General features: G+C 71.2%; 45 protein-coding genes and 2 pseudogenes (1 of these 47 cut by a window edge). 17 read left to right on the top strand and 30 right to left on the bottom strand.

The genetic code is table 11. The features are described 5' to 3' along the window. A protein-coding gene (locus ABZ924_RS12985; RefSeq protein WP_361907587.1) for a gamma-glutamyl-gamma-aminobutyrate hydrolase family protein crosses the window boundary here: on the top strand, positions 1–454 show its 3' portion. The gene continues 266 nt to the left of window position 1, outside the view; 454 of the gene's 720 nt are visible here — the last part of the coding sequence; its start codon lies beyond the left edge, outside the window; it ends in the stop codon at positions 452–454. A 48-nt stretch (positions 455–502) separates the two neighbouring features. Here ABZ924_RS12985 and ABZ924_RS12990 read toward each other — a convergent pair whose 3' ends face one another. Then, positions 503–973, bottom strand: coding sequence for a hypothetical protein (locus ABZ924_RS12990; RefSeq protein WP_361907589.1), 471 nt, complete (start codon positions 971–973; stop codon positions 503–505). Positions 974–1,330: 357 nt separating this feature from the next. On the opposite strand from ABZ924_RS12990, the gene ABZ924_RS12995 reads away from it, so the two are divergent. Both ABZ924_RS12995 and ABZ924_RS13000 read left to right on the top strand, forming a co-directional pair. Continuing rightward, positions 1,331–1,531 carry a DUF5988 family protein gene (locus tag ABZ924_RS12995; RefSeq protein WP_361907591.1) on the top strand — a complete coding sequence of 67 codons (201 nt, stop codon included), beginning with the start codon at positions 1,331–1,333 and terminating at the stop codon, positions 1,529–1,531. An 11-nt stretch (positions 1,532–1,542) separates the two neighbouring features. Continuing rightward, positions 1,543–1,860, top strand: a complete 318-nt coding sequence (locus ABZ924_RS13000) for a DUF1876 domain-containing protein (RefSeq protein WP_361907593.1) — start codon at positions 1,543–1,545, stop codon at positions 1,858–1,860. Positions 1,861–1,887: 27 nt separating this feature from the next. Here the strand turns inward: ABZ924_RS13000 and ABZ924_RS13005 are convergent, their stop codons facing one another. Then, positions 1,888–2,811, bottom strand: coding sequence for a LysR family transcriptional regulator (locus tag ABZ924_RS13005; protein ID WP_361907595.1), 924 nt, complete (start codon positions 2,809–2,811; stop codon positions 1,888–1,890). A gap of 214 nt (positions 2,812–3,025) precedes the next feature. Here ABZ924_RS13005 and ABZ924_RS13010 point away from each other — a divergent pair, with 214 nt between their 5' ends. After that, positions 3,026–4,039 carry a TDT family transporter gene (locus ABZ924_RS13010; protein ID WP_361907669.1) on the top strand — a complete coding sequence of 338 codons (1,014 nt, stop codon included), beginning with the start codon at positions 3,026–3,028 and terminating at the stop codon, positions 4,037–4,039. Here ABZ924_RS13010 and ABZ924_RS13015 read toward each other — a convergent pair. Then, the gene (locus ABZ924_RS13015) at positions 4,036–4,758 is read right to left on the bottom strand and encodes a helical backbone metal receptor (protein WP_361907597.1); all 723 of its coding nucleotides are present in this window, start codon (positions 4,756–4,758) and stop codon (positions 4,036–4,038) included. The genes ABZ924_RS13010 and ABZ924_RS13015 overlap by 4 nt on opposite strands. Before the next feature lie 9 nt (positions 4,759–4,767). Next, positions 4,768–5,379, bottom strand: coding sequence for an XRE family transcriptional regulator (locus ABZ924_RS13020; RefSeq protein ID WP_361907599.1), 612 nt, complete (start codon positions 5,377–5,379; stop codon positions 4,768–4,770). A 267-nt stretch (positions 5,380–5,646) separates the two neighbouring features. Between ABZ924_RS13020 and ABZ924_RS13025 the strand changes: the two genes are divergently transcribed. The 4 genes from ABZ924_RS13025 to ABZ924_RS13040 all read left to right on the top strand — a co-directional run bounded on the left by ABZ924_RS13025 (position 5,647) and on the right by ABZ924_RS13040 (position 10,219). Then, positions 5,647–6,552, top strand: a complete 906-nt coding sequence (locus tag ABZ924_RS13025; protein ID WP_361907671.1) for a 5'-3' exonuclease — start codon at positions 5,647–5,649, stop codon at positions 6,550–6,552. A 49-nt stretch (positions 6,553–6,601) separates the two neighbouring features. Beyond that, positions 6,602–7,447 carry a siderophore-interacting protein gene (locus ABZ924_RS13030; RefSeq protein ID WP_361907601.1) on the top strand — a complete coding sequence of 282 codons (846 nt, stop codon included), beginning with the start codon at positions 6,602–6,604 and terminating at the stop codon, positions 7,445–7,447. Positions 7,448–7,648: 201 nt separating this feature from the next. Further along, positions 7,649–9,190, top strand: coding sequence for a serine hydrolase (locus ABZ924_RS13035; RefSeq protein ID WP_361907603.1), 1,542 nt, complete (start codon positions 7,649–7,651; stop codon positions 9,188–9,190). A gap of 69 nt (positions 9,191–9,259) precedes the next feature. Beyond that, positions 9,260–10,219 carry a pseudouridine synthase gene (locus ABZ924_RS13040; RefSeq protein WP_361907604.1) on the top strand — a complete coding sequence of 320 codons (960 nt, stop codon included), beginning with the start codon at positions 9,260–9,262 and terminating at the stop codon, positions 10,217–10,219. Between the two features lie 18 nt (positions 10,220–10,237). Here ABZ924_RS13040 and ABZ924_RS13045 read toward each other — a convergent pair whose 3' ends face one another. From ABZ924_RS13045 to ABZ924_RS13105, 13 genes and pseudogenes are all read right to left on the bottom strand, one after another. After that, positions 10,238–10,921, bottom strand: a complete 684-nt coding sequence (locus tag ABZ924_RS13045) for a helix-turn-helix domain-containing protein (RefSeq protein ID WP_361907606.1) — start codon at positions 10,919–10,921, stop codon at positions 10,238–10,240. Positions 10,922–11,011: 90 nt separating this feature from the next. Beyond that, complete coding sequence (locus ABZ924_RS13050) at positions 11,012–13,864, bottom strand: DEAD/DEAH box helicase (RefSeq protein ID WP_361907608.1); 2,853 nt, start codon at positions 13,862–13,864, stop codon at positions 11,012–11,014. A 108-nt stretch (positions 13,865–13,972) separates the two neighbouring features. Continuing rightward, entirely contained in the window at positions 13,973–14,863 is an 891-nt protein-coding gene (locus ABZ924_RS13055; RefSeq protein ID WP_361907610.1) for a diacylglycerol kinase, read from the bottom strand. Positions 14,864–14,883: 20 nt separating this feature from the next. Next, positions 14,884–15,849, bottom strand: coding sequence for a twin-arginine translocase subunit TatC (gene tatC / locus ABZ924_RS13060; protein ID WP_361907612.1), 966 nt, complete (start codon positions 15,847–15,849; stop codon positions 14,884–14,886). Positions 15,850–15,955: 106 nt separating this feature from the next. Beyond that, positions 15,956–16,240 (bottom strand): Sec-independent protein translocase subunit TatA, encoded by a 285-nt coding sequence (gene tatA / locus ABZ924_RS13065; RefSeq protein WP_361907614.1) that lies wholly within the window; start codon positions 16,238–16,240, stop codon positions 15,956–15,958. 225 nt (positions 16,241–16,465) lie between these two features. Beyond that, complete coding sequence (locus ABZ924_RS13070) at positions 16,466–16,666, bottom strand: hypothetical protein (protein WP_361907616.1); 201 nt, start codon at positions 16,664–16,666, stop codon at positions 16,466–16,468. A gap of 26 nt (positions 16,667–16,692) precedes the next feature. After that, positions 16,693–16,968, bottom strand: coding sequence for a hypothetical protein (locus ABZ924_RS13075; RefSeq protein WP_361907618.1), 276 nt, complete (start codon positions 16,966–16,968; stop codon positions 16,693–16,695). A gap of 123 nt (positions 16,969–17,091) precedes the next feature. Continuing rightward, positions 17,092–18,060, bottom strand: a complete 969-nt coding sequence (locus ABZ924_RS13080; protein WP_361907620.1) for a WYL domain-containing protein — start codon at positions 18,058–18,060, stop codon at positions 17,092–17,094. Positions 18,061–18,187: 127 nt separating this feature from the next. Next, positions 18,188–19,144, bottom strand: coding sequence for a WYL domain-containing protein (locus ABZ924_RS13085; protein ID WP_361907622.1), 957 nt, complete (start codon positions 19,142–19,144; stop codon positions 18,188–18,190). Positions 19,145–19,307: 163 nt separating this feature from the next. Continuing rightward, a complete protein-coding gene (locus ABZ924_RS13090) occupies positions 19,308–19,703 on the bottom strand; it encodes an FKBP-type peptidyl-prolyl cis-trans isomerase (RefSeq protein ID WP_361907624.1) in 396 nt (131 codons plus the stop codon). 58 nt (positions 19,704–19,761) lie between these two features. Beyond that, positions 19,762–20,700, bottom strand: coding sequence for an FKBP-type peptidyl-prolyl cis-trans isomerase (locus tag ABZ924_RS13095; protein ID WP_361907626.1), 939 nt, complete (start codon positions 20,698–20,700; stop codon positions 19,762–19,764). A gap of 103 nt (positions 20,701–20,803) precedes the next feature. After that, positions 20,804–22,165 carry a Pup--protein ligase gene (gene pafA, locus ABZ924_RS13100; RefSeq protein WP_361907628.1) on the bottom strand — a complete coding sequence of 454 codons (1,362 nt, stop codon included), beginning with the start codon at positions 22,163–22,165 and terminating at the stop codon, positions 20,804–20,806. A gap of 9 nt (positions 22,166–22,174) precedes the next feature. Then, positions 22,175–23,474: pseudogene (locus ABZ924_RS13105) on the bottom strand (MFS transporter). A 137-nt stretch (positions 23,475–23,611) separates the two neighbouring features. On the opposite strand from ABZ924_RS13105, the gene ABZ924_RS13110 reads away from it, so the two are divergent. Continuing rightward, complete coding sequence (locus ABZ924_RS13110) at positions 23,612–24,619, top strand: LacI family DNA-binding transcriptional regulator (RefSeq protein ID WP_361907629.1); 1,008 nt, start codon at positions 23,612–23,614, stop codon at positions 24,617–24,619. A gap of 71 nt (positions 24,620–24,690) precedes the next feature. Here ABZ924_RS13110 and prcA read toward each other — a convergent pair whose 3' ends face one another. The 6 genes from prcA to arc form a co-directional block, all read right to left on the bottom strand. Further along, positions 24,691–25,452, bottom strand: coding sequence for a proteasome subunit alpha (gene prcA / locus ABZ924_RS13115; protein WP_361907631.1), 762 nt, complete (start codon positions 25,450–25,452; stop codon positions 24,691–24,693). Between the two features lie 46 nt (positions 25,453–25,498). Further along, positions 25,499–26,338, bottom strand: coding sequence for a proteasome subunit beta (gene prcB, locus ABZ924_RS13120; protein WP_361907632.1), 840 nt, complete (start codon positions 26,336–26,338; stop codon positions 25,499–25,501). Beyond that, positions 26,319–26,522: an endonuclease VII domain-containing protein gene (locus ABZ924_RS13125; RefSeq protein WP_361907673.1), complete on the bottom strand. Its 204-nt coding sequence runs from the start codon at positions 26,520–26,522 to the stop codon at positions 26,319–26,321. The genes prcB and ABZ924_RS13125 overlap by 20 nt, the downstream gene beginning before the upstream one ends. 395 nt (positions 26,523–26,917) lie before the next feature. After that, complete coding sequence (locus tag ABZ924_RS13130; RefSeq protein ID WP_045947082.1) at positions 26,918–27,130, bottom strand: ubiquitin-like protein Pup; 213 nt, start codon at positions 27,128–27,130, stop codon at positions 26,918–26,920. Between the two features lie 207 nt (positions 27,131–27,337). Then, positions 27,338–28,849, bottom strand: coding sequence for a depupylase/deamidase Dop (gene dop / locus ABZ924_RS13135; RefSeq protein WP_361907634.1), 1,512 nt, complete (start codon positions 28,847–28,849; stop codon positions 27,338–27,340). A gap of 243 nt (positions 28,850–29,092) precedes the next feature. Next, positions 29,093–30,859, bottom strand: a complete 1,767-nt coding sequence (gene arc, locus ABZ924_RS13140; protein WP_361907636.1) for a proteasome ATPase — start codon at positions 30,857–30,859, stop codon at positions 29,093–29,095. A 265-nt stretch (positions 30,860–31,124) separates the two neighbouring features. On the opposite strand from arc, the gene ABZ924_RS13145 reads away from it, so the two are divergent. Next, positions 31,125–31,454, top strand: coding sequence for a ferredoxin (locus tag ABZ924_RS13145; RefSeq protein WP_361907638.1), 330 nt, complete (start codon positions 31,125–31,127; stop codon positions 31,452–31,454). Positions 31,455–31,458: 4 nt separating this feature from the next. On the opposite strand, the gene ABZ924_RS13150 is transcribed toward ABZ924_RS13145, so the two are convergent. The 3 genes and pseudogenes from ABZ924_RS13150 to ABZ924_RS13160 form a co-directional block, all read right to left on the bottom strand. Beyond that, positions 31,459–31,989, bottom strand: coding sequence for a hypothetical protein (locus ABZ924_RS13150; protein ID WP_361907674.1), 531 nt, complete (start codon positions 31,987–31,989; stop codon positions 31,459–31,461). 290 nt (positions 31,990–32,279) lie between these two features. Then, on the bottom strand, positions 32,280–33,191 hold the full coding sequence (locus ABZ924_RS13155; RefSeq protein WP_361907640.1) for a tRNA (adenine-N1)-methyltransferase: 912 nt from the start codon (positions 33,189–33,191) through the stop codon (positions 32,280–32,282). An 18-nt stretch (positions 33,192–33,209) separates the two neighbouring features. Then, positions 33,210–34,355, bottom strand: a pseudogene (locus ABZ924_RS13160) (site-2 protease family protein); the annotation flags it as partial. A gap of 243 nt (positions 34,356–34,598) precedes the next feature. Here ABZ924_RS13160 and ABZ924_RS13165 point away from each other — a divergent pair. Both ABZ924_RS13165 and ABZ924_RS13170 read left to right on the top strand, forming a co-directional pair. Further along, positions 34,599–35,504 (top strand): PD-(D/E)XK nuclease family protein, encoded by a 906-nt coding sequence (locus tag ABZ924_RS13165; RefSeq protein WP_361907642.1) that lies wholly within the window; start codon positions 34,599–34,601, stop codon positions 35,502–35,504. Positions 35,505–35,568: 64 nt separating this feature from the next. Then, on the top strand, positions 35,569–36,243 hold the full coding sequence (locus ABZ924_RS13170; RefSeq protein ID WP_361907644.1) for a response regulator transcription factor: 675 nt from the start codon (positions 35,569–35,571) through the stop codon (positions 36,241–36,243). Between the two features lie 207 nt (positions 36,244–36,450). Here ABZ924_RS13170 and ABZ924_RS13175 read toward each other — a convergent pair whose 3' ends face one another. The 4 genes from ABZ924_RS13175 to metH all read right to left on the bottom strand — a co-directional run bounded on the left by ABZ924_RS13175 (position 36,451) and on the right by metH (position 44,513). Further along, on the bottom strand, positions 36,451–38,031 hold the full coding sequence (locus ABZ924_RS13175) for an ABC transporter substrate-binding protein (RefSeq protein WP_361907646.1): 1,581 nt from the start codon (positions 38,029–38,031) through the stop codon (positions 36,451–36,453). A 73-nt stretch (positions 38,032–38,104) separates the two neighbouring features. Further along, entirely contained in the window at positions 38,105–39,709 is a 1,605-nt protein-coding gene (locus ABZ924_RS13180; RefSeq protein ID WP_361907648.1) for an ABC transporter substrate-binding protein, read from the bottom strand. Positions 39,710–40,186: 477 nt separating this feature from the next. Continuing rightward, positions 40,187–40,888, bottom strand: a complete 702-nt coding sequence (locus ABZ924_RS13185) for an HAD family phosphatase (RefSeq protein WP_361907650.1) — start codon at positions 40,886–40,888, stop codon at positions 40,187–40,189. 112 nt (positions 40,889–41,000) lie between these two features. Continuing rightward, positions 41,001–44,513, bottom strand: coding sequence for a methionine synthase (gene metH / locus ABZ924_RS13190; protein WP_361907652.1), 3,513 nt, complete (start codon positions 44,511–44,513; stop codon positions 41,001–41,003). Positions 44,514–44,766: 253 nt separating this feature from the next. On the opposite strand from metH, the gene ABZ924_RS13195 reads away from it, so the two are divergent. The 5 genes from ABZ924_RS13195 to ABZ924_RS13215 all read left to right on the top strand — a co-directional run bounded on the left by ABZ924_RS13195 (position 44,767) and on the right by ABZ924_RS13215 (position 50,995). After that, positions 44,767–45,534, top strand: a complete 768-nt coding sequence (locus ABZ924_RS13195) for an IclR family transcriptional regulator (protein ID WP_361907654.1) — start codon at positions 44,767–44,769, stop codon at positions 45,532–45,534. Positions 45,535–45,853: 319 nt separating this feature from the next. Further along, complete coding sequence (locus ABZ924_RS13200; protein WP_361907655.1) at positions 45,854–46,636, top strand: MIP/aquaporin family protein; 783 nt, start codon at positions 45,854–45,856, stop codon at positions 46,634–46,636. Between the two features lie 75 nt (positions 46,637–46,711). After that, on the top strand, positions 46,712–48,238 hold the full coding sequence (glpK, locus tag ABZ924_RS13205; RefSeq protein ID WP_361907657.1) for a glycerol kinase GlpK: 1,527 nt from the start codon (positions 46,712–46,714) through the stop codon (positions 48,236–48,238). 38 nt (positions 48,239–48,276) lie between these two features. Beyond that, on the top strand, positions 48,277–49,884 hold the full coding sequence (locus tag ABZ924_RS13210; protein ID WP_361907659.1) for a glycerol-3-phosphate dehydrogenase/oxidase: 1,608 nt from the start codon (positions 48,277–48,279) through the stop codon (positions 49,882–49,884). 127 nt (positions 49,885–50,011) lie between these two features. Beyond that, complete coding sequence (locus tag ABZ924_RS13215) at positions 50,012–50,995, top strand: PAC2 family protein (protein WP_361907661.1); 984 nt, start codon at positions 50,012–50,014, stop codon at positions 50,993–50,995. Positions 50,996–51,135 lie beyond the last annotated feature (140 nt).

A 51,135-nucleotide genomic window follows, 5' to 3' on the forward strand; every position in this document is an offset into this window, starting at 1 on the left:
GACGCAGCGCGACGAGTGGGAGCTCGAGCTGATCGGGGCCGCACTGGCGGCGGAAATGCCGGTGCTCGGGATCTGCCGGGGCATGCAGGCGCTGAACGTGGCCCTCGGCGGCACCCTGGTCCAGCACATCGACGGCCATGTGGAGGCACCGGGGGTGATGTCCTGGCACCCGGTGCGCCCGGTCGCGGGCACCCGGTACGCGGCGCTCGTCCCGGAGGAGGCGGAGGTGCCGACCTACCACCACCAGGCCGTGGACGAGCTCGGCCGGGGGCTGGTGGTCTCGGCGCACGCGGTCGACGGCACGGTGGAGGCGATCGAGCTGCCCGACCCCGACCGCTGGGTGGTGGGCGTCCAGTGGCATCCGGAGCGCGACAAGGACAGCCGGGTGATGGCGGGCCTGGTCGCCGCGGCGGCCGACCGCGCGCGCACCCCGGTCATCTGGACGCGTCATTGAAGGCCGGCCTTGCATCCCTCACGACAGCTGCTGAATCCCGCCCCGGGTTCAACTCAGCTGGTCGCGCACGAGATCAAGGAATGCCTGTCGGCTCGGATGTATGTGCGCCCAGACCTTCTCGTCCTGCGGATCTCCCGGGTCTTCGGGGCCCTTTCTGATCACCTCCTGTACTGCCCAGGCGAGGCTGCGTGCCGCTTCGCTGACCTCGGGCGCGCACAGTACGTGGATCGTCTTCTGCGTCACCCACACCCTGTCAAGGACCTGCCGTGCCCGAACCTGCCACTGCTCGTCAGCCAGGTTGTGGTGATACCGATCCACCGCGACTCGTTCTGCTTCCTGCACCGCAGACAGAAATTCGATGAGGTGAGTGAGACGCTCGTTACGGCGCGCCTCGGCAAGTTCACGAGCACTGCGGCGCGCCTCGCCGCGTTCCAAGGCGTGTCCTGCCGAGCGCTGGGTCAGTATCGACATGAGCCCGCCGAGCAGGACGCCGATGAGCGGCGCAAGCGTTGTCCACACAACGTCAGACTATGACATCGATGGCATGGACACGGGGTTCGGGCGATTCCGGGCCGGACAGGGACACGCGTCGACCTGGAACAACACGGCGACCGGACTTTTGAGGGCGGCGCTGTCCGCGTCGCCCAACGCGTCCTCGCGCCGGCCGCAGCGATCTGGCACAACCACAAGACCGGACAGCCAATAGGCCGCCGCCCAGGGCGGCGGACGCACGGTCCCTGATCGCCTACGACCACTGATCCCTTCGGAATGACTCGTCTGGGGCCTGTCCGGCCCCGGACGCCTCCCCGGACACCTCCCCCGGCCGGCGGCCCGCGCCGACGTGCGGGCCGTCCGGCGGGTCGGTTGACTGGAGACATGACGAACAAGGCAGTCCTGGAGGGCGGACCGGCCGACCTGACCGAGCGGGTCGTCGAGGCTCCCGCCCCCGGGGACGACGTGAAGATCGCACACCGCGGCGGGTACGAGCACTTCCGTGCCACGGCGCGGCAGCAGGACGGCCCGCAGGGGCAGCTGCCCGTGTACGAGTGGTGGGAACGCACCGAGATCGCGGAATGACGGGGCACGCCATGACACACCGCGCGGAATGGAACATCGGTGTCTCGCTGACCGAGGAGGGCGGCACGACGAGGGCACGGGCCGTGCTGGACACGGGGGCCGGGCAGCTCGTCGGCCGCGGCTCGGCGCGCTGCAACCCCGAGGACGTGGAGGTCCCGGCCATCGGCGACGAGCTCGCGGCGAGCCGCGCCATGCGGGACCTGGCCGGCCAGCTGATGCGCGCCGCCGACCGGGACCTGGCCGCCATGGGCGCCGCGGCCCCCGAGCCGCCGCGCACGGGCTACGGCTGGCCGGAGGACTCCGAAAGCCCCCGGGGGCGCTCCCGCTGACGGACTGCGGCCGCCGGGGCGCGCCCGTCAGGGGCGGGCGCGGGTCAGCGACAGCAGGTCGCGGGCGGGTCCGGCCGGGCGGGCGCCCGTGGGCCAGACCGCGCGCAGGGCGCGGCCCAGGGCGGTGCCCGAGACCGGGACCTCGACGAGGCGGCGGGCGGCGAGCTCGTCGCCGAGCGCCAGCTCCGACAGCACGCACGGCCCGGCCCCGCTGACGGCGGCCGCCTTCACGGCGGTGGTGGAGGCCAGCTCCAGCAGCGGTTCCGCGAGGCCCCCGCAGCCCGCCAGCGCACCGTCGAGCACCTGCCGGGTCCCCGAGCCCCACTCCCGCAGGATCAGCGGGGTCGACGCCAGTTCGTCGGCCCCGACCCCGCGGGTGCGGCGGGCCCAGGGGTGGCCGGGGGCGACGGCCACCACGAGCCGGTCCTGTGCGATCACCGCGGAGTCGAGCCCGTCGGGCACGGTCAGGCCCTCCACGAAACCCAGGTCGGCCTCGTGCGCGAGGACCCGCCGGGCGACCACCGCGGAGTTCCCGGCGTGCAGGGACACCGCCGTGCCGGGGCGCTGGCCGCGCAGGGCGATCAGCCAGCCGGGCAGCAGGTACTCGGCGATCGTCATGCTGGCGGCCACCCGCAGCCGCGAGTCCCTGCGGCCCCGCAGCGCCTGCGCGCCCGCGTCGAAGGCCTCGGCCGCCTCGACCACCCGCCGGGCCCAGTCGGTGACGAGCGCCCCTTCCGCGGTCAGCGTCGACCCGCGCGGCGAGCGGTCCACGAGCGCGACGCCGAGCCGCGCCTCCATGGCCCGGATGCGGGCGCTCGCGGCGGGCTGGGTGATCCCCATCCGTTTGGCGGCCCCGCTGAGCGAGCCGACCTGGGCGACCGCGAGCAGCAGCTCCAGCGCCCCCAGGTCCGGCACCCGGTGCACGAGCGGAACCCGCTCCTCATTACCCATAAAGTCAGTTTATGGCCTCATAGGGATGCGGCCCCTGCCGCCCGGCCCGCCCCGGCACGAGGCTGGGGTCATGGCCACCACCCTGGCGCGACCCCGCGCCCACACCCCCGGTACCCCCGGCAATCCGCAGAACCCCGAGGCCACCGCTCCCGCCCCGGCCCACAAGGCCTTCCCGGCGCTGCGCCACCTCGGCCCCAACTGGTACGCGTCCGTCATGGGCACGGCCATCGTCGCCAACGCCGGCGCGACGCTCCCGTACCGGCTGCCGGGCCAGCGCGCGGCCTGCCAGCTCGTCTGGGCCCTGTCCGCCGCGGCCCTCCTGCTGCTCCTCGCGGCCCGCGCGGGCCACTGGCTGCACCACCGCGACCAGGCCCGCGCCCACCTCCTCGACCCGGCCGTCGCGCCGTTCTACGGCTGCCTCGCCATGGCCCTGCTGGCCGTCGGCAGCGGCACTTTGGTCGTGGGCGAGGACCTGATCGGCGAGCCGGCCGCCGTCGCCGCCGACGCCGTGCTCTTCACCGCCGGCACCGTGCTCGGCCTCGTCGCGGCCGTGGCGGTGCCCTACCTGATGGTGGTCCGCCACAGGATCGAGGCCGACCAGGCCACCCCCGTCTGGCTGCTGCCGCTGGTGGCTCCCATGGTCTCCGCCGCGGTCGGCCCTCTCCTGGTCCCCCACCTGCCGGCCGGCCAGGCCCGCGAGGCGCTGCTGCTGGGCTGCTACGCGATGTTCGGCATCAGCCTGCTGGCGACCCTGCTGATGCTCCCGCTGGTGTTCGCCCGGCTGATCACGGCAGGACCGCTGCCGCTGCTGCTGACCCCCACCCTGTTCCTGGTCCTGGGCCCGCTCGGGCAGTCCACCACCGCCGTCAACCAGCTCGCCGACGTGGCCCCGCTGGCCATCGGCGCCCCGTACGCCGGCGCGCTCGGCGCCTTCGCGGTCGTCTACGGGGTCCCCGTGCTCGGGTTCGCCCTGCTGTGGCTGGCCTTGGCCGCCGCGATGCTGGTCCGGGCGGCGCGCGCCGGGATGGGGTTCGCGATGACCTGGTGGGCGCTGACCTTCCCCGTCGGCACCTGTGTCACCGGCGCCGCCGGACTGGCCCGGCACACCGGGCTGACCGCCTTCGCCTGGCTGGCCGCCGCCCTGTTCGCGGCCCTGCTGGCGGCCTGGCTGCTCGCCGCCGCCCACACGCTGCGCGGCCTGTTGACCGGTCGGCTCCTGCCCCGCTAGCGGGCCGCTGCCAGCGCCGCCGCCAGCACCTGCGGGGCCTCGGTGAGGGAGGGCCCGTACCAGGTGAGGTGGCGGCCGCTGACCAGGGCGGCCGGACGGCCCGGGAACGCTTCCGGGCCGTCCTCGCGCGTGAAGCGGTACGGCTCGTCCGGCAGCACCACCAGATCGCAGTCGGCGGCGGCCAGCTCCTGCACCGGTACCCGCGGATAGCGCTCCGGGTGGCCCGCGTAGAGGTTCTCCACGCCCAGCCGCGCCAGCAGGTCCCCCGCGAAGGTGTCCCGGCCGAGCACCATCCAGGGCCGCCGCCACACCGGGACGACCGCCCGCAGCCGGCCCACCGGCTCCGCGCGGGCCCAGGCGGCCTCGGCCTCGTCGAGCCACTGGGGCCTCGCCAGCCCCAGGGCCCCCGTCAGCAGCCGGTCCAGCTCGGCGAAGGCCTGATCGAGACAGCGGACCTGGGTGAGCAGCACCTCCACGCCCGCCTCGCGCAGCATGGCCAGGTCGGGGGCGCGGTTCTCCTCCTCGTTGGCGACGACCAGGTCGGGCCGCAGCCGCACGACCGCCTCGACGTCGGGGTTCTTGGTGCCGCCGACGCGCACCGCGCCCCGCGCCGCGAGGTCCGCGGGGTGCGTGCACCAGTCGGTCACGCCGACCAGGAGGCCGGGGGCGCTGACGGCCACCGCCTCGGTCAGCGAGGGCACCAGCGAGACGACCCGCACCGCGCCGCCTCAGCGCCCCGGCGAGGGCGGCTCGAAGGTCGCGTGGATGTGCTCGCCGACCGCCACGACCAGGATCCGGGTGTCCTCGGTGACGGCGCGCCAGCGGTGCCGGACCCCGCCGGAGAGGAACAGCGCATCGCCGCTCTCCAGCCGGTACGCCCGCCCCTCGGCCTCCACCTGGCAGGCGCCGGACACCACGTACATCAGCTCGTCGTTGCGGTGCTGGTACTCGCGGCCGGCGTCCTGGTCCCCGGTGAACTCGATCGCGTGCAACTGGTGGTGCCCGCGGACCAGCGGCCGCACGCCGGGGAGCGGCGTGAGCCCGGAGTCGTCGCCGGCGCGTACGAGGTCGACGGTGCGCGCGGTGTCGGACGCGGCCAGCAGCTCGACGGCCGTGGTCTCCAGCGCGTCCGCGACCCGCTCCAGCGAACGCATGCTGGGCCGGGCGCGTTCGTTCTCTATCTGGCTCAGGAAGGGCACCGACAGTCCGCTGCGCGCCGATACGGCGGCGAGGGTGAGGTGCAGGGCCCGGCGCCGCTTGCGCACGGCCACGCCCACCCGGAGCGGTTCCTTGGCGTCCTTGTCCCGTTCCTTGTCGTCCGAGCCGTCCCTGTCGTCCATGGCGGGGCTGCCCTCCCCTTGTCAGGTCTGTCGGCGTCTGCTGGCGTACGTCGTGTCCGTCGCACGGAGGTGTGCTGTAAGCACCTTACGCAGCAACCGCCCCGGGTTTCGCGCGCAGGAGCGGACCGGGGTACGCCGCGGGTGAAACTTCCGTGCCACCTCCGCTCACTCGTGCGGCCACTTCCCGTGCCCCCGGCCGTAACCGTGCGCCGCCGGGTCCGCCCGGGCTGCGGCATCATCGCCGTCATGACGACGACTCGACGCCTGATGCTGCTGGACACCGCCTCCCTCTACTTCCGCGCCTACTTCGGCGTGCCGGATTCCGTGAAGGCCCCCGACGGCACCCCCGTCAACGCCGTGCGCGGACTGCTCGACTTCATCGGCCGCCTGGTGCAGGACCACCGCCCCGACGACCTGGTGGCGTGCATGGACGCCGACTGGCGGCCGCACTGGCGGGTCGAGCTGATCCCGTCCTACAAGGCCCACCGGGTCGCGGAGGTGGTGGAGGCCGGGCCCGACGCGGAGGAGATCCCCGACACCCTCGCCCCGCAGGTGCCGATCATCGAGGCGGCGCTCGACGCGTTCGGCATCGCCCGGGTGGGAGTGGCCGGGTACGAGGCGGACGACGTCATCGGCACCCTCACGGCGCGCGCCTCCGGGCCGGTGGACATCGTCACCGGCGACCGCGACCTGTACCAGCTGGTGGACGACGCCCGGCAGCGGCGCGTGCTGTACCCGCTGAAGGGGGTCGGGACGCTCCAGGTCACCGACGAGGCGTGGCTGCGCGCCAAGTACGGGGTGGACGGCCCCGGATACGCGGACCTGGCGCTGCTGCGCGGCGACCCGAGCGACGGGCTGCCCGGGGTCCCGGGGATCGGCGAGAAGACCGCGGCCAAGCTGCTGGAGGCGTACGGGAGTCTGGCCGGGATCATCGCCGCCGTGGACGACCCGAAGTCGAAGCTGACCCCTGCCCAGCGCAGGCGGCTGGACGAGTCCCGGCCGTATCTGGCCGTGGCCCCCAAGGTGGTGAAGGTGGCCACCGACGTGCCGCTGCCGGACTTCGACCCGGCCCTGCCGAAGGCCCCGGCGCAGCCGGAACTCGTCGACGCGCTGGCCCACCGCTGGGGTCTGGGCGGCGCTGTGTCGCGCCTGAGCAGCGCACTGCTCCCATGAGGTGCTAACTTAGGTAATCCTAAGTTTCAGGGGAGTCAGGGGAGACGCCGTGGCAGAAGGACGCGCCCGCAAGGTCGGCACAGCAGTCGTCGTGCGTACCGAGCGGCTGACGCCGCACATGGTGCGGGTGGTGCTGGGTGGCGCCGGACTGGCCCGGTTCGATGCGGGCGCGTTCACGGACCACTACATCAAGCTCCTGTTCCCCCCGGAGGGCGTCACCTACCCCGCGCCGTGGGACCTCGACCGGATCCGCGCGCAGTACCCGCGCTCCGCGTGGCCGCGCCAGCGCGCGTACACGGTGCGCACCTGGGACCCGACGCACCTGGAGCTGACCCTCGACTTCGTCGTCCACGGCGACGAGGGCCTGGCCGGGCCGTGGGCGGCCCGCGCCCAGCCGGGCGAACTGGTCCGCTTCCTCGGCCCCGGCGGTGCGTACGCGCCGGACCCGGCGGCCGGATGGCACCTGCTGGCGGGCGACGACAGCGCGCTGCCGGCGATCGCCGCGGCGATGGAGCGGATGCCGGCCGGAGCGGTGGTGCACGCGCTCGTGGAGGTCGAGGGGCCCGAGGACGAGCAGAAGATCGCCACCCCGGACGGCATCGTGCCGGTCTGGCTCCACCGCGGCGGCCGCCCGGTCGGCGAGGCCCTGGTCGAGGCCGTCACCTCGATGGAGTTCCCCTCCCGCGAGGTCCACGCCTTCGTCCACGGCGAGGCGGGCTTCGTCAAGGAGCTCCGCCGCCACCTGCGCCTGGAGCGCGGCATCCCGAAGGAGCACCTGTCGATCTCGGGCTACTGGCGGCTCGGCGAGACGGACGAGGGCTGGCGCGCCATCAAGGGCGAGTGGAACGCCCGGGTGCTGGCCGAGCAGGAGGCGGCGCAGGAGGCGGCGGCCTGATCCGCGCAGCGCCGGCCCCGGAGGACCCGACCGCGGTCCCGGACGGCCCGGCCGCGGTCCCGGACGACCCGAGCGCGGTCCCGGGTGGGCCGGCTGCGGGCCTCAGGGCCGGCTGCGGCCCCGGTGGCCCGGCTGCGGCCCTGCCCTGGGGCCGGTCGGGGCCGACGGGCGGGGCCACCCGCTCGGCGCCACAATGAGCCCATGCGTACGCGACGCCTCGCGCTCACCGCGGCGGGAACCGTCCTCGCGCTGGCCGCCGGCGGACCGGTCGCGGCCGCGCCGAGCCCCCCGCCCGCCCCGAAGCCGCAGCTGACCGACCAGGCCGTGCAGAAGGCGGTCGACCGCCTCCCGCAGTACATCGCCGACACGATGCGCAGCACGGGCGTCCCGGGCCTGTCCGTGGCCGTCGTCCACCGCGACGAGGTGATCTACCTCAAGGGGTTCGGGGTCCGCCGCACCGGGCAGAGCGGCGGGGTCGGGCCCGACACGGTGTTCCAGATCGCCTCCCTGTCCAAGCCGATCTCCTCCACGGTCGTGGCCGGCACCCTGAAGGACCCGGCCGGCTTCGCCGACCGCACCGAGCTGCCCGGCTTCGCCCTCAAGGACCCGTGGGTCACCGCCCACGTGACCACCACCGACCTGTTCTCGCACCGCAGCGGCCTGCCCGACCACGCCGGCGACCTCCTGGAGGACCTCGGCTACGACCGGGCGTACATCCTCGACCACCTGCGCCTGGAGCCCCTCTCGCCGTTCCGGGCGAGCTACGCGTACACCAACTTCGGCTTCACCGCGGCCGCCGAGGCCATCGCACGGGCCCACGGCACCAGCTGGCAGAAGCTGGCCGCGGACACCCTGTTCAAGCCCGCCGGGATGACCCGGACCAGCACGGAGTTCTCCGCCTTCGCCAAGGCCCCCGACCACGCCGCCACCCACGTGAAGAACCCCGACGGCACCTGGTCCCCGCGGTACGTGCGCGACCCCGACGCCCAGGCCCCGGCCGGCGGCGTCAGCTCCACCGCCCGCGACATGGCCCGCTGGATGCGGCTCCAGCTCGGCGACGGCACCCTCGACGGCAAGCGGATCATCCCCTCCGCGACCCTGCAGCGCACGCACCTGCCCGAGATCGTCTCCCAGGACGTCAACGCCACCGGCCGGCCGACGTTCTACGGACTCGGCTGGAACGTCACGTACGACGACGCGGGCCGGCTGCGGCTGAGCCACTCGGGGGCCTTCGACCTCGGCGCCAACACCAACGTCACCCTGCTCCCGCTGGAGCAGCTCGGCATCGTCGTCCTCACCAACGGCGCCCCGGTCGGCCTCGCCGACGCCGTAGCCCTCGACTTCTTCGACACCGCCGAGCACGGGAAGCCCACCACCGACTGGCTGCCGCTGACCGCGGCGCTGTACGCGAAGCTGGACGACGCCGACCGCTCCAAGACCGACTACGCCCACCCGCCGGCGAACGCGAAGCCGGCCCGCGCCGACAGCGCCTACACGGGCACCTACGACAACCCGTACTACGGCAGGCTCACCGTCACGGCGGACCCGGCCGGCAAGGGCCTGACCCTCTCGCTGGGGCCGAAGCCGCTGCGCTTCCCGCTCACCCACTACGACGGCGACACCTTCAGTTTCGTGACCGCCGGCGAGAACGCGGTCGGCCGCACCGGGGTGACCTTCTCCGACGGCACCGTCCGCATCGAGTACCTGGACGAGAACCACCTGGGCACTTTCACCCGCCGCTAGGACCTGTCCGGCGGATCGTGGCCGCCGGGTGGCCGTGCCCCGGCCGCCGCTGCCCTAGCCTGGGGAGCGATGAGAAGCAGAACCCGGATACCGCCCTCGCCCCTGCCCCAGATCGCCGGCATCGACCCGGTGCGGCTGCGGCTGCCCTCCGACACGGAGGGCAGGTGGCCCGACCTCGGCAGCTACCTCACCGAGCGGTACGCCGGCACCAAGGGCGCCGAGTCCGTCGCACGGCTGCTGGCCGGCGGCCGGATCCTCGGCCCCGGCGGGCGGGTCCTGGCCGCCCGGGACCCGTACGAGCCGGGCTCCTACCTGTGGTTCCACCGCGACATGGACCCCGAGCCGGTGGTGCCGTTCCCGATCGGCGTCGTCCACCGCGACGAGCACCTGCTGGTGGTGGACAAGCCGCACTTCCTCGCGACGACCCCGCGCGGCAGCCACATCGTGCAGACGGCCCTGGCCCGGCTGCGCGCCGAGCTGGACCTGCCCGAGCTCAGCCCGGCCCACCGGCTGGACCGGCTGACGGCGGGCCTGGTCATGTTCAGCGTCCGGCCCGAGGACCGCGGCGCCTACCAGCAGCTGTTCGCCGAGCGGCGGGTGGCCAAGGAGTACGAGGCCGTCGCCTTCCACGATCCCCGGACCGCCCTGCCCTGCACGGTCCGCAGCAGGATCGAGAAGGTCCGCGGAGTCATCGGCGCGAGCGAGGTCCCCGGCGGCGAGCCGAACGCCGAGAGCACCGTCGAACTCCTCGGGACCCGCGGGGAGCTCGGCCGCTACCGGCTGACCCCGCACACCGGCCGCACCCACCAGCTGCGGGTCCACATGAACCGGCTCGGCCTGCCGATCCTCGGCGATCCGGTGTACCCGCAGCTCCTCGACCCGGCGCCGGACGACTTCCGGCGGCCGCTGCAGCTGCTGGCCCGCACCCTGGCGTTCACCGACCCGGTGACCGGCGCCGAGCACCGCTTCGAGAGCGGCCTGCGGCTGCGGGCCTGGGAAGACCGCACCGCCTGGGAGAGCGGCGGCTGACCGGCGGCCGATCGGCGGCTAACCGGCGGCCGACCCGGTCCGGGCCGTCTCCGCGCCCGCCACTCCCGCGATGCGCAGGGCGGCGTCGGCGGTGGCCTCCGCGAAGGGCGCCACCGGGCGGTCCGGGTCGGAGCGGTGGATCAGCATGACGCCCTCGATCAGCCCGAAGACCAGGTCGTTGCGCAGGTCCAGGGCGTCCCGGTCCCCGGCCAGTTCGGCCCCGACGGAGGTACGGGCCAGCAACGCCCGGTAGGCCCCGCGCAGTTCGGCCCGCATCTGCCGGAACCGGGCGAAGCGGGATCCGGCCACCTCGGGCAGCAGGTAGAGCGCGCCCAGGTTGTACGGGCCCCCGCACAGCAGCAGCACGTCCGAGCGGCACAGCTCCCACAGCCGCCGGGCCGCGGGCCGCCCGGTGTCGGCCAGCAGCCGGCGGGAGAGCCCCAGGGAGGGCGCCACCGTCGACTCCAGCAGTTCGGCGAGGAGTTCCTCCTTGCCGCCGAAGTAGTGGTACATCGTGGCCTGGCGCATTCCCGCCCGTTCGGCCACCGTTCGCGTGGTGGTGGCCGCGTACCCCTGCACGGTGAACAACTCGGCCGCCGCGCAGAGGAGTTCCTCGCGCGGCGGCCGGCCGCTGTGCTGTCTCACCTGATCGGCACGTGGCCTGCCGACCCTTCTCGGCCCTTCGTCCGGTCCCCCAGTCATGGCCCGATCGTCGCACAGGGTAACGAGGGTTTCACCACGTCAAGAGATCAGATCCGGCCACCCCCGGATAGGAGGAAGCCCCAAATCCGCCTAGCCGACCGAGCTGTAGGCCACTACACCCCGCAGCAGGGCGTCGACGGCCTTGCGAGCGTTGCGGGCCACCGTGCTGCCGCCCTGGGAGGACGGGGGCGCCGTGGAAGCCGGGGCCGCCGCGGCGATCTGGCCGAGCACGTCGATGACCTGCTTGCACCAGCGCACGAAGTCGCCGGCCGGCATCTCCGCCTCGCGCAGCACCTCGTCCAGGCTCTTGTCGGAGGCCCACTGGTACGCGGCCCACGCGAAGCCCAGGTCGGGCTCGCGCTGCCCCACGCCCTCGGCCTGGTTGATGCGGTGCTCCTCCTCCAGCGCGTCGAGCCGGCCCCAGATCCGGACCATCTCGCCGAGGGCGGCCTTCGCCGCACCGCCGGGCACCTTCGGGGCGACCGCATCGTCGGACTGCCGCGCCTCGAACACCAGGGCCGAGACGCAGGCGGCCAGTTCGGCCGGGGTGAGGCCCTCCCAGATCCCGGCGCGCAGGCATTCCGACGCCAGCAGGTCGAGCTCGCCGTAGAGCCGGGCCAGGCGCCGGCCGTGCACGGTGACCTCGTCCTCGCGCAGGTAGTCCAGCTCGGTCAGCAGCGCGTGGATCCGGTCGAAGGTGCGGGCGATGGTGTTGGTCCGCCCCTCGATGCGCCGCTCCAGCGCCTGCGTGTCCCGCTTGAGCCGGTGGTAGCGCTCCGCCCAGCGGGCGTGGTCCTCGCGCTCGTCGCAGCCGTGGCAGGGGTGCGCCCGCAGCGCCGCCCGCAGCCGGGCGATCTCGCGGTCGTCGGCCGCGGCGGCCCGGCCGCGCCGGCCCCGCTCGCGGGTGATGTGCCCGGCCTTGGCCCGCAGTTGCGAGGCGAGGTCCCGACGGGACTGCGGGGAGCGGGCGTTGAAGCTCTTGGGGATCCGCATCCGCTCGATCGGCTCGACGGGGATCGGGAAGTCGATCGCGGCGAGCCGCTTGACCTGCCGCTCGGCGGTGAGCACCAGCGGGCGCGGGCCCTCGGCGTAGTCGTACCCGCGGTGCCCGTTGGCCCGCCCGGCGGGCACGCCCGGGTCCAGGACGAGCGCGAGCCCGGCGAACTTGCCCGTGGGCACGTGGATGACGTCGCCCGGCTTGAGCTTCTCCAGCGAGCCGGCCGCCTGCGCCCGGCGCTGGGCGGCGCCCTGCTTGGCGAGCTCCGTCTCGCGGTCCTTGAGGTCGCGGCGCAGCTGCGCGTACTCCTCGAAGTTGCCGAGGTGGCAGGTCATGCCCTCCCGGTAGCCCGTGAGGCCCTCCTCGTTGCGCTGGACCTGCCGGGAGATCCCGACGACCGAGCGGTCGGCCTGGAACTGGGCGAAGGAGGTCTCCAGCAGCTCGCGCGAGCGGTGCCGGCCGAACTGCTGGACCAGGTTGACCGCCATGTTGTACGAGGGCTTGAAGCTGGAGCGCAGCGGGTAGGTGCGGGTGCCGGCGAGCCCGGCGAGCGAGACCGGGTCCATGCCGCGCTGCCAGAGCACCACGGCGTGGCCCTCGACGTCGATGCCGCGCCGTCCGGCCCGGCCGGTGAGCTGGGTGTACTCGCCGGGGGTGATGTCGGCGTGCTGCTCGCCGTTCCACTTGACGAGCTTTTCCAGGATGACCGTGCGCGCGGGCATGTTGATGCCGAGCGCGAGGGTCTCGGTGGCGAAGACCGCCTTGACCAGGCCGCGGACGAACAGCTCCTCCACGACCTCCTTGAAGGTGGGCAGCATGCCGGCGTGGTGCGCGGCGATGCCCCGCTCCAGGCCTTCGAGCCACTCGTAGTACCCCAGGACGTGCAGGTCCTCGGCCGGGATGGAGGCGGTGCGCTCCTCGACGATCTCGCGGACCTGCACCCGCGCCGACTCGTCGTTCAGCCGCAGGCCCGCGTACAGGCACTGCTGTACGGCGGCCTCGCAGCCGGCCCGGCTGAAGATGAAGTTGATGGCGGGCAGCAGGTCGTCGTTGTCGAGGCGGGCGATGACCTCGGGGCGGCCGGGGGTCCAGATGCGGCCGCGGGAGCGGCGCTCGCGCTCGCGGTCGGCCTCGCGGACCATCTTGCCGCGGCGCCGGTCCCTGGGGTTGTAGGTGCGGGTGTTCTCCTCGCGCGCCATGCGCAGCAGGTCGGGGTTGACCTCGCGGCGCGCGGAGCCGCGGCCTCCGTGGTCGGACTCCTCCTCGAAGAGGTCGTAGATCCGCCGGCCGGCCATGACGTGCTGCCACAGCGGGACGGGCCGCTCCTCGGAGACGATGACCTCGGTGTCGCCGCGGACGGTGTCCAGCCAGTCGCCGAACTCCTCCGCGTTGGACACGGTGGCGGAGAGCGACACCAGCGTCACGGACTCGGGGAGGTGGATGATCACTTCCTCCCACACGGCCCCGCGGAACCGGTCGGAGAGGTAGTGCACCTCGTCCATCACGACGTAGCCGAGGCCGAGCAGCGACTGGGAGCCCGCGTAGAGCATGTTGCGGAGCACCTCGGTGGTCATGACGACCACGGGCGCCTCGGAGTTGACACTGTTGTCGCCGGTCAGCAGCCCCACCTTCTCGGGGCCGTAGCGCTTGACGAGGTCGGCGTACTTCTGGTTCGACAGGGCCTTGATGGGCGTCGTGTAGAAGCACTTGCGGCCCTGGCCGAGGGCCAGGTGCACGGCGAACTCGCCGACGATGGTCTTGCCCGAGCCGGTCGGGGCGGCGACGAGCACGCCCTTGCCGGCTTCCAGTGCCTTGCACGCCTCGACCTGGTAGCCGTCGAGGTCGAAGTCGTACATCTCGCGGAAGGGGGCCAGGGCCGTGGCCTCTTCTGCGGCGCGGATCCGCGCAGCGGCGTACCGCTCGGCGGGTGAGAGTTCTTCGGTCATCTTGTTCTCGAGCCTACCCGCCGCCTCCGACAACAGTCTCGATCTTTATGGCCGGCCGCCCGGGGCCCGGGGCCGGGCCCGCTGCCGGGGCTTCGGGGCCCCCCGGGCCTACGCCAGGACCCGTACGGCCGCCGGTACGCACTCGGCGGTCACCGGCAGCGGCCCGACGGGCTCGCCGTCGGCGTAGGCGGTCAGCCCCGGGGCCTCCAGGGCGACCTTCGCGGCCCGGTGGACGGTGACCTTGGGGTGGGCGAGGTGGGTGCCCTTGTAGACCTGCGGGAACACCGTGAGGAGGGTGGCCCGGCTGCAGTCCCCGACGACCACGACGTCGAGCAGCCCGTCGTCGGGCAGGGCGTCGGCGCAGATCCGCATGCCGCCGCCGTAGGAGGTCCCGTTGCCGACGGCGACCAGGGTGGCCTCGGTCTCCAGCGGGGGGCCGTCGTCGAGGGTGATCCGGTACGGGAACGGCCGGAAGGCGGCCAGCTCGGCGAGGATGGCGAGGTCGTACTTGAACCGGCCGGCGGGCAGCCGCATCCGGTTGCCCCGGTCGTTGACCCGCGAGTCGAAGCCGGAGCACAGCACGGTCCCGTACCAGGTGCCGTCGCCCACGCGCCCGAGGTCGATCTCCCGGTGGCGGCTCTCCTTGAGGGCCTCGGCGGCCAGCCGGCCCGCTTGGGCGGGCTCCCGTACGGGCAGCCCGAGCGCCCGGGCGAAGTCGTTGCCGGTGCCCACGGCGACCACCCCGAGCGGGACGGGGGTCCCGGCCAGGGCCTGCAGGGCCAGGGAGACCACCCCGTCCCCGCCGACGGCGATCACCGCGCCGGTTCCCTCGCGGACCGCGGCCCGCAGCCGGGCCAGCGCGTCCTCGGCGTCGGTGCCGACGACGGTCCGGACGTGGAAGCCGGCGGCCCGGAGCGCGGAAGCGGCCGGCTGCGCGGCGTGCGCGCCCCGGCCGCGTCCGGCGGTGGGATTGACGAAGAGGGTGATCTCAGCGCTCATCACCCACCGGAATGTACCTGTCAGGTGGCGTCGTCGTAACCGTTGATCCGTCCGCGGCCGCCGTCGGACTGCTCGGGCAGGGCGGCCGGCGCCTGGATCTCCTCCACCGAGCCGATCGCGGCGGGGGTGAGGTCCAGCTCGGAGGCCTCGTCGTCGTCGAGCAGCGCATCGGGGTTGTTGCGGCGGCGCCTGCGGTCGTTGACCAGGCAGATGCCGAGGGCGATGAAGTAGAGCGCGACGATCGGGGCGGCCAGCGAGAGCATGGTCAGCGGGTCGCCGGTCGGGGTGGCGAACGCCGCGAAGATCGTGATGCCCAGGACCATGCCGCGCCACCAGCCGGCGAGCCGCTTGGCGGTGATGACCCCGGTGAAGTTGAGCAGGATCAGCAGCAGCGGCAGCTCGAAGGCGAGGCCGAAGACGACGACCATGCGCGTCACGAGGTCGAGGTAGTCGTCGACCGGGAGCAGGTTGCGGGCGTTCTCGGGCGTGAACTCGAGGAGGATCGTCGCGGTCTGCGGCAGCAGCTTGTACGCGAGCACCGCGCCGGCGCCGAAGAGCGGCGCGCCGACGGCGACGAAGCCCATGGCGTACTTCTTCTCGTGGCTGTGCAGGCCCGGGGCGACGAAGGCCCACAGCTGGTAGAGCCACACCGGGGCGGAGACGACCACGCCGGCGGTGAGCGAGACCTTCAGTGCGATCGAGAAGGGCGCGATGAGGCCGTTCACGGTCATGTCGGCGCAGGGGCGGCCGTTGCGCTGCGAGACCACGCCGTCGGTGCAGCCGACGGAGTCCAGCATCGGCTTCAGCATGAAGTCGATGATCTGCTTGTAGTAGAAGGCGGCGAGGATGGTGATCACGAGGATCGCCAGGACCGACTTCAGCAGGCGGTTTCTCAGCTCACGCAGGTGCTCGACAAGAGGCATCCGCCCTTCGGCGTCCTTCTCCTGCTTGCTCGGCTTTTCCTGCTTGCGGGCAGACTTGAGCAACCCACGTCCCTTGTCTCGTTGCAGATGACCGTGTGACCGTGACCGTGGCCGTCATCGCGGCCGCGGATGCGCGACCGCGTGCGCCGACCGCGGTCGGATCCGTGGTTCAGCCCTGGGCGGTGTGGTTCGGCTCGCCGACCGGACGGGATCCGGTCACGTCGCCGGGCGCGGCCTTGATGGTACGCGGCGCGGCCTGCTGCGGCGCCGGGTCGGCGACGCGCGCGGCGTCCTCCGCGGCGCTCTCGCTCTTCATGGCCTTGGCCTCACTCTTGAGGATGCGGGCCGACTTGCCGAGGGAGCGGGCCATCTCGGGGAGCTTCTTCGCACCGAAGAGGAGCACGATGACAGCGATGATCAGAAGGATCTCGAGGGGCTTCAGATTGCCGATCATGTGTGTCTTCCTTCTCACCGAAACGGCTGGTTGTGGTAGCGCTGAGACGGACCGTGATCAACGGGCCGCTCCAACGATCGTAACCCCCGGGGGTTAACGCCCGGCAATCCCCCGGGGTGTTCCATCTTGCGCGAGACTGCGACAGACGGTACGGGGGACATCCCATACTCTCCACATATCGGCGGGATCTCCGCGCGATATCGGCCGATCCGCCGGCCGGAGGGATCAGGGCCGCACGGTGCTGCCCGCCCGGGCCAGGTCGGTGGCCGCGCGCTCCAGGTCGCCGGAGGCCTCCGCGATCATGCGGCTGGCCCGGTCCACCTGGCCGGACAGCCGCCGGACCTCGACGAAGACCCGCACGGCCAGGACGGCGAGGACGGTGAGCCCGAGGAATCCCAGGGCGATTGCGAGCATCGGCCACAGCATGGGAGGAGCCTAGGCCACCGGCCGGCTCAGATGCTGCGCAGGGTGCTCACGCCGCCGCCGGTCAGGAGCTCCACGATCCGCTCACCGGCCGGTTTGCGGACGGCCGCGGCGCACGCGGGACAGGTGAACGAGTAGAAGGTGGTCCGCCGGCTACCGCCGATGACCAGCCGCAGGGCGCCCGCGTCCAGCTCGAAGCGGGCCCGGCAGTCGGGGCAGGCCGCCTTGAAGGTGACCGGCCCGCCCGACGCGGACCGTGTGTGCGGCCCCGCGGCGGTGCCGTGCGCACCCCGCGGCCCAGACATTGGCGACATCCTCGGCGCTCCCCTCGGCCCATGTCCTGCAACGGTGGCGGCCGCCTCCGGCACGGCTGCGGCCGCCTGCTCCCCTGCTCCCCTGTCCCGCCCCTGCTGCCCGTACCGCCCGGCTCAGCCCGCTTCGCCGTACCCGGCCAGCGCCTCGCAGGCCGCCTGCCGGGCGCTCTCGGCGAGCTCCGCGGGCGCGACGATCCGGCCGTCGCGGCCCAGCCGCAGCGCCAGGCGGCGCAGCGAGCCCGGGTCGGGGCTGCGCAGCGTGATCCGCAGGCCGCCGTCGGGCAGCTCCTCGGCGCTGTCGTGGGGGTAGTACTCGGCGACCCAGCGGCCGGCCGGGCCCACCTCGACGACGACCTCCGGGTCCTCGGCGGCCGGCTGGACGAGCCCCACGGACAGGTCGCGCGGCTCGATGGCGGGCGGCTCGGACCGCTCGTCCAGCAGCCGGATCTCGGCGACCCGGTCGAGGCGGAAGGTGCGCCGGGCCTCGGAGAGGTGGCACCAGCCCTCGAGGTAGGTGTGGCCGACGGTGAAGAGCCGGATCGGGTCGACCTTGCGCTCGGTGAGCTCGTCGCGGGCGGGCGAGTAGTAGCGCAGCCACAGCCGGCGGCGCTCGGCGATGGCCCGGTCGACGTCGGCGAAGACCCCGCCCTCGGCCTCGAAGGTCACCGACAGCCGGGAGCTGGCCCCGGCCGCCTCCCCGGCGGCCGCCTCCAGCTTCGCCGTCGCCCGCACCAGCGCGTCGCGGTCGCTCTCGCGCAGCCCCGGCAGGGTGGCCACGGCGCGGGCGGCCACGAGCAGGGCGGTGGCCTCGTCGGCGGCCAGCCGCAGCGGCTCGGCGGTGGACTCGCCGGACGCGTCGGCGTTGTGCCACCAGATGCGCTCGCCGTCGGTGTCGATGTCGAGGAGGTCCCCGCCGCGGAAGCTGGTCCCGCACATGGGCAGCACGTCGAGGTCGGAGATGAGCTCGTCCTCGGTGATGCCGAAGGCGCGGGCGACGTCGGCGACGTGCGCCCCGGGGCGCTCGCGCAGGTACGTCACCAGGGACAGCATCCGGCGGGTCTGGTCGATGGCGTTGGCGGCCATGCTGGTGGTTCTCCCCCTCAGGGCACGTGGTGACACGGTGCGGTGTGCGGTTGGTGCGGATCGCGGCGCGTCCGCGGGCCGGGCGGCGCCCGGCCGCTGCCCCGGCCGGGCCGGGGCCGGGCGGGGCTCAGCCGCCGGCGACGGCGCGCAGCCGGTCCACCACGTCCGCCCGCAGGTCGGCCGGCTCCACCACGACGACGTCGGGGCCGAACTCCACGAGCCAGGCGTCCAGCCCGTGGCCGTAGGGGATCTCCAGCTCGTCCCAGCCGTCGGTGCCCTCGCGCACGGCGGTGGCCTTGGCCCGCAGCGGGTAGCCGGCCCCGGCCCGCAGCCGGATCAGGGCGGAGCGGTCGGCGCTCTCCCCGGCCCACCCGGCCACCGTCTCCCGCACGGTGACGACGTCGGGGACCTCGGCGGTGTACTTGCCCGCCCGGGAGCGGACCTTGCCGGTGATGCGGGAGAGCCGGAACACCCGCTCGGCGCCGCGCTCGCGGTCGTAGCCGGCCAGGTACCAGTGGCCGCGCCAGCACTCCAGCGCCCACGGCTCGACCTGGCGGGTCTCGGGGCGGGCGGCGGTGGACTTGCGGTAGTCGAAGACCACGGGCCGGCGGTCGCGGCAGGCGAGCATCAGCGGCTCGAACGCGGCCTCGTGGACCGGGATGCGCGGCTCGATGGCGCTGTGCTGGCCCCCGTAGAGGTCCCCCGCCTCCGGCATGCCGCCGGCGCGCAGCTTCTGCAGGGCGCCGCTGGCGGCTCCGGCGAGGCGGGCCTGCTGCCAGACCTTGGCCGCCAGGCCCAGGGCGGCGGCCTCCTCGGCGTCCAGGGAGACGGGCGGCAGCCGGTTGCTGTCGCGGCGGGCGAGGTAGCCGGTCTCGCCCTCCAGGTTCTCCACCGTCTCGATGACCAGGCCGAGTTCGCGCAGATCGTCCTTGTCCCGCTCGAACATGCGGTTGAAGGATTCGTCGTTGCCCGCTTCCATGTACGCCTCGATGGAGCCGCGCAGCTCGCGCTTGCTCAGCGGCCGGCGGGTCCCCAGCAGGCACAGCGCCAGATTCATCAGCCGCTCGGCCTTGGCAATCGCCATCGACGCCCTTCCGCCCTTCTCCCCTGGCACGACACGCACGACGTGCACGACGCACACGAGTTGCACGTCCGTGACCGTTGACCGTACCGCCCCGGCGCGCCCGGACAAAAGCGAGGGCCCCCGCCTCACGGCGGGGGCCCTCACGGCATCAGCGGACGGAGGGTCAGCCGACGCCCATCAGGTCGCAGACGAAGATGAGCGTCTCGCCCGGCTTGATGGCACCGCCGGCGCCGCGGTCGCCGTACGCGAGGTGGGCGGGGATCGTCAGCTTGCGGCGGCCGCCGACCTTCATGCCCTGGACGCCCTGGTCCCAGCCCGGGATGACCTGGCCGATGCCCAGGATGAACTCCAGCGGGGCGCCGCGGTTCCAGGAGGCGTCGAACTCCTCGCCGGAGGAGAAGGCCACGCCCACGTAGTGCACGGAGACCTTCTTGCCGGCCTCGGCAACGGCGCCGTCGCCCTCCCAGATGTCCTTGATGACGAGGTCGGCCGGGGCCGGGCCCTCGGGGAAGTCGATCTCGGGCTTGCTGAGCTCGTTGCTCACGGAACTGCTCCTCATAACGTGCGAATCATGGGTCCCGTACGGCGGAGGGCCGGAGGGGACAACCGGGACAGTCTTACATCACCGCGAGGATGTCGAGGCTGAAGACCAGCGTGGAGTTCGCCGGAATCGTCCCCTGCTCCTTGTCGCCGAAGCCCTGGTCCGGCGGGATCACCAGCAGGATGCGGCTGCCGGCCTTCTTGCCGATCAGGCCCTCCTTGAGGCCCTTGACCGAGATCTCACCGATCGGCCAGGTCACCGTCTGGTCCGTGGCGTACGTGCTCTCGAAGGTCTTGTCGTCCTTCCACGTCTTGCCGTGGAACTTCACGATGACGCTGTCGGAGTCCTTCACGGCCGGGCCGCTGCCCTCCAGGACGTAGTTCGACACCAGCTTCGCCGGCGGGTTCACGTCCTTCGGCACGGTCACGGAGACCTCCTTGCCGTCCGTGTTCGTCCCGACCTTCGGCAGGTCCTTGTCCTCCTGCGGGACCTCCTTGCCCGTGGCCGAGACCGGGACGCTGGTGCCCTTGACGATGTCCACGACGAAGACCAGCGTGGCACCGCCCTTGATCTTCGGCGGGGAGCCCTGGTCGCCGTAGCCGAGCGCCGGCGGGATCACCAGCTCCACGCGGCTGCCGACCTTCTTGCCCTCCAGGCCCTGGTCCCAGCCCTTGATGACCATGCCCGCGCCGACGGTCACGTCGAACGGCTTGCCCTTGCCGAAGCTCTGGTCGAAGGGCTCCTTGCCGTCCCACACCTGGCCGTAGTAATTGACCTGGGCGACATCGCCCTTCTTCAGCACCGGGCCCGTGCCCTCGGTGACGGTCACGGCCTTCAGTTCCTTCGGCGGGTCGCCCTTGCCCTGGGACAGGGTCGGGGTCTCCCCGAACTTGGCGCCCTTGGTGATCGCGGGCACCCCGTTCTTCATCTCGGCGGAGTCGGAGCCGCTGTCGCCACAGGCTGCTGTCGACAGCAGCAGAAGGGGTACGACAAGCAGGCCGGCAAGTCGGCGCACGTGTTCCTCAGATCTCAGACGGCTGGCGGTCGTCGCCACTCTAAGCCGTGCCGAGGGCCCCGTACGAGATCCGTACGAGGCCCTGGCCAAGATCGGCGGTATGTCACATGCCGGCGATCAGCTTCTCCACCCGGTCGTCCACCGCCCGGAACGGGTCCTTGCACAGCACCGTCCGCTGCGCCTGGTCGTTCAGCTTCAGGTGCACCCAGTCCACCGTGAAGTCCCGCCGCTGCTCCTGAGCCCGGCGGATGAAGTCGCCGCGCAGCCGCGCCCTCGTGGTCTGCGGAGGCACCGACTTGCCCTCGAAGATCTTGAGGTCGTTGCAGATCCGCTCCGCCTGCCCCTTGCGCTCCAGCAGGTAGTACAGACCGCGCCGACGGTGGATGTCGTGGTACGCGAGGTCTATCTGGGCGACCCTCGGGTTCGACATCGTCATCCCGTGCTTGGCCCGGTACCGCTCGATCAGCTGGTACTTCATCACCCAGTCGATCTCGGTGGCGATCCGGTCCAGATCCTCCGCCTCGATCGCCTCCAGCGTGCGGCCCCACAGCTCCAGCACCCGCTCCACCGTGCCGGTACGGATACCCCGGCGCTCGGCGAAGTCCACGGCCTTGTCGTAGTACTCCCGCTGGATCTCCAGCGCAGAGGCCTCCCGGCCGCTCGCCAGACGCACCTTGCGCTGCCCCGTGATGTCGTGGCTGACCTCGCGGATCGCCCGGATCGGGTTCTCCAGGGTCAGGTCCCGCATCACCGTGCCCGCCTCGATCATGCGCAGCACCAGGTCGGTCGCCCCGACCTTGAGCAGCATCGTCGTCTCGGACATGTTCGAGTCGCCGACGATCACGTGCAGGCGCCGGTAGCGCTCCGCGTCCGCATGCGGCTCGTCGCGCGTGTTGATGATCGGACGCGAGCGCGTCGTCGCCGAGCTGACGCCCTCCCAGATGTGCTCCGCACGCTGGCTCACGCAGTACACCGCACCCCGCGGCGTCTGGAGCACCTTGCCCGCACCGCAGATCAGCTGGCGCGTGACCAGGAACGGAATCAGGATGTCCGCGAGGCGGGAGAATTCCCCGTGCCGCGCCACCAGATAGTTTTCGTGGCAGCCGTAGGAGTTGCCGGCCGAGTCGGTGTTGTTCTTGAAGAGATAGACGTCGCCCGCGATTCCCTCCTCGTGCAGGCGGCGTTCGGCGTCGACGAGCAGGCCTTCGAGAATGCGCTCGCCGGCCTTGTCGTGGGTGACCAGTTCGGTCACGTTGTCACATTCGGGAGTTGCATATTCCGGATGCGAACCCACATCGAGGTACAGGCGGGCACCGTTCCGCAGGAAGACATTGCTGCTGCGGCCCCATGACACGACACGGCGGAAGAGGTAGCGCGCCACTTCGTCAGGAGACAGTCGGCGCTGTCCCCTGAACGTGCACGTGACGCCGTACTCGTTCTCCAGCCCGAAAATGCGGCGGTCCATGACTGAACATTACGCCTTCTGCCCTCTTCTGAAACCGGGTTCGAGAACGCCGTCTCGATCAGTTCCCGACGAGCTGCCCGTCCGCACCCTCCCGGGCCGCCGCCGCAGAGCCCGTCACCGTCCGGGTCCGCCCGGGAGCAGCGAGGATCCGCTGAGTACCCATCAGGACCAGCAGGGCCGCCGCGCCCGCCCCGCACGCCACGCCGAAGCCCCACGCCGTACCGCCCAGCTCCACCGCCGGACCGGCCACCGCCGTACCCACCGCCGCACCGACACCGAAGAAGGTCACCAGCCACGAGAAGGCCTCCGTCACCGTGCCCGCCGGAGCATGCCGGTCCACCACGATGAACGCACACGCGATCGTCGGCGCCAGGAACACCCCCGCCAGCGCCGTCAGGGCCGTCATGGCCACCGGCCCCGGCGTCAGCAGCAGCGGCAGGTACCCCAGGGCCAGCAGGCCCACCAGCAGCCGCAGGCGCCGCTCCGGCGCGCCGCTCCACTGCCGTGCACCATAGAACACCCCGCCGACCAGCGCACCCAGCCCCAGCGCCGCCATCAGCCAGCCGTAGACCGACTCACCGCCGTTGCCGTCCGAGTACGCCAGACCCGCCACCGTGATCGAACCCAGGGCCAGACCCACGAAGAAGAAGGCCCCCAGCAGCGCCAGCAGCCCCCGCGAGCGCAGGGCACCCAGCCAGTGCGCCTCACGCGGCTCCGAGCGCCAGGTCCGCGAGGGCTCGCTGAGCACCACCGACAGCGCACCGAGCACACCCAGGGCGTTGATCACCAGCAGTGCGCCGGCCGGGCTGGACAGGGCCACCGACACCGTCACCACCAGCGGACCGACCGTGTACATGACCTCCTGGGCCACCGCATCCAGCGCGTACGCCGCGTGCACGCGCTCCTCCCGGCCGCCCAGCACGCTCGGCCACAGGGCCCGCAGACCGCCCTCCAGCGGCGGCGAGAAGAAGCCCGCGACCACCACGGCCCCGTACGCCGCCCCGGCCGACCCGGTGCCCGCCAGCGCCAGCCACGCCATGCCCAGCGCCGAGACCACCGCCGCCGGCAGCTGCACCCGCGGCTGGCCGTACAGGTCCACCGCACGCCCCAGCAGCGGCTGGCCCACCGCATTGGCGAAGCCGTACACCGCCGCCAGCGCCCCCGCGAGGCTGTAGCTGCCGCCCCCGGCCCGCACGAACAGCACGATCGCGATCGCCGCCGTCGCGTTCGGCAGCCTGCCGACCAGCGTGCCCGCCAGCAGCCGCGCCGCATGCCGGGTCCTGAGCAGCTCCGCGTAACCCGCGGCCATGTCCGCCCCCTTCTTGCCCGGACCCTGCCGGGGGTAATACGTATAACTAGCGACGTCATACGTACCATGGCACCCGGGCAGGGGTCCACCCGGAACACCACCCCCACCCCTACGACCTCGTACTTCAGGAGCCCCGTGTGACGAGACCCACCAGCCGCGACGTCGCCGGCGCAGCCGGGGTCTCCCAGGCCACCGTCTCCCTCGTCCTCGGCGGCAAATGGCGCGGCCGCGTCTCCGAACGCACCGCCGCCCTCGTCCGCGAAACCGCCGAAACCCTCGGCTACCGCCCCAACCTCGCCGCCCGCAACCTCCGCCTCGGCAGCACCCGCACCGCCCTCCTCGTCGTCCCCGCCCTCACCAACGAATTCTTCGCCCGCGTCTACACCGGCGCCGCCCGCATCGCCTCCGACCACGGCTTCGGCGTCGTCCTCTACCCCTCCCCCGACGGCACCGGCCCCGCCCGCGACCCCTTCCCCTCCGCCCGCGCCGCCCTCGACGGAGTCATCGCCTCCTCCATGGCCGCAGCCGCCCTCGACGCCATCGGCGGCAACGGACTCCCCCTCGTCATGCTCGACAGCGACCCCACCGCCGGCCAGGCCGCCGCACACGTCAACCTCGCCATGGCCGACGGCATGCGCCAGGCCGCCGAACACCTCCTCGGCCTCGGCCACCGCCGCATCCTCCACCTCGCCGCGGACATCGACACCTGGACCTTCCACGTCCGCGCCCGAACCCTCGCCACCGTCCTCGGCCCCCACGCCGAGCTGCGCACCGCACGGGCCGCCCTCACCGTCGCCGACGCCCTCACCGCCACCGAGGCCGCCCTGACCGCCCCCGGCCCCCGCCCCACCGCCATCGTCTGCGACGACGACATCCTCGCCGCCGGCGCCTGCAAGGCCGCCCGCCGCCTGGCCCTGCGCGTCCCCGAAGACCTCTCCGTCACCGGCGTCGACGACCTCGCCCTCGCCACCGCCGTCGAACCCGAACTCACCACCGTCCACCTGCCCGCCGAACGCGTCGGCGAACAGGGCATGGCCGCCCTCCTCGCCGTCCTCGAAGGCACCCCCTGGACCGCCCCCGACATCCCCGTCGAACTCGTCGTCCGCGCCTCCACCGCGCCGCCCCCGCCGCCGGCCCGGCCCTGACACACGAAACCGCCCCGACCCGCCTCACAGGGAGACGGACCGGGGCGGTCCCTTCGTACGCGAACGCGGCCCTACTCGGAATCCTCCGGAGCCTCGTCGTTGGACACGGCATCGGCCTGCGCCGCCGCCGGAACATCCGGCTCCAGCAGCCGCGACAGCTGCCGCCCCCGGATCCGCTTGAACTTCCGCTGCTGCGACCGCGTCCGGTCCAGCACCGCAACCTCCAGCCGCTCCGCCGGAATCGTCTTGTCCGCACCGTTCGCCTGGCTCGACAGCGCCTGCACCGCCAGCTTCAACGCCTCCGCCAGCGTCATCCCCTCCCGGTGGCGCTGGTCCAGGAACGTACTGATCTGCTCCGCATTCCCGCCGACCGCGACCGAGCCGTGCTCGTCCACGATCGAACCGTCGTGCGGCAGCCGGTAGATCTGGTCCCCCGCGGCGGTCGCACCGACCTCCGCCACGACCAGCTCCACCTCGTACGGCTTCTCACCGGCACTGGAGAAGATGGTGCCCAGCGTCTGCGCGTACACGTTCGCCAGCCCACGGGCCGTCACATCATCGCGATCGTAGGTGTATCCGCGCAGATCCGCGTACCGCACACCGCCGATCCGCAGGTTCTCGTACTCGTTGTACTTGCCGGCGGCCGCGAAGCCGATCCGGTCGTAGATCTCGCTGAACTTGTGCAGCGCGCGGGACGGGTTCTCGCCGACGAACACGATGCCGTCGGCATACTGCAGCACCACGAGGCTGCGGCCGCGGGCGATGCCCTTGCGGGCGTATTCCGCCCGGTCGGCCATCGCCTGCTGCGGGGAGACGTAGAACGGAGTCGACACCGGCTGACCGTCCCTTTCTTCTGGGCTCCTGAGGGGCTGTGACTGATCAGAGCAGGGCGGCGCGCGGGCCGTCCGGCTCCTGGAGGCGGCGGTCGGTGACCTTGCGGGCGAGAGCCTGGGACTCCTCCTCGGTCAACCGCCGGAAGCCCTCGTCGGTGATGACGGTGACGATCGGATAGATGTTGCGGTAGAGGTCCGGACCGCCGGTCGCCGAGTCGTCGTCGGCCGCGTCGTACAGCGCCTGCACGACCAGCGTGGTGGCCTGCTCCTCCGTCAGGTCCGGCCGGTACAGCTTCTTCATCGAGCCCCGCGCGAAGATCGAGCCCGAACCGGTCGCGGCATAGCCGTGCTCCTCGGAGCGGCCGCCGGTCACGTCGTACGAGAAGATCCGGCCCTTCTCTTTGGCCTCGTCGTAGCCCGCGAACAGCGGCACCACGGCGAGCCCCTGCATGGCCATCCCCAGATTGCTCCGGATCATGGTCGAGAGCCGGTTCGCCTTGCCCTCGAGGGAGAGCGTCGCGCCCTCCACCTTCTCGAAGTGCTCCAGCTCCAGCTGGAACAGCTTCACCATCTCCACGGCCAGGCCGGCGGTGCCCGCGATGCCGACCGCGGAATACTCGTCCGCCGGGAACACCTTCTCGATGTCCCGCTGCGCGATCATGTTGCCCATCGTCGCGCGGCGGTCACCGGCGAGGACGACCCCGCCGGGGAAGGTGACGGCCACGATGGTCGTGCCGTGCGGCGCCTCGACGACCCCCTCCGGGAGCTGCCGGTTGCCGGGCAGCATCTCGGGCGCGTGCGCACCCAGGAAGTCCATGAAGGACGACGACCCCGGCGTCAGGAAGGCTGCCGGCAGCCGCCCCGTGTTACGAGTGTTGGCTTCCACGCGTTCCCTCCAAATATTCGGCGGCCCGACGCATGCGGGCAGGATTGTCCTTCAAGAGCCCAATGCCTACGTTGCAGTTCAAGCACAGTACGCCACGGACCCTACCCGTCGAGTGGCAATGATCCACATGCACTGCCGGAGCGCAAAGACAGACAGAGCAGACGCCGCCTTGCGCAGCGATCATTTCGTCGCGCTCAGCCGCGGTGATGCCGTACGAGCGCTTGAGATAGAGGGCACGCCCCTCAATCGCCCGACACGCCTTGCAGCGCGTAGACAACCCGTCGGAAGCCGTCTTGTTCCGGTCCCATTCCGCATGGGGCTTGATCTCTCCGCATTGTCGGCAGTGCTTGTACCCGGCTGCGGCCTTGACCAAGGGACGGACATTCCTACCCTTCGCCTTCTGCCGCTCCTGGTGGTACTCAGCCGCACACGGCCTGCAGTAGCACTGCAGGCCGTCCCGCGCAGCACGGTTGGCGGCGAAGGCCTCAGGCGGCTTCGTCTCCCCACAGCGAGGACACCGCTTCCCAGGCTTCGACACTCACCCTCCCCGAGCCCGTCACCTTCGATTCGAAGGTGAAATCACTCACCACCCTTTTGAACGAATGACCTCACGAAGTCCTCGGCGTTCTCTTCGAGCACATCATCGATTTCGTCGAGTACGGAGTCGACGTCGTCGGAGAGCTTTTCCTGTCGTTCCTTGAGGTCGGACTGTGCTTCCGCGGCCTGCTCCTCGACCTCCTCGGTCGAGCGAGTGGCCTTCTGCTGTCCGCCGCCGGTGTCCTTGGTCGCCATGTCTACCTCACCCCGCTCGGTTCGCACGCTCGTGACGAGGGACCCCGGGATCGGGATCCCTCAAGATCAGACCCTACGTCGGACCCTACAAGGAGGGCCCGGGGTTCCGCCCGGCACTTTCATAACGTCCGGGTGTTCCCATGATTCCCGGGGGCGGGGGTTTTCAGGCCCCCGCGGCGCCCCGGAAGTGTGCTCAGTCCACTGCGGTCAGTTCCCGCTCAGTACCCGCACCAGGTCCTCCGCCGTGCGGCAGCGGTCCAGGAGCTCCTTCACGTGCTTGCGGGTACCCCGCAGGGGTTCCAGGGTGGGGACCCGCTGGAGGGAGTCCCGGCCCGGGAGGTCGAAGATCACCGAGTCCCAGGAGGCGGCGGCCACGTCGTCCGCGTACTGCTCCAGGCACCGGCCCCGGAAGTAGGCCCTGGTGTCCTCCGGCGGCTTGCCGGCGGCCCGCTGCACGGCGGACTCGTCCACCAGCCGCTTCATCTTCCCGCGGGCCGCCAGGCGGTTGTACAGGCCCTTCTCGGGCCGTACGTCCGCGTACTGCAGGTCCACCAGGTGCAGCCGGGCGGCGTCCCAGTCCAGGTTGTCGCGCCTGCGGTAGCCCTCCAGGATCTCCCGCTTGGCGATCCAGTCCAGCTCCCCGGAAAGGCTCATCGGGTCGCTCTCCAGCCGCCCCAGCACGTCCTCCCAGCGCGAGAGCACGTCCTTGGTCTGCTCGTCCGCGTCGGAACCGAAACGCTCCTCCACGTACTTCCGCGCCAGCTCGAAGTACTCCATCTGCAGTTGTACGGCGGTCAGCGTGCGGCCGCTGCGCAGCGTGATCAGGTGGCGCAGGTCCGGGTCGTGGGAGACCTGGTGCAGGGTGCGCACCGGCTGTTCCACGGCCAGGTCCACGGTGATGAAGCCGTCCTCGATCATGGACAGGACCAGGGCCGTGGTGCCGAGCTTGAGGTAGGTGGAGATCTCGGAGAGGTTGGCGTCGCCGATGATCACGTGGAGGCGGCGGTACTTCTCGGCGTCGGAGTGGGGCTCGTCGCGGGTGTTGATGATGGGCCGCTTGAGGGTGGTCTCCAGACCGACCTCGACCTCGAAGTAGTCGGCGCGCTGGCTGATCTGGAAGCCGTGTTCGCGGCCGTCCTGGCCGATGCCGACGCGGCCGGCGCCGGTGACGACCTGGCGGCTGACGAAGAAGGGCGTGAGGTGGCGGACGATCTCCGAGAAGGGGGTTTCCCGCTTCATCAGGTAGTTCTCGTGCGTGCCGTAGGAGGCGCCCTTGTTGTCGGTGTTGTTCTTGTAGAGGTGGATCGGCTGGGCGCCGGGCAGCTGGGCGGCCCGTACGGCGGCCTCGGCCATGATCCGCTCGCCGGCCTTGTCCCACAGGACGGCGTCGAGGGGGTTGGTGATCTCCGGGGAGCTGTATTCGGGGTGGGCGTGGTCGACGTAGAGCCGTGCGCCGTTGGTCAGGATGACGTTGGCCAGGCCGATGTCCTCGTCGGTGAGCTGGCTGCTGTCGGCGGCCTCGCGGGCGAGGTCGAAGCCGCGGGCGTCCCGCAGCGGGTTCTCCTCCTCGAAGTCCCAGCGGGCGCGTCGCGCCCGGTGCATCGCCGCCGCGTAGGCGTTGACGATCTGGGACGAGGTGAGCATGGCATTGGCGTTCGGGTGACCGGGGACGGAGATCCCGTACTCCGTCTCGATTCCCATTACTCGCCGTACGGTCATGCGGCCCTCCTTGCCCGGCGGCGCCCCCGTTCGGGAGCGGCGCTCAAGTACCGCTGGTGGTCCGGTGCGTGTGCGGTGCCCGTCCCCGCACTGCGGATGCGGCGGTACGGATGAGCCTAGAACCACTCCGCGACCGGTGGGGAGATCATTTCCGTCATTGACTTCGCCCTGTCACGGCCGAAAAGCGGTCGGTAAAGCAGTCGGCTGCGGGTGCCGGTGAGGGCACCCGCAGCCGCCCTCGGATCAGAGGTACTGACCGGTGTTCGCCACCGTGTCGATGGAGCGTCCGGTGTCCGCGCCCTGCTTTCCGGTGACGAGGGTGCGGATGAATACGATCCGCTCGCCCTTCTTTCCGGAGATCCGGGCCCAGTCGTCGGGGTTGGTGGTGTTGGGCAGGTCCTCGTTCTCCTTGAACTCGTCCACGCATGCCTGGAGGAGGTGGGAGACGCGCAGGCCCTTCTGGTTGTGCTCGAGGAAGGCCTTGATGGCCATCTTCTTGGCCCGGTCCACGATGTTCTGGATCATGGCTCCGGAGTTGAAGTCCTTGAAGTAGAGGACTTCCTTGTCGCCGTTGGCGTACGTGACCTCGAGGAAGCGGTTCTCCTCGCTTTCGGCGTACATCTGCTCGACGACGGTCTGGATCATGCTGTGGACGGCGACCTCGGGCGAGCCGGAGTGCTCGGAGAGGTCGTCGGCGTGCAGCGGGAGGGATGCCTTGAGGTACTTGGCGAAGATGTCCTTCGCTGCCTCGGCGTCGGGGCGCTCGATCTTGATCTTCACGTCGAGTCGGCCGGGCCGCAGGATGGCCGGGTCGATCATGTCCTCGCGGTTGGAGGCGCCGATGACGATGACGTTCTCCAGGCCTTCCACGCCGTCGATCTCGGCGAGGAGCTGCGGGACGATGGTGTTCTCCACGTCCGAGCTGACGCCGGATCCGCGGGTGCGGAAGAGGGATTCCATCTCGTCGAAGAAGACGATGACGGGGGTGCCCTCGCTCGCCTTCTCGCGGGCGCGCTGGAAGACGAGGCGGATGTGCCGCTCGGTTTCGCCGACGTACTTGTTGAGGAGTTCGGGGCCCTTGATGTTCAGGAAGTAGGACTTCCCGGCGGACTGCCCGGTCACCTCGGCGACCTTCTTGGCAAGGGAGTTGGCGACGGCCTTGGCGATGAGCGTCTTGCCGCAGCCGGGCGGGCCGTAGAGCAGGATGCCCTTGGGCGGGCGCAGTTCGTGTTCCTTGAAGAGGTCGGGGTAGAGGTACGGGAGCTCGACGGCGTCGCGGATCAGCTCGATCTGGTCGCCCAGGCCGCCGATCTTGTCGTAGTCGATGTCGGGGACCTCTTCGAGGACGAGGTCTTCGACCTCGCTCTTGGGGACGACCTCGTAGACGTAGCCGGAGCGCGGTTCGAGGAGCAGGGCGTCGCCGGGGCGGATGGTGATGTCCAGCAGCGGCTCGGCGAGCCGTACCACCCGCTCTTCGTCGGTGTGGCCGACGACCAGGGCGCGCTCGCCGTCCTCGAGGATCTCCTTGAGGGTGACGATGTCCCCGGCCCGTTCGAACTCCATGGCCTCGACCACGTTCAGGGCTTCGTTGAGCATGACCTCCTGGCCGCGCCGGAGGTCTTCCGGCTCGACGCTGGGGCTGACGTTCACGCGGAGCTTGCGGCCGCCGGTGAAGATGTCGACGGTGCCGTCCTCGTTCGCCTGCAGGAAGACACCGAATCCGGCCGGCGGCTGTGCGAGCCGGTCGACTTCCTCCTTGAGTGCGACGATCTGGTCGCGGGCCTCACGGAGGGTATTTGCCAGTCGTTCGTTTTGTGCGGAGACGCCGGCCAGGTTTGTCTGGAGCTCGACGATCCGCTCTTCGAGAATCCTCGTGTGTCGCGGAGAGTCGGCGAGCTTTCGTCGCAGGACGGCGATTTCCTGCTCGAGATAGGCAACCTGGCCGGCGGGGTCGTCGGACCCCCGCCCCGGCCGGATGCCGCGGTTGATGTCGTCGTCGTGGGCTGCCACGGTCCTCACCTCCTCCAAGGGGAGCTGGACGCTTCCTGACCCTACCTGGGCTGGTGGTGATTGAAACCCCTAGATCACAAAGACGGTAGGGGTGTGTCCGATCTTCACCCTTGCGTACTCCCTCACGCCAGGGAAATACCCACCCTTCAACATCGGAAAGCGGCCGGTTGTAAGGTCGAGGCGTTCAACACCCGCCAGGGGTCGCGCGACTTGCCGCGCGGAGATGGCGGGAAGGGATCACTCAGGGCAGGGAACGGCAGGAGATATGACCGTGCAGCAGGAGGCAACCGCCGGGGGCGCTGCCGGCGCCGGGCAGGCGGGCGAGTCGCTGGAGGTCTGGATCGATCAGGACCTGTGCACCGGCGACGGGATCTGTGTGCAGTACGCGCCGGAGGTGTTCGAGCTGGACATCGACGGTCTGGCGTACGTGAAGAGCCCGGAGGACGAGCTGCTGGTGGACCCGGGGGCGACCACTCCGGTTCCGCTGCCGTTGCTTCAGGACGTGGTGGATTCGGCGAGGGAGTGCCCGGGCGACTGCATCCATGTAAGGCGCGTTTCGGACGGTGTCGAGGTGTACGGCCCGGACGCCGAGTAGCGGTTCAAACACTCCCGGCGTCTGAGTTCGTCAGCTCCTGGCGGAATTTTCCGCCGGTCCAGCGCCACTTGGCGAGCTGTTTCACGTCGGGGCTGTAGCGGGGCACCTGGGGCGAGGAGTAGCCCAGGAGTCGTGCGGTGACGATGCCGTCGCGCACGGTGAGGTCGGTGGCGGTCTGTCGGCGGCCGGCTTCGAGGAGGGTGGCGACGATGCGGGGTCGGGCGCCGGGGGTCTTGTCCTGGGCGAGGACGTAGAGCGTGTGGGGCGGGGTGCCGGAGCCGGCGTCGCAGCGGACGGCGGCGACGGTTTCGGGGCGTCCGTCGCCGTCGAGGTCGCCCTGGGCGGTGGCGGTTACGGCCACCGGGAGGCCTTTGCAGTCCAGCGGGTAGGTGACGTCGGCGGCGTCGGGGGCTTTGGCGCGGGGGGTGTCGGCTGCTCCGGGGCCGGCGGCCGGTGCGGAGGCGGCTGCGGGGTCGGCGGCGGTGGCGGTGGCGTGGGGCTGGAGGAGTCCCGCGCCGGCTATGACGGCGGCCATGGCTGAGGCGGTGGCGAGCCAGTGGACGGGCCGGGGGGTGCTGTGGGCCAGTTCGGCGGCGAGTTCCGGCGCGGCGGTGCGGTGCGGCACGCGGGGTGTCTCCTGTACGGGGGTGACGGGGCGCCAGCATCGTGCCACACCTCACACGGAGGTGGAACGGGTGGGTCCGCGCCGGGGGCGGTGGGCACCCGGGCAACGAGAAGGCGCTGCGGTGCAGTTCCCGCCGGGTTCGGGGGAACTGCGCCGCAGCGCCTGTGGGTTGCCTGGGGGGCGGTCCGGGCGGCTGGTGGTCAGCCGCGGTCGCCGGAGCGTCCGGAGCCCGAGCCGGGGCCTTCGTAGTCCTCGCCGTAGGCGCCCTTGGCGGGTCGGCGCCGGCGCATGGGGGGTTCGACGCCGTCCGCGAGGCGGCGGGCGGTGACGAGGAAGCCGGTGTGGCCGATCATCCGGTGGTCGGGTCGGACGGCGAGGCCTTCGACGTGCCAGTTGCGGATCATCGATTCCCAGGGCTGCGGTTCGGCGAAGCAGCCGATCTCGCGGATGGACTCGACGGTCTTGGACAGCTGGGTGGTGGTGGCCACGTAGCAGCAGAGGATGCCGCCGGGGACGAGGGCCTTGGAGACGGCCTCGAGGCACTCCCAGGGGGCGAGCATGTCGAGGATGACGCGGTCGACGTCGGTGTCGGACAGGTTGTCCTGGAGGTCGCCCACGGTCAGCTGCCACGCGGGGTGCGGGCCGCCGAAGTAGCGCTCGACGTTGTCCTTGGCGATCTCGGCGAAGTCCGCGCGGCGCTCGTAGCTGTGGAGCATGCCCTGGTCGCCGATGGCGCGCAGCAGGAAGCTGCTCAGGGAGCCGGAGCCGACCCCTGCTTCCACGACGCGGGCGCCGGGGAAGATGTCGGCGAAGGCCAGGATCTGGCCTGCGTCCTTGGGGTAGACCACGGCGGCGCCGCGGGGCATGGACAGGACGTAGTCGGGGAGCAGGGGGCGCAGCGCGAGGTACGCGACGTTCCCCGTGGTACGGACAACACTGCCCTCGGGAGCGCCGATCAGCTCGTCGTGGGGGAAGGAACCCTTGTGGGTGTGGAAGTTCTTCCCGGCTTCGAGCGTGAACGTGTAGTGGCGTCCCTTGGGGTCGGTGAGCTGGACCTGGTCCCCGACCTTGAAGGGCCCGCGACGGCGGGCGGCACCGGTCGGTTCGGACATGTGACCAGTGTATTGGCTTCAGGAGCGGGGCCGTGCCATGGCCTTCACGAAGGCCTTTTCGACGTCGAGGGCGGAGAGGACGCCGTAGACCTCGCCGGCGGGTTCGAGGACGAGGTATTCGGTGGCGGGGGTGGCGCGGAGGTGGTCGAGGAGTTCTTCGCCGGCGAGCTCTGCGGAAACCTTCATTCCGTCGGTGAGGTCCTGGGCGAGGGAGCTGACGGCGATCCAGGGGCGGCGGTGTTCGGGGACGGAGGCGAGGGCGCTCTCGCGGACGATGGCGGTGGGTTCGCCGTGGCCGTCGACGACGACGATGGCGCGGGCGCCGTAGGCGTTGGCGCGGCGCAGGGCTTCGGAGAGGGGGGTGGTGTTCTCGACGGGGACGGCGCGGCGGGTGAGGGTGCGGGCGCGCAGTTCGGGGAGGTGTTCGCGCAGGCGGGCCATGCGCAGGCTGTTGCCGGCGCCGGTCCAGATGATGGCGGCGAGGATCGCGGCGAGGAGGGCGTCCATGACGGTGTCCATGCCGCCGGTCTCGTCGGTGCCGCTGCCGAGGACGCCGGTGTGGGTGAGCAGGGGCAGGCCGAGCAGGACGGTGACGGCGAGGCCGCGGCCGACCCAGGCTGCGGCGACGGTGCCGGTCATGGGTTTGCCGGTGATGCCCCAGATGACGGCGCGGAGCATGCGGCCGCCGTCGAGGGGGAGGCCGGGCAGGAGGTTGAAGGCGGCGACGAGCAGGTTGGAGATCATCAGGCCGGCGAGGAGGACGCCGGGGACGGTGGCGGGGTCGACGGCGTTCATGCCGAGGTAGAAGGCTCCGGCGAGGAGGAGGGAGAGCAGGGGGCCGACGAAGGCGAGGACGAATTCGCGGCCGGGGGTCTCGGATTCCTTCTCGATCTCGGAGACGCCGCCGAAGAACTGGAGCTGGATGCGGCGTACGGGCAGGCGGAAGCGGAGGGCGGCGACGGTGTGGGCGAGTTCGTGGACGAGGACGGAGGCGTAGAAGGCGACGGCGAAGAAGAGGGAGACGAGGTAGCGGGCGGGGCCGAGGTCGGGCAGGACGCGGTCGAGCCGGTCGCCGAAGACCCAGGTGATGAGGGCGGCGACGAGGAACCAGCTGGGCGAGACGTAGACGGGTACGCCGAAGGGGCGGCCCATGAGGAGTCCGCCGCCCGGTCCGGGGCGTTTGCCCGCGCGGTCGCCGGTGTCGTCGGTGTCTGCCACGGATGTCCTTCGTTCGGTGCTGTCCGGCGGGGTGCGGCCGGCGGGTTCTTCCAGTGTGGTCCACGGGGGCGCCGGGTGCGGCGGTGGCTGGGTGGTAGCGGGGTGTGATGCTCCGATCATGCAGTGTGCGGGTGCTCGGCGTCGATGGTATGTGCGTGGGTGTCCGTGGCGGGCCGTAGGGTTTTGTGCATGACGACGAGCCCCGGTCCCCTGTCGGGCGCGGCGGAGACCGGTGTGGCGCCGGCTGCGCTCGCGCCTTCTTCGCTGTCGCCCTCGCGTGCGAGCGATTTCATGCAGTGTCCGCTGCTGTACCGGTTCCGGGTGATCGACCGGCTGCCGGAGAAGCCCAGTGCGGCGGCGACGCGGGGCACGCTGGTGCACGCGGTGCTGGAGCGGTTGTTCGACCATCCGGCGCAGGAGCGGACGGCGGTGCGGGCGAAGGCGCTGGTTCCGGGGCAGTGGGACCGGCTGCTGGAGGCGAAGCCGGAGCTGTCGGAGCTGTTCCCGGGCGGCGAGGAGGGCGCGGCGGGGCTGGCGGGCTGGCTGGCGGAGGCCGAGGCTCTGGTGGAGCGGTGGTTCACGCTGGAGGATCCGACGCGGCTGGAGCCGGTGGAGCGGGAGTTCTTCGTCGAGGCGGAGCTGGAGTCGGGGCTGCGGCTGCGCGGGATCATCGACCGGGTGGACGTGGCGCCGACGGGTGAGGTGCGGATCGTCGACTACAAGACGGGCAAGGCGCCGCGGCCGGAGTACGCCGAGGGTGCGCTGTTCCAGATGAAGTTCTATGCGCTGGTGGTGTGGCGGCTGAAGGGCGTGGTGCCGCGGCGGCTGCAGCTGGTGTATCTGGGCAGCGGGGACGTGCTGACGTACGACCCGGTGCCGGCGGATCTGGAGCGGGTGGAGCGCAAGCTGTTGGCGCTGTGGGAGGCGATCGAGGAGGCGACGGCCAGCGGGGAGTGGCGGCCGCGGCCGACGAAGCTGTGCGGTTGGTGCGACCACCGGGCGGTGTGTCCCGAGTTCGGCGGGACTCCCCCGGCATATCCTCTGATGATCATGCCGAGGGGGGCTGCCGGAGAGGCCCGTCCGGCGGAGTCCTGATCACCCGGTCAGGGCAGAATGGGTGGCGTCCGCCGTGCCGCCGTACGAATACGAGGTGTCCCCTGTGGCGATCCGCGTCCTGTTGGTCGACGACCAGCCGCTGCTGCGCACCGGTTTCCGGATGATCCTGGAGGCCGAACAGGACCTGGCGGTGGTCGGGGAGGCCGGCGACGGTCTGCAGGCGCTGGAGCAGGTGCGGGCGCTGCAGCCCGACGTGGTGCTGATGGACATCCGGATGCCGCGGATGGACGGGGTGGAGGCGACCCGGCAGATCACGGGTCCGGGGCGGGACGGTCCGGCGAAGGTGCTGGTGCTGACCACGTTCGATCTGGACGAGTACGTGGTGGAGGCGCTGCGGGCGGGGGCCAGCGGGTTCCTGCTGAAGGACGCTCCGGCGAACGAGCTGGTGCAGGCGATCCGGGTGGTGGCGGGCGGCGAGGCGATGCTCGCGCCGAGCATCACGCGGCGGCTGCTGGACAAGTACGCGGGGCACCTGCCGTCGGGTGAGGAGCGCGTCCCGGACACCCTCGGCTCGCTGACCGAGCGGGAGGTCGAGGTGTTGAAGCTGGTGGCGCGGGGGCTGTCGAACGCGGAGATCGCGGCGGACCTGTTCGTGAGCGAGACCACGGTGAAGACGCACGTGGGGCACGTCCTGACGAAGCTGGGGCTGCGCGACCGGGTCCAGGCGGCGGTGTACGCGTACGAGAGCGGTCTGGTGCGGCCGGGAGCGGCGCAGTAGCCGCCGGGTTCGGATACGGGTCCGCCCCGGCACCTTTCGCGGGTACCGGGGCGGAGCTGTGTCCGGGGCGGCTGAGCCGAAGGGGCGCGCCGTGCTGCCGGGGTCCTCGCGCGGAGGAACGTGAGGTACGAGCGTTCTGAGCACGTGGACCCCGGCAGCACGGCACCCGGCGCCCCGGAGGCGAAGCCGCCCCCAAAAGAGGGGCCGTCAGCCCTTGCTGATCTCCCAGAAGCGGAAGACGGTGGAGGCGTCCAGCGACCACTGCAGGCCGGTCACGTTCTGGCGGGTGACCGCGTACTGCTTGCCCTGCCACAGCGGCAGGATCGGGACCTCGTCGGCCACGATGTCCTGCAGGCGGTTGTAGTCGGGGCCGGCCGCGGTGCGGTCGGACTTCGCGGAGGTCGCCGGGATGATCGTCCCGGTGATCTCCTTGTTGTCGTAGTTGTTGTTCAGGACGTTGTTCGGCCCGAAGAACGGCTGCGTGAAGTTGTCGGCGTCCGGGTAGTCGGGGACCCAGCCCTTGACGTAGACGCCGTACTTGCCGGCCTCGATGTCCTTCTCGTACTGCTCGTACTCGACGGACTTGACGTCGGCCTCGAACAGGCCGCTGTCGTTGAGCTGCTTGGCGACGAGCTGGACCTCCTGGTCCGTCGCCGGGCCGTAGCGGGCGGGCGTCGAGTACAGGGTGATCTTCACCTTGTCCTTGATGCCGGCCGCGCGCAGGACGGCTTCGGCCTTCTTCGGCTGCGGCGAGCCGCCGTAGCGCTCGAAGAAGGGGGTGGTGTGCGAGCCGATGCCGGCCGGGACGATGGAGTACAGCGAGGTCGCGGTGCCCTCGTAGACGTCCTTGACGAGCGCTTCGCGGTCCACGAGGAAGGCGATGGCCTTGCGGACCGGGAGCTTGCCGGCGGTCTCGTCCTTGACGTTGAAGACGAGGTGGTGGACCTCGGCGCCGGTGCCCTGGACGACCTCGATCTTGTTGTTGCCGGTCTTGGTGGAGGACAGGCCGGCGATGTCCTTGGCGGCCAGGCCGCGGTAGGCGAAGTCGACGTCGCCGTTCTCGAGGACCTTCTTCAGGGCGGCCTGGTCCTGGTTGAAGAACTTCAGCGTGACGCCGGTGTTCTTCGCCTTGGCCTTGCCGCTGTAGGAGTCGTTGACCGAGAAGTTGGCGCTCTTGTCGTTGATGGAGTCGAGCTTGTAGACGCCGGAGCCGATGGCCTTGCCGTCGGTGCGGAGCTTGTCGGCGGGGTACTCGGCGTGGTCGACGATGGAGCCCGCGCCCGAGGCGATCTTGCTGGGGAAGGTCGCGTCGGACGTCTTGAGGCGGAAGACGACGGTCTTCTCGTCGGGGGTGTCGATGCCGGCGATCGAGGACAGCACGACGGACGGGCCGTTGGCGTCGTTGATCTTCAGCGTGCGCTCGAAGGAGAACTTGACGTCCTGCGAGGTGAGCGAGTGCCCGTTGGAGAACTTCAGGCCCGGGCGCAGGGTGCACTTGTACACCTTGCTGTCGCCGCCGTCGAAGGCGCAGGACTGCGCGGCGTCGGGCTCGGGGATGGTGCCGCCCTTGGGGAAGCTCAGCAGCGACTGGAAGACGTTGTTGAAGAGCAGCCAGGAGCCCGGGTCGTAACCCGAGGCGGGGTCGGTGGACTTCACCTTGTCGGATATGCCCATGACCACGCCCTTGCCGCCCTCGGCGGCCGGGCCATCGGTCGAACCGCAACCGCTGAGCAGCGCGGCGGCGGTGGCTGCGCCGAGCGGGGCTGCGAGCCACTGGTTACGTCTCATCACGCGAACGTCCTTATCGGTCTTACTGAATCGTTGCGCCGGCCTGCGACACCCGCCGCCGGTCCTGCCGGTCTCAGCCGCTTACGCCTCGGCCGAGCTCCCACAGCTGGAGGTCGGAGATGGCGTTGACCGACCACTCCACTCCGGTGATCCCGTCGCGTGCGGCGACGTACTGCTGGCCCTGCCACAGGGGCAGGACGGGCACGTCCTCGGCGACGATGTCCTGCATCTCCGTGATCGCGGGGGCGGCGACGTTGCGGTCGGCGGCCTTGCGGGACTCGGGGATGAGCTTGGTGCGCACCGTGGTGTTGGCGTACGGCGTGCCCAGGAAGTTGTCCTGCTCCAGGAAGGGAGCGAGGAAGTTGTCGGCGTCCGGGTAGTCGGGGAACCAGCCGAGCCCGTAGGCGGCGTAGTCGCCCTTCTTCTGCGCGGGCCGGAACTCGGTCCAGTCGTTGCCCTGGACGGTGATGTCGAACAGCTGGGTGGAGTTCAGCTGGTTCTTCAGGATCTCGAACTCGGCGGCGGTGCCGTCGCCGTAGTGGTCCTTGGTGTAGTTCAGCGTCAGCTTGACCGGGGTCTTGATGCCGGCGTCCTTCAGCAGCTGGGCGGCCTTGGCGGTGTTGGCGTCGCCGTACTTGTTGCGGAAGGAGTTGACGTGGCCGGTGACGGTGGTGGGGACCAGCGAGTACAGCGGCTGGGCGGACTTGCCGTACACCTTGGAGATGAGGGCGCTGCGGTCGACCGCGGCGGCGAGGGCCTGGCGGACGGCCTTGTCCTTGACGGCGGGGGCCTCGGTGTTGAAGCCGATGTAGCGGATCTCCAGGCCGGGCATGGGGACCAGCTTGACGCCCTTGGGCGGGTTGGCGGAGAGCTCGGTGATCTGGGTGGGCGCCAGGGTGCGCGAGACCATGTGGATGCGGCCTTCGCCCAGCGCCTTGACCATGGCGGCCGAGTCGTTGAAGGTGCGCAGTTCGATCTTGTCGTTCTGCAGCTTGAGGTCGCCCTTGTAGTTCGGGTTCTTGCTGAACACCGCGCGGACGAGGTGGTTGCCCTTGACTTCGGCCTTCATCGTGTACGGGCCGGAGCCGTCGACGGCGAAGCCCTCGCGGAGCTTCTTGGCGTCGTAGGTCTTCTGGCTGACGATGCCGGCGGCCGGGGTGGAGAGCTTGTACGGGAACGTCGCGTCGGGGGTCTTCAGGTGGAAGACGACGGTGTCGGCGCCCTTGACCTCGACGGTGTCGAGGGTGGACAGCAGCGAGGAGGGCCCGTTCTCGGCGTTGATGGAAAGGACGCGGTCGATGGAGAACTTGACGTCCTTGGCGGTGAGGGGCTCGCCGCTGGCGAACTTCAGGCCGGGGCGCAGGGTGCAGCGGTAGCTCTCGTTGCTGCTGTCGGTGAAGTGGCAGGAGGAGGCCGCCTCGGGGACGGGCTGGCCGCCGCCGCGGGGGGTGTGCATCAGGGTCTGGACCGTCTGCCGCAGGACGTTCCAGGCTCCGGCGTCGTAGGCGTACGCCGGGTCGAACGGTGCGGGGGCGTAGTCCGCCGCCTCGTACCGGTCGGTGGTGCCGACGACGATCGCTCCGGTTCCTGCTCCTCCGCCCGTCGCGCTGCCGCAGGCGGCGAGCGAGGGGGTGAGCAGTCCGGCCGCGGCCGTCAGCACCAGGGTCTTGCGGTTCATGCTGGAAGTACTCCCTTGACCGGCACTTGTTCAAAGCGGCGTAGAGGGCACTTCGCGGCGGTCGCCCGTTCAGGGCGGAACGATCGGGCCGGTTTTGTGACGATCGGTCCACACGGTCCCGGCACAGGGGTATGTGTCCGGGACTGCTGCGGTGCGGAGTGCCCGCGTCGACATTAGTGGCCTTGGACGGGATGGCTTGAACTGGCAGGACTTGGGGTGTAATCGCACGGTGATGGGAGCGGACTGCCTGTCAGGGCGGGGGTCATCACAGATGCGGGCAGGAGATCATCAATCCGGACACAAGGGAAGCCTGCGGGGTCCCTGTACAGGTCCGTAGGGGGCTTTGCGGGTGACAAAGGTCACCCGACTCAACTGCCACGGAAAGGATGGAATTTCGGCCCCCGCCCCAATGAACGGAAGATCCTTCCGCGGGATTCCCATGGAACGGGGGTTCCGTTCGGCACGCAGCGTGTGCGGTCAGTTCATCGGAGTGATGAGCGAGCGCAGGAACGGAAGGTCGACGTCCTCCAGGGAGCGCACGACGGTCCGGCCGGGGGCGGGCGGGATGAGGCCGACCGAGGGGACGGCGACGACCCGGCAGCCTGCGGCCTCCGCCGCGGCCACGCCGGTGGCGGTGTCCTCGATGACGGCGCAGCGCGAGGGGTGCGCGCCGAGGCTGCGGGCGGCCAGCAGGTACGGGTCGGGGTGCGGCTTGGTGCGCGGGACCTCGTCACCGGCGACGGTCATGGCGAAGCGCTCGGGGCCCAGGGAGCGCAGGACCCGGTCGATGACGCGGCGGTGCGAGGCGGAGACGAGGGCGGCGGGCACGTTGTGCCGGGCCAGCTCGGACAGCAGCCGTTCGGCTCCGGGCATGAGGGGGACCCGGTCGGCGATGCGGGCCTCGAAGCGCTCGTTGAGCAGCACCGTGAGCTCGGTGAGGTCGATCTCGGCGCCGGTGGCCTCGATCAGGAAGCCGGCGCTGCGGCTCATCGGGCCGCCGACGACGATGTCGCGCCAGGCCTCGTCGAGCCGGTGGCCCATCTCGGCGAAGACGTCGACCTCGGCCTCCCACCAGAAGCCCTCGGTGTCGACGAGGGTGCCGTCCATGTCGAGCAGCACCGCCTGGAGGGCCGAGCCGTCGGCCGTGCGGGTGACGGAGACGGGAACGGTGCTGGTCATGCGCACACCTCTCGTGGGGAGCGAGAAGGCCGGCCGCCTTCCCGCGGGGCGATTCCCCCCGGGGAGCAGGCGACCGGCCTGTATGGGACCGACCAGTGTACGTCGATCAGGCTCAGCGTGCGTTGAAATACTTCGCTTCGGGGTGGTGGATGACGATCGCGTCGGTGGACTGCTCCGGGTGGAGCTGGAACTCCTCGGAGAGGTGGACGCCGATCCGCTCCGGCTGGAGCAGGTCGGCGATCTTGGCGCGGTCCTCCAGGTCGGGGCAGGCGCCGTAGCCGAGGGAGAAGCGGGCGCCGCGGTACTTGAGGTCGAACATGTCCTGGACGTCGGCCGGGTCCTCGCCGCCGAAGCCGAGCTCGGCGCGGACACGGGCGTGCCAGTACTCGGCGAGGGCCTCGGCGAGCTGGACGGACAGGCCGTGCAGCTCGAGGTACTCGCGGTAGGAGTCGGACTCGAAGAGCTTGGCGGTGGCCTCGCCGATCTTCGAGCCGACGGTGACGACCTGCAGGCCGACCACGTCGGTCTCGCCGGACTCCTCCGGGCGGAAGAAGTCCGCCAGGCACAGGCGGCGGCCGCGGCGCTGGCGCGGGAAGGTGAAGCGGGTGCGCTCGTTGCCCTGCTCGTCCAGGAGGATCAGGTCGTCGCCCTTGGAGACGCAGGGGAAGTAGCCGTAGACCACGGCCGCCTCGAGGAGGTTCTCGGTGTGGAGCTTCTCCAGCAGGCCGCGCAGGCGCGGACGGCCCTCGCCCTCGACGAGCTCCTCGTACGTGGCGCCGCCGGCGCGGGCCTGCTTCAGCCCCCACTGGCCCTTGAACAGGGCGCCCTCGTCCAGCCAGGAGGCGTAGTCCTTCAGCGGGATGCCCTTGACGACGCGGGTGCCCCAGAACGGCGGGGTGGGGACGGGGTTGTCCGTGGCGACGTCGGAGCGGCCGCCCGGCTCCTCGGGCTCCTGCACGGTCGGCAGCGGGGTCTCGCGCTTGGGGACGCGGCGCTGCTTGAGCTCGGGCAGGGCGGCGCCGGGGACGCCTCGCTTGACGGCGATCAGGGCGTCCATCAGGCGCAGGCCCTCGAAGGCGTCGCGGGCGTAGCGGACCTCGCCCTCGTAGATCTCGTGGAGGTCCTGTTCCACGTACGCGCGGGTGAGCGCGGCGCCGCCGAGGATGACCGGGTAGTCGGCGGCCAGCTTGCGCTGGTTGAGCTCCTCCAGGTTCTCCTTCATGATCACGGTGGACTTCACGAGGAGGCCGGACATGCCGATGACGTCGGCCTTGTGCTCCTGCGCGGCTTCGACGATCGCGGAGACGGGCTGCTTGATGCCGATGTTGACGACGTTGTAGCCGTTGTTGGACAGGATGATGTCGACGAGGTTCTTGCCGATGTCGTGGACGTCGCCGCGCACGGTGGCGAGCACGATGGTGCCCTTGCCCGAGGCGTCGGACTTCTCCATGTGCGGTTCGAGGTAGGCCACGGCGGTCTTCATGACCTCGGCGGACTGCAGCACGAACGGCAGCTGCATCTGGCCGGAGCCGAAGAGCTCGCCGACGACCTTCATGCCCTCCAGGAGGGTTTCGTTGACGATGTCGAGGGCGGGGCGGGCGGTGAGGGCCTCGTCGAGGTCCGCCTCCAGGCCGTTCTTCTCGCCGTCGATGATGCGGCGCTGCAGGCGCTCCTCCAGGGGCAGGGCGAGGAGCTCCTCGGCGCGGCCGGCCTTGAGGGACTTGGTGTTGACGCCCTCGAAGAGGGCCATCAGCTTCTGCAGCGGGTCGTAGTCGCCCTCGCGCCGGTCGTAAATGAGGTCGAGGGCGGTGGCGACCTGCTCCTCGTCGAAGCGGGCGATCGGCAGGATCTTGGAGGCGTGGACGATGGCGGAGTCCAGACCGGCCTTGACGCACTCGTCGAGGAAGACGGAGTTCAGCAGGACGCGGGCGGCGGGGTTCAGGCCGAAGGAGATGTTGGACAGGCCGAGGGTGGTCTGTACGGCCGGGTGGCGGCGCTTGAGCTCGCGGATCGCCTCGATGGTGGCGATGCCGTCCTTGCGGGACTCCTCCTGGCCGGTGCAGATGGTGAAGGTGAGGCAGTCGATGAGGATGTCGGACTCGTTGATGCCCCAGTTGCCGGTCAGGTCGGCGATGAGCCGTTCGGCGATGGCGACCTTGTGCTCGACGGTGCGGGCCTGGCCCTCCTCGTCGATGGTCAGCGCGATGAGGGCCGCGCCGTGCTCCTGGGCCAGACGGGTGACCTTGGCGAAGCGGGACTCGGGGCCGTCGCCGTCCTCGTAGTTGACGGAGTTGATGACGGCGCGCCCGCCGAGCTTCTCCAGGCCCGCCTGGATGACGTCGACCTCGGTGGAGTCCAGCACGATCGGCAGGGTGGAGGCGGTGGCGAAGCGGCCGGCCAGCTCCTGCATGTCCGCGACGCCGTCGCGGCCCACGTAGTCCACGCACAGGTCGAGCATGTGCGCGCCCTCGCGGATCTGGTCGCGGGCCATCTCCACGCAGTCGTCCCAGCGGGCCTCCAGCATGGCCTCGCGGAACTTCTTCGAGCCGTTGGCGTTGGTCCGCTCGCCGATCGCCATGTACGAGGTGTCCTGGCGGAAGGGGACCGTCTGGTACAGCGAGGAGGCGCCGGGCTCGGGCCGGGGGTCGCGGGCGACGGGGGCGGTGCCGCGGACGCGTTCGACGACCTGGCGCAGGTGTTCGGGCGTGGTGCCGCAGCAGCCGCCGACCAGGGAGAGGCCGTACTCGCGGACGAAGGTTTCCTGCGCGTCGGCGAGCTCGGCGGCGGACAGCGGGTAGTGCGCGCCGTCCTTGCCGAGGACGGGCAGGCCGGCGTTGGGCATGCAGGACAGCGGGATGCGCGCGTTGCGGGCCAGGTAGCGCAGGTGCTCGCTCATCTCGGCCGGGCCGGTGGCGCAGTTCAGGCCGATCATGTCGATGCCGAGGGGCTCCAGGGAGGTCAGCGCGGCGCCGATCTCGGAGCCGAGCAGCATGGTGCCGGTGGTCTCGACGGTGACGGAGCAGATGAGCGGGACGGAGACGCCGAGCGCCTCCATGGCGCGCCGGGCGCCGATGATGGAGGACTTGGTCTGCAGGAGGTCCTGGGTGGTCTCCACCAGCAGGGCGTCGGCGCCGCCGGTGATCAGGCCCTCGGCGTTGACCTGGTAGGCGTCGCGGATGGTGGTGTAGTCGATGTGGCCGAGGGTGGGCAGCTTGGTGCCGGGGCCCATGGAGCCGAGGACCCAGCGCTGCTGCCCCGTGGCGGCCGTGAACGCGTCGGCCGTCTCGCGGGCGATGCGGGCGCCGGCCTCGGACAGCTCGAAGTTGCGTCCGGGGATGTCGTACTCGCCGAGGGCCGTGTGGTTGGCGCCGAAGGTGTTGGTCTCCACGCAGTCCACGCCCACCGCGAAGTACGCCTCGTGGACGGAGCGCACGATGTCGGGGCGGGTGACGTTGAGGACCTCGTTGCAGCCCTCGAGCTGCTGGAAGTCCTCGAGGGTGGGCTCCTGGGCCTGGAGCATCGTTCCCATGGCTCCGTCGGCGACGACCACCCGGGTGGCGAGCGCCTCGCGGAGGGCGTCGGCCCGGGTCTGGGTGTCTGCGGGCGGGTTCGGCAACGAGGCCATGAGAGCTCCCTGGGATGCGACGGCTGTCGGCTTTGCACCCTTGCTGAATCAAGGGTGCACGCGGTCAGGGTAACCGCGCCCCGGCAACCCCGGTGAGGGCCGTCCACGTGGCGGACTGCATCCTGTGCGCGGGGGCGGCGGCAGGGGGAGTTCCGGCCGACATCGGCCTGAACAGTTGCCCAACCATGCGGGAGGTCGGCATGGGCCGATAGTGTTCAGCATTGTCGAACTACGTCAGCAGGAGGCTGCAGCCATGGCACGGAACATCCAGTCGCTCGAACGAGCCGCTGCGATGCTGCGGCTTCTCGCGGGCGGGGAGCGGCGCCTGGGCCTGTCGGACATCGCCGGCGCGCTCGGCCTGGCCAAGGGCACGGCGCACGGGATCCTGCGCACCCTGCAGGCCGAGGGCTTCGTGGAGCAGGACCCCGCCTCGGGCCGCTACCAGCTGGGCGCCGAGCTGCTGCGCCTCGGCAACAGCTACCTGGACGTGCACGAGCTGCGCGCCCGCGCGCTGGTGTGGACCGACGACCTGGCCCGGGCGAGCGGCGAGAGCGTGTACGTGGGCGTGCTGCACAAGAGCGGGGTGCTGATCATGCACCACGTCTTCCGCCCCGACGACAGCCGCCAGGTGCTGGAGGTGGGGGCCATGCAGCCGCTGCACTCCACGGCGCTGGGCAAGGTGCTCTCCGCGTACGACCCGATGGCGCACGCCGAGGCCCTGGAGGCGGAGCGCGAGGCGTTCACGCCCCGGACGGTGACCGACGGCGCGGGCTTCGAGGAGATCCTGGACCTGACCCGGGCGCGCGGCTGGGCCGCAGACGTCGAGGAGACCTGGGAGGGCATCGCCTCGGTGGCGGCCCCCATCCACGACCGGCGGCGGATGCCGGTCGGCGCGGTGGCCGTCGCGGGCGCCGTCGAGCGGGTCTGCGGGGAGTCCGGGGAGCCCCGTGCGGCCCTCGTGGCCTCGGTGCGCGACTGCGCACGGTCGGTTTCGCGCGACCTCGGCGCGGGCCGGTTCTAGGCCCTCACCGCTCCCCTCCCGGCCGCACCCGGGCTGCTTTCTGCCCTCTTTTCGCCATATCTCGGCCCTCGGATGGCTTGATTCGTTCGAACACACCGAGCGGTAACGATCCGACACTTTGGCCTGGCCAACCCTTGACGCGTTCTTCACCTGGGCGAAAAACTGCCGTGCATCGGTCGGCATTGTCGAACACCTACCGGCAATACGCGTTAGGGTGTGGCAAGGCCAAGGACCGGTGAAGCACTCACCGAGTGCGCGGACCACGGGTCAGCAGACCCGGCGTCCGCCCACCCCTGGACGTAAGACAAAGGAGTCGCGGGTGTCCAGCTCCGACATCTTCCTCGGCGAGACCATCGGTACCGCCCTGCTCACCCTGCTCGGCGGCGGTGTCTGCGCCGCCGTGACCCTCAAGAGCTCCAAGGCCCGGGGCGCAGGCTGGCTCTCGATCACCTTCGGCTGGGGTTTCGCCGTACTGATCGCCGCCTACGTCTCCGCCCCGCTCTCCGGCGCGCACCTCAACCCGGCGGTCACCGTCGGCCTCGCCGTCAAGAACGGCGACTGGAGCGACGTCCCGGTCTACTTCGCCGGCCAGCTCCTCGGCGCCATGCTCGGCGCCGTGCTGATGTGGGTCACCTACTACGGCCAGTTCCGGGCCCACCTCTCCGACCCCGAGCACATCCGTGACGCCAAGCTCGGCCCGGAGGACCCGCACCCGCACGACGTGGCCGGCCCCGTCCTCGGCGTCTTCTCCACCGGACCCGAGATCCGCAACGTGGTGCAGAACCTCGTCACCGAGATCATCGGCACCGCGGTCCTCGTCCTCGCGATCCTCACCCAGGGCCTGCAGGACGGCGGCAAGGGCCTCGGCGTCATCGGCGTCCTGATCACCTCCTTCGTCGTCGTGGGCATCGGCCTCTCGCTCGGCGGCCCGACCGGCTACGCCATCAACCCGGTCCGCGACCTCGGTCCGCGCATCGTCCACGCCCTGCTGCCGCTGCCCAACAAGGGCGGCTCCGACTGGGGCTACTCCTGGATACCGGTGGTCGGCCCGCTCGCCGGCGCCGCCCTCGCAGGCGGTCTGTACAACATCGCGTTCGCCTGATCAGCTACCGGCCGCGTTCGTAAGATCCGCACCGCCTACTGGTTCCGCACCACAGACCTCCCAGGAGCAGCCACCATGACCACCAGCACCGGCCCGTTCATCGCCGCGATCGACCAGGGCACCACCTCCTCCCGCTGCATCGTCTTCGACCGCGACGGCCGCATCGTCGCCGTCGACCAGAAGGAGCACGAGCAGATCTTCCCCAAGCCCGGCTGGGTCGAGCACGACGCCACGGAGATCTGGGCCAACGTCCAGGAGGTCGTCGCCGGCGCCATCGCCAAGGCCGAGATCACCGCTGCCGACGTCAAGGCGATCGGCATCACCAACCAGCGCGAGACCACCGTCCTGTGGGACAAGAACACCGGCGAGCCGGTGCACAACGCGCTGGTCTGGCAGGACACCCGCACCGACGCCCTGTGCAAGGAGCTCGGCCGCAACGTCGGCCAGGACCGCTTCCGCCGCGAGACGGGCCTGCCGCTCGCCTCGTACTTCGCCGGCCCGAAGGTCCGCTGGCTGCTCGACAACGTCGAGGGCCTGCGCGAGCGCGCCGAGGCCGGCGACATCCTCTTCGGCACCATGGACACCTGGGTCATCTGGAACCTGACCGGTGGCGCCGAGGGCGGTGCGCACGTCACGGACGTCACCAACGCCTCGCGCACCATGCTGATGAACCTGCACACCCTGGCCTGGGACGAGAAGATCGCGGAGTCCATGGGCGTCCCGCTCAACGTGCTCCCCGAGATCAAGTCCTCCGCCGAGGTCTACGGCCACGTCAAGGACGGCGTCCTCGCCGGGGTCCCGGTCGCCTCCGCGCTCGGTGACCAGCAGGCCGCCCTGTTCGGCCAGACCTGTTTCGCCGAGGGCGAGGCCAAGTCCACGTACGGCACCGGCACGTTCATGCTGATGAACACCGGCGACAAGATCATCAACTCCTACAGCGGCCTGCTGACCACGGTCGGCTACCAGATCGGCGACCAGAAGCCGGTCTACGCCCTGGAGGGCTCCATCGCCGTCACCGGCTCGCTGGTGCAGTGGATGCGCGACCAGATGGGCCTGATCAAGTCCGCGGCCGAGATCGAGACGCTGGCCTCCTCCGTCGAGGACAACGGCGGCGCCTACTTCGTCCCCGCCTTCTCCGGCCTGTTCGCCCCGTACTGGCGCTCCGACGCCCGCGGTGTGATCGCCGGCCTCACCCGCTACGTCACCAAGGCGCACATCGCCCGTGCCGTGCTCGAGGCCACCGCCTGGCAGACCCGCGAGATCACCGACGCCATGACCAAGGACTCCGGCGTCGAACTGACGGCCCTCAAGGTCGACGGTGGTATGACCTCCAACAACCTGCTGATGCAGACGCTCTCGGACTTCCTGGACGCCCCCGTGGTCCGTCCGATGGTCGCCGAGACCACCTGCCTCGGCGCCGCCTACGCCGCCGGCCTGGCCGTCGGCTTCTGGCCCGACACCGACGCCCTGCGCGCCAACTGGCGCCGCGCGGCGGAGTGGACCCCGCGGATGCCCGCCGAGCAGCGGGACCGCGAGTACAAGAACTGGCTCAAGGCCGTCGAGCGGTCCATGGGCTGGATCGACGAGGAAAACGCCGGCTGACCGCACCAGCCGACGAACCGATGAGGAGCTGAAGAGACATGAGCACCCTGCAGAGCGTCCCCGCCCTGGGAACGCACCCGACCGCCGGCTCGAACCCGGGCCGCGCCGAGACCCGTGAGCAGCTGTCGAAGGCCACGTACGACCTGCTGGTCATCGGCGGCGGAATCCTGGGCACCTCGGTGGCCTGGCACGCCGCGCAGTCGGGTCTGCGGGTGGCCATGGTGGACGCCGGCGACTTCGCCGGCGCCACCTCCTCCGCCTCCTCCAAGCTCGTCCACGGCGGCCTGCGCTACCTGCAGACCGGCGCGGTCAAGCTGGTGGCCGAGAACCACCACGAGCGGCGGGTGCTGGCCAAGGACGTGGCCCCGCACCTGGTCAACCCGCTCACCTTCTACCTGCCGGTCTACAAGGGCGGTCCGGTGGGTGCGGCCAAGCTGGGCGCGGGCGTCTTCGCCTACTCCGCCCTCTCGGCCTTCGGCGACGGCATGGGCAAGGTCATATCCCCGGCCCGTGCCGTCGCCGACAACCCCGGCCTGAAGACCGACAACCTCAAGGCCGTCGCGGTCTACTACGACCACCAGATGAACGACTCCCGCGTCGCCGTCATGACGGTCCGCGCGGCCGTCGAGTCCGGCGCCGTCGTCCTCAACCACGCCGAGGTCACCGGCCTGCGCACCACGCGCGGCCGGGTCTCCGGCGCCGAGCTCAAGGACCGCCTGGACGGCACCGAGTTCGGCATCGACGCCCGCGTCGTGCTCAACGCCACCGGCCCGTGGGTGGACCACCTGCGGCGCATGGAAGACAAGCACGCGCTGCCGTCGATCCGCCTGTCCAAGGGCGCGCACATCGTCATGAAGCGCAAGTCGCCGTGGAAGGCCGCCATGGCCACCCCGATCGACAAGTACCGCATCACCTTCGCCCTGCCGTGGGAGGACCAGCTGCTGCTGGGCACCACCGACGAGGTGTACGAGGGCGACCCGGCGGACGTGCGCGCCACCGAGAAGGACATCCAGCAGATCCTGGACGAGGCCGCCTTCTCGGTGAAGGACGCCGACCTCGACCGCTCCCTGATGACGTACGCCTTCGCCGGCCTGCGCGTGCTGCCCGGCGGCCCCGGCGGCGTGGAGAAGGCCAAGCGCGAGACGGTCGTCACCGAGGGTGCGGGCGGCATGCTGTCGGTCGCCGGCGGCAAGTGGACCACGTACCGCCACATCGGCCGCGTGGTCATGGACAAGCTGGCCAAGCTGCCGGGCAGCCCGCTGACCGACGACATGGAGCCGGTGAAGTCCCTGGTGCGCCGGGTGCCGCTGCCCGGTGTCGCCAACCCCAACGCCGTCGCGCACCGCCTCCTGGTGGACCGCGAGCCGGGCATGCGGATGGACCCGCTGACCGCCCGCCACCTGGCCTCCCACTACGGCTCGCTCGCCTTCGACATCGCGCGCCTGGCCAACGAGGACCCGGCGCTGGCCGAGCGGATCCACCCCGACGGCCCGGAGATCTGGGCGCAGGTCGCCTACGCCCGCGACTTCGAGTGGGCCGAGACCGTCGACGACGTGCTGCGCCGCCGCACGACGGTGACCATCCGCGGCCTCGACGACGACGCGGTCCGCGGCCGCGTCGAGGAGATGCTGGCCCGCAAGGCATAGCTCCGGCGCAGGTGGGGAAGAGGGGCGGTTCCGAGGGGAACCGCCCCTCTGTCGTGGGCTGTGGCAGGCGTCCCCACAAGGCTTAGGCTTTCCCACGTACACAAGGGAACTTCGGAAGGAGACCTGGGTGATCGAGCTTGAGGGCGTGCCCGAGCTGATCGACCCGGTCATGGTGGCCGCGTTCGAGGGCTGGAACGACGCGGGTGACGCGGCCTCCGGTGCGGTGGCGCACCTGGACCGGGAGTGGAAGGGCGAGGTCTTCGCGGCGCTGGACGCCGAGGACTACTACGACTTCCAGGTCAACCGGCCGACCGTGTGGCTGGACAACGGCGTACGGAAGATCACGTGGCCGACGACGCGGCTGTCCGTGGTGCGGATCGGCGGCGCGAAGCCGCGCGACCTGGTGCTCGTACGGGGCATCGAGCCGTCGATGCGGTGGCGGTCGTTCTGCAACGAACTGCTGGGCTTCGCCCACGAGCTGGGCGTCGAGATGGTGGTCATCCTGGGTGCGCTGCTGGGCGACACCCCGCACACCCGGCCCGTGCCCGTCAGCGGGGTCACCTCCGACCCGGACCTGGCGCGCACGATGGACCTGGAGGAGACCAAGTACGAGGGGCCGACGGGCATCGTCGGGATCCTCCAGGAGGCCTGCACGCACGCCGGGGTGCCGGCGGTGTCGCTGTGGGCGGCGGTCCCGCACTACGTCTCGCAGCCGCCGAACCCGAAGGCCACGCTGGCCCTGCTGAACCGGCTGGAAGACCTGATCGACATCCGGATCCCGCTCGGCGAACTGCCGGAGGACGCGCGGGCCTGGCAGCTCGGGGTGGACCAACTGGCCGCGGAGGACAGCGAGGTCGCGGAGTACGTGCAGACGCTGGAGGAGGCGCGGGACACCGCGGACCTGCCGGAGGCGTCCGGGGACGCCATTGCCCGGGAGTTCGAGCGGTACCTGCGGCGGCGGGATCCGGCTGCCGAGCCGGGGGCCGCGGGTGCGGACGGCTCGTACCTCCGGGACACCTCCTCGGGCCGTACGCGGCCCCCGCGCCGGCCGTCCGACCCCGACCAGGACACGGGCGAGGACCCGGCCCCGCCGGAGCCGCCGACGCCGTAGCGGCGGTGGCCGCTGCGCGGAGCCCCTGTCCCCTCCCCGCCCCTTCTCCCCCAGCTACCGCTGGGAGGTGCCCCCAGAAACCGGGCTCCGCCCGGACCTGTTTCGCCTCAAACGCCGGCGGGGCTGATATTTCAGCCCCG

The sequence above is a fragment of the Streptomyces sp. NPDC046876 genome, from assembly GCF_040645035.1.
Classification (GTDB): domain Bacteria; phylum Actinomycetota; class Actinomycetes; order Streptomycetales; family Streptomycetaceae; genus Streptomyces.

Bases quoted from the DNA above. Each gene is read 5' to 3' on its own strand.
- dop (WP_361907634.1), bottom strand. From the start codon at position 28,849: ATGACCGTACGGCGAGTAATGGGAATCGAGACGGAGTACGGGATCTCC.
- ABZ924_RS13175 (WP_361907646.1), bottom strand. From the start codon at position 38,031: ATGAGACGTAACCAGTGGCTCGCAGCCCCGCTCGGCGCAGCCACCGCC.
- metH (WP_361907652.1), bottom strand. From the start codon at position 44,513: ATGGCCTCGTTGCCGAACCCGCCCGCAGACACCCAGACCCGGGCCGAC.
- pafA (WP_361907628.1), bottom strand. From the start codon at position 22,165: ATGGACCGCCGCATTTTCGGGCTGGAGAACGAGTACGGCGTCACGTGC.
- ABZ924_RS13035 (WP_361907603.1), top strand. From the start codon at position 7,649: ATGCGTACGCGACGCCTCGCGCTCACCGCGGCGGGAACCGTCCTCGCG.
- ABZ924_RS13165 (WP_361907642.1), top strand. From the start codon at position 34,599: ATGACGACGAGCCCCGGTCCCCTGTCGGGCGCGGCGGAGACCGGTGTG.
- ABZ924_RS12995 (WP_361907591.1), top strand. From the start codon at position 1,331: ATGACGAACAAGGCAGTCCTGGAGGGCGGACCGGCCGACCTGACCGAG.
- ABZ924_RS13090 (WP_361907624.1), bottom strand. From the start codon at position 19,703: ATGAGGAGCAGTTCCGTGAGCAACGAGCTCAGCAAGCCCGAGATCGAC.
- ABZ924_RS13085 (WP_361907622.1), bottom strand. From the start codon at position 19,144: ATGGCGATTGCCAAGGCCGAGCGGCTGATGAATCTGGCGCTGTGCCTG.
- ABZ924_RS13000 (WP_361907593.1), top strand. From the start codon at position 1,543: ATGACACACCGCGCGGAATGGAACATCGGTGTCTCGCTGACCGAGGAG.
- ABZ924_RS13050 (WP_361907608.1), bottom strand. From the start codon at position 13,864: ATGACCGAAGAACTCTCACCCGCCGAGCGGTACGCCGCTGCGCGGATC.
- ABZ924_RS13155 (WP_361907640.1), bottom strand. From the start codon at position 33,191: ATGTCCGAACCGACCGGTGCCGCCCGCCGTCGCGGGCCCTTCAAGGTC.
- tatA (WP_361907614.1), bottom strand. From the start codon at position 16,240: ATGATCGGCAATCTGAAGCCCCTCGAGATCCTTCTGATCATCGCTGTC.
- ABZ924_RS13150 (WP_361907674.1), bottom strand. From the start codon at position 31,989: ATGGCCGCCGTCATAGCCGGCGCGGGACTCCTCCAGCCCCACGCCACC.
- ABZ924_RS13145 (WP_361907638.1), top strand. From the start codon at position 31,125: ATGACCGTGCAGCAGGAGGCAACCGCCGGGGGCGCTGCCGGCGCCGGG.
- ABZ924_RS13185 (WP_361907650.1), bottom strand. From the start codon at position 40,888: ATGACCAGCACCGTTCCCGTCTCCGTCACCCGCACGGCCGACGGCTCG.
- ABZ924_RS13055 (WP_361907610.1), bottom strand. From the start codon at position 14,863: ATGAGCGCTGAGATCACCCTCTTCGTCAATCCCACCGCCGGACGCGGC.
- ABZ924_RS13020 (WP_361907599.1), bottom strand. From the start codon at position 5,379: ATGGACGACAGGGACGGCTCGGACGACAAGGAACGGGACAAGGACGCC.
- ABZ924_RS13080 (WP_361907620.1), bottom strand. From the start codon at position 18,060: ATGGCCGCCAACGCCATCGACCAGACCCGCCGGATGCTGTCCCTGGTG.
- ABZ924_RS13045 (WP_361907606.1), bottom strand. From the start codon at position 10,921: ATGACTGGGGGACCGGACGAAGGGCCGAGAAGGGTCGGCAGGCCACGT.
- ABZ924_RS13010 (WP_361907669.1), top strand. From the start codon at position 3,026: ATGGGCACGGCCATCGTCGCCAACGCCGGCGCGACGCTCCCGTACCGG.
- ABZ924_RS13180 (WP_361907648.1), bottom strand. From the start codon at position 39,709: ATGAACCGCAAGACCCTGGTGCTGACGGCCGCGGCCGGACTGCTCACC.
- ABZ924_RS13210 (WP_361907659.1), top strand. From the start codon at position 48,277: ATGAGCACCCTGCAGAGCGTCCCCGCCCTGGGAACGCACCCGACCGCC.
- ABZ924_RS13195 (WP_361907654.1), top strand. From the start codon at position 44,767: ATGGCACGGAACATCCAGTCGCTCGAACGAGCCGCTGCGATGCTGCGG.
- ABZ924_RS13125 (WP_361907673.1), bottom strand. From the start codon at position 26,522: ATGATCGCTGCGCAAGGCGGCGTCTGCTCTGTCTGTCTTTGCGCTCCG.
- ABZ924_RS13075 (WP_361907618.1), bottom strand. From the start codon at position 16,968: ATGTCTGGGCCGCGGGGTGCGCACGGCACCGCCGCGGGGCCGCACACA.
- ABZ924_RS13025 (WP_361907671.1), top strand. From the start codon at position 5,647: ATGCTGCTGGACACCGCCTCCCTCTACTTCCGCGCCTACTTCGGCGTG.
- ABZ924_RS13005 (WP_361907595.1), bottom strand. From the start codon at position 2,811: ATGGGTAATGAGGAGCGGGTTCCGCTCGTGCACCGGGTGCCGGACCTG.
- glpK (WP_361907657.1), top strand. From the start codon at position 46,712: ATGACCACCAGCACCGGCCCGTTCATCGCCGCGATCGACCAGGGCACC.
- ABZ924_RS13040 (WP_361907604.1), top strand. From the start codon at position 9,260: ATGAGAAGCAGAACCCGGATACCGCCCTCGCCCCTGCCCCAGATCGCC.
- ABZ924_RS13070 (WP_361907616.1), bottom strand. From the start codon at position 16,666: ATGCTGTGGCCGATGCTCGCAATCGCCCTGGGATTCCTCGGGCTCACC.
- ABZ924_RS13130 (WP_045947082.1), bottom strand. From the start codon at position 27,130: ATGGCGACCAAGGACACCGGCGGCGGACAGCAGAAGGCCACTCGCTCG.